This window comes from Thermosediminibacter oceani DSM 16646, assembly GCF_000144645.1.
GTDB lineage: Bacteria > Bacillota > Thermosediminibacteria > Thermosediminibacterales > Thermosediminibacteraceae > Thermosediminibacter > Thermosediminibacter oceani.
The window spans coordinates 458,085-515,755 of sequence record NC_014377.1 but is presented as its reverse complement, the minus strand read 5'-3'; the positions used below and the strand labels follow the sequence as shown (position 1 = coordinate 515,755).

49 protein-coding genes, 2 pseudogenes and 1 riboswitch (2 of these 52 cut by a window edge) are annotated in these 57,671 nt (G+C 45.6%); of the genes and pseudogenes, 13 read left to right on the top strand and 38 right to left on the bottom strand.

The genetic code is table 11. From position 1 onward, the window contains the following. From TOCE_RS02575 to TOCE_RS02460, 24 genes are all read right to left on the bottom strand, one after another. A protein-coding gene (locus tag TOCE_RS02575; RefSeq protein ID WP_013275333.1) for a glycosyltransferase family 4 protein crosses the window boundary here: on the bottom strand, positions 1 to 315 show its 5' end (the start). The gene continues 864 nt to the left of window position 1, outside the view; 315 of the gene's 1,179 nt are visible here — the first part of the coding sequence; it begins with the start codon at positions 313 to 315; the stop codon falls past the left edge of the window. A gap of 25 nt (positions 316 to 340) precedes the next feature. Beyond that, positions 341 to 1,765, bottom strand: a complete 1,425-nt coding sequence (locus TOCE_RS02570; protein WP_013275332.1) for an O-antigen polymerase — start codon at positions 1,763 to 1,765, stop codon at positions 341 to 343. Between the two features lie 335 nt (positions 1,766 to 2,100). Next, on the bottom strand, positions 2,101 to 3,723 hold the full coding sequence (locus tag TOCE_RS02565; RefSeq protein ID WP_041423834.1) for a LicD family protein: 1,623 nt from the start codon (positions 3,721 to 3,723) through the stop codon (positions 2,101 to 2,103). A gap of 31 nt (positions 3,724 to 3,754) precedes the next feature. Beyond that, on the bottom strand, positions 3,755 to 4,882 hold the full coding sequence (locus TOCE_RS02560; RefSeq protein WP_013275330.1) for a glycosyltransferase family 4 protein: 1,128 nt from the start codon (positions 4,880 to 4,882) through the stop codon (positions 3,755 to 3,757). A gap of 48 nt (positions 4,883 to 4,930) precedes the next feature. After that, a complete protein-coding gene (locus TOCE_RS02555; RefSeq protein ID WP_041423833.1) occupies positions 4,931 to 6,064 on the bottom strand; it encodes a glycosyltransferase family 4 protein in 1,134 nt (377 codons plus the stop codon). Further along, positions 6,042 to 7,151 carry a glycosyltransferase family 4 protein gene (locus tag TOCE_RS02550; RefSeq protein WP_013275328.1) on the bottom strand — a complete coding sequence of 370 codons (1,110 nt, stop codon included), beginning with the start codon at positions 7,149 to 7,151 and terminating at the stop codon, positions 6,042 to 6,044. The genes TOCE_RS02555 and TOCE_RS02550 overlap by 23 nt, the downstream gene beginning before the upstream one ends. A gap of 527 nt (positions 7,152 to 7,678) precedes the next feature. Then, positions 7,679 to 9,037, bottom strand: a complete 1,359-nt coding sequence (locus TOCE_RS02545; protein WP_013275327.1) for a UDP-glucose dehydrogenase family protein — start codon at positions 9,035 to 9,037, stop codon at positions 7,679 to 7,681. A gap of 103 nt (positions 9,038 to 9,140) precedes the next feature. After that, a complete protein-coding gene (gene wbaP, locus TOCE_RS02540; RefSeq protein ID WP_013275326.1) occupies positions 9,141 to 10,691 on the bottom strand; it encodes an undecaprenyl-phosphate galactose phosphotransferase WbaP in 1,551 nt (516 codons plus the stop codon). Between the two features lie 50 nt (positions 10,692 to 10,741). Beyond that, positions 10,742 to 11,458, bottom strand: coding sequence for a CpsD/CapB family tyrosine-protein kinase (locus tag TOCE_RS02535; RefSeq protein ID WP_013275325.1), 717 nt, complete (start codon positions 11,456 to 11,458; stop codon positions 10,742 to 10,744). Further along, complete coding sequence (locus TOCE_RS02530) at positions 11,458 to 12,171, bottom strand: YveK family protein (protein WP_013275324.1); 714 nt, start codon at positions 12,169 to 12,171, stop codon at positions 11,458 to 11,460. Before TOCE_RS02530 ends, TOCE_RS02535 begins: the two co-directional genes overlap by 1 nt. An 18-nt stretch (positions 12,172 to 12,189) precedes the next feature. Continuing rightward, positions 12,190 to 12,753 carry a hypothetical protein gene (locus tag TOCE_RS11580; protein WP_013275323.1) on the bottom strand — a complete coding sequence of 188 codons (564 nt, stop codon included), beginning with the start codon at positions 12,751 to 12,753 and terminating at the stop codon, positions 12,190 to 12,192. Between the two features lie 58 nt (positions 12,754 to 12,811). After that, complete coding sequence (locus TOCE_RS02520; RefSeq protein ID WP_013275322.1) at positions 12,812 to 14,929, bottom strand: S-layer homology domain-containing protein; 2,118 nt, start codon at positions 14,927 to 14,929, stop codon at positions 12,812 to 12,814. Positions 14,930 to 15,026: 97 nt separating this feature from the next. Further along, positions 15,027 to 16,094: an S-layer homology domain-containing protein gene (locus TOCE_RS02515; RefSeq protein WP_013275321.1), complete on the bottom strand. Its 1,068-nt coding sequence runs from the start codon at positions 16,092 to 16,094 to the stop codon at positions 15,027 to 15,029. Position 16,095: 1 nt separating this feature from the next. Continuing rightward, positions 16,096 to 16,902 carry a tyrosine-protein phosphatase gene (locus TOCE_RS02510; RefSeq protein ID WP_013275320.1) on the bottom strand — a complete coding sequence of 269 codons (807 nt, stop codon included), beginning with the start codon at positions 16,900 to 16,902 and terminating at the stop codon, positions 16,096 to 16,098. A 233-nt stretch (positions 16,903 to 17,135) separates the two neighbouring features. Continuing rightward, positions 17,136 to 18,536: a sugar transferase gene (locus TOCE_RS02505; protein WP_013275319.1), complete on the bottom strand. Its 1,401-nt coding sequence runs from the start codon at positions 18,534 to 18,536 to the stop codon at positions 17,136 to 17,138. A gap of 84 nt (positions 18,537 to 18,620) precedes the next feature. Then, on the bottom strand, positions 18,621 to 19,763 hold the full coding sequence (locus TOCE_RS02500) for a glycosyltransferase family 4 protein (RefSeq protein WP_013275318.1): 1,143 nt from the start codon (positions 19,761 to 19,763) through the stop codon (positions 18,621 to 18,623). Between the two features lie 127 nt (positions 19,764 to 19,890). After that, entirely contained in the window at positions 19,891 to 20,685 is a 795-nt protein-coding gene (locus TOCE_RS02495) for a glycosyltransferase family A protein (protein ID WP_013275317.1), read from the bottom strand. 15 nt (positions 20,686 to 20,700) lie between these two features. Beyond that, the gene (locus TOCE_RS02490; RefSeq protein WP_013275316.1) at positions 20,701 to 22,950 is read right to left on the bottom strand and encodes a glycosyltransferase; all 2,250 of its coding nucleotides are present in this window, start codon (positions 22,948 to 22,950) and stop codon (positions 20,701 to 20,703) included. Next, positions 22,947 to 24,590, bottom strand: a complete 1,644-nt coding sequence (locus TOCE_RS02485; RefSeq protein ID WP_013275315.1) for a polysaccharide pyruvyl transferase family protein — start codon at positions 24,588 to 24,590, stop codon at positions 22,947 to 22,949. The genes TOCE_RS02490 and TOCE_RS02485 overlap by 4 nt, the downstream gene beginning before the upstream one ends. Before the next feature lie 33 nt (positions 24,591 to 24,623). Then, positions 24,624 to 25,385, bottom strand: a complete 762-nt coding sequence (locus tag TOCE_RS02480) for an ABC transporter ATP-binding protein (protein ID WP_013275314.1) — start codon at positions 25,383 to 25,385, stop codon at positions 24,624 to 24,626. A 25-nt stretch (positions 25,386 to 25,410) separates the two neighbouring features. Further along, positions 25,411 to 26,187 (bottom strand): ABC transporter permease, encoded by a 777-nt coding sequence (locus tag TOCE_RS02475; RefSeq protein ID WP_013275313.1) that lies wholly within the window; start codon positions 26,185 to 26,187, stop codon positions 25,411 to 25,413. An 87-nt stretch (positions 26,188 to 26,274) separates the two neighbouring features. Further along, complete coding sequence (locus TOCE_RS02470) at positions 26,275 to 29,232, bottom strand: O-antigen ligase family protein (protein ID WP_013275312.1); 2,958 nt, start codon at positions 29,230 to 29,232, stop codon at positions 26,275 to 26,277. Between the two features lie 341 nt (positions 29,233 to 29,573). Continuing rightward, positions 29,574 to 29,909, bottom strand: coding sequence for a hypothetical protein (locus TOCE_RS02465; RefSeq protein WP_013275311.1), 336 nt, complete (start codon positions 29,907 to 29,909; stop codon positions 29,574 to 29,576). 3 nt (positions 29,910 to 29,912) lie between these two features. Then, positions 29,913 to 31,073 carry a S8 family peptidase gene (locus TOCE_RS02460; protein ID WP_013275310.1) on the bottom strand — a complete coding sequence of 387 codons (1,161 nt, stop codon included), beginning with the start codon at positions 31,071 to 31,073 and terminating at the stop codon, positions 29,913 to 29,915. A 103-nt stretch (positions 31,074 to 31,176) separates the two neighbouring features. On the opposite strand from TOCE_RS02460, the gene TOCE_RS02455 reads away from it, so the two are divergent. Further along, entirely contained in the window at positions 31,177 to 31,587 is a 411-nt protein-coding gene (locus tag TOCE_RS02455) for a hypothetical protein (protein ID WP_013275309.1), read from the top strand. A gap of 51 nt (positions 31,588 to 31,638) precedes the next feature. Here the strand turns inward: TOCE_RS02455 and TOCE_RS02450 are convergent. Further along, positions 31,639 to 32,952 (bottom strand): annotated as a pseudogene (locus tag TOCE_RS02450) (IS1182 family transposase); the annotation flags it as partial. A gap of 174 nt (positions 32,953 to 33,126) precedes the next feature. Between TOCE_RS02450 and istA the strand changes: the two are divergent. Next, positions 33,127 to 34,641, top strand: a complete 1,515-nt coding sequence (gene istA, locus TOCE_RS02445) for an IS21 family transposase (protein ID WP_083768520.1) — start codon at positions 33,127 to 33,129, stop codon at positions 34,639 to 34,641. Next, entirely contained in the window at positions 34,635 to 35,366 is a 732-nt protein-coding gene (gene istB / locus TOCE_RS02440; RefSeq protein ID WP_013275115.1) for an IS21-like element helper ATPase IstB, read from the top strand. The genes istA and istB overlap by 7 nt, the downstream gene beginning before the upstream one ends. A 70-nt stretch (positions 35,367 to 35,436) precedes the next feature. Here the strand turns inward: istB and TOCE_RS12555 are convergent. From TOCE_RS12555 to truD, 3 genes and pseudogenes are all read right to left on the bottom strand, one after another. Continuing rightward, a pseudogene (locus TOCE_RS12555) lies at positions 35,437 to 35,583 on the bottom strand (IS5/IS1182 family transposase); the annotation flags it as partial. Positions 35,584 to 35,778: 195 nt separating this feature from the next. Next, positions 35,779 to 36,690 (bottom strand): UTP--glucose-1-phosphate uridylyltransferase GalU, encoded by a 912-nt coding sequence (gene galU, locus TOCE_RS02430; RefSeq protein WP_013275307.1) that lies wholly within the window; start codon positions 36,688 to 36,690, stop codon positions 35,779 to 35,781. Positions 36,691 to 36,761: 71 nt separating this feature from the next. Next, positions 36,762 to 37,925, bottom strand: a complete 1,164-nt coding sequence (gene truD / locus TOCE_RS02425) for a tRNA pseudouridine(13) synthase TruD (protein ID WP_013275306.1) — start codon at positions 37,923 to 37,925, stop codon at positions 36,762 to 36,764. Positions 37,926 to 38,260: 335 nt separating this feature from the next. On the opposite strand from truD, the gene TOCE_RS02420 reads away from it, so the two are divergent. The 5 genes from TOCE_RS02420 to TOCE_RS02405 all read left to right on the top strand — a co-directional run bounded on the left by TOCE_RS02420 (position 38,261) and on the right by TOCE_RS02405 (position 40,165). Then, positions 38,261 to 38,485, top strand: coding sequence for a DUF1659 domain-containing protein (locus TOCE_RS02420; RefSeq protein ID WP_013275305.1), 225 nt, complete (start codon positions 38,261 to 38,263; stop codon positions 38,483 to 38,485). A gap of 39 nt (positions 38,486 to 38,524) precedes the next feature. After that, positions 38,525 to 38,746: a DUF2922 domain-containing protein gene (locus TOCE_RS02415; protein WP_013275304.1), complete on the top strand. Its 222-nt coding sequence runs from the start codon at positions 38,525 to 38,527 to the stop codon at positions 38,744 to 38,746. A 55-nt stretch (positions 38,747 to 38,801) separates the two neighbouring features. Then, positions 38,802 to 38,963 (top strand): YvrJ family protein, encoded by a 162-nt coding sequence (locus tag TOCE_RS11830; protein ID WP_013275303.1) that lies wholly within the window; start codon positions 38,802 to 38,804, stop codon positions 38,961 to 38,963. A 22-nt stretch (positions 38,964 to 38,985) separates the two neighbouring features. Further along, entirely contained in the window at positions 38,986 to 39,495 is a 510-nt protein-coding gene (locus TOCE_RS02410; protein ID WP_013275302.1) for a peptidoglycan recognition protein family protein, read from the top strand. 76 nt (positions 39,496 to 39,571) lie between these two features. Further along, a complete protein-coding gene (locus tag TOCE_RS02405; protein ID WP_013275301.1) occupies positions 39,572 to 40,165 on the top strand; it encodes a hypothetical protein in 594 nt (197 codons plus the stop codon). 16 nt (positions 40,166 to 40,181) lie between these two features. On the opposite strand, the gene TOCE_RS02400 is transcribed toward TOCE_RS02405, so the two are convergent. From TOCE_RS02400 to TOCE_RS02390, 3 genes are all read right to left on the bottom strand, one after another. Then, positions 40,182 to 41,624 carry a sensor domain-containing diguanylate cyclase/phosphohydrolase gene (locus tag TOCE_RS02400; RefSeq protein ID WP_013275300.1) on the bottom strand — a complete coding sequence of 481 codons (1,443 nt, stop codon included), beginning with the start codon at positions 41,622 to 41,624 and terminating at the stop codon, positions 40,182 to 40,184. Continuing rightward, entirely contained in the window at positions 41,611 to 42,651 is a 1,041-nt protein-coding gene (locus TOCE_RS02395; RefSeq protein ID WP_041423831.1) for a protein-glutamate methylesterase/protein-glutamine glutaminase, read from the bottom strand. Before TOCE_RS02395 ends, TOCE_RS02400 begins: the two co-directional genes overlap by 14 nt. Before the next feature lie 200 nt (positions 42,652 to 42,851). Then, entirely contained in the window at positions 42,852 to 43,256 is a 405-nt protein-coding gene (locus TOCE_RS02390; RefSeq protein ID WP_013275298.1) for a bacteriohemerythrin, read from the bottom strand. Between the two features lie 275 nt (positions 43,257 to 43,531). Continuing rightward, positions 43,532 to 43,625, top strand: a riboswitch (cyclic di-GMP riboswitch). A gap of 103 nt (positions 43,626 to 43,728) precedes the next feature. Here TOCE_RS02390 and TOCE_RS02380 point away from each other — a divergent pair. Beyond that, a complete protein-coding gene (locus TOCE_RS02380; RefSeq protein WP_013275297.1) occupies positions 43,729 to 44,205 on the top strand; it encodes a chemotaxis protein CheW in 477 nt (158 codons plus the stop codon). Further along, entirely contained in the window at positions 44,183 to 46,192 is a 2,010-nt protein-coding gene (locus TOCE_RS02375; protein WP_013275296.1) for a methyl-accepting chemotaxis protein, read from the top strand. The genes TOCE_RS02380 and TOCE_RS02375 overlap by 23 nt, the downstream gene beginning before the upstream one ends. A gap of 49 nt (positions 46,193 to 46,241) precedes the next feature. Here the strand turns inward: TOCE_RS02375 and TOCE_RS02370 are convergent, their stop codons facing one another. Together TOCE_RS02370 and TOCE_RS02365 are read right to left on the bottom strand one after the other, a co-directional pair. Continuing rightward, positions 46,242 to 47,885 carry a methyl-accepting chemotaxis protein gene (locus TOCE_RS02370; RefSeq protein WP_013275295.1) on the bottom strand — a complete coding sequence of 548 codons (1,644 nt, stop codon included), beginning with the start codon at positions 47,883 to 47,885 and terminating at the stop codon, positions 46,242 to 46,244. A 21-nt stretch (positions 47,886 to 47,906) separates the two neighbouring features. After that, positions 47,907 to 48,893 carry an ornithine cyclodeaminase family protein gene (locus tag TOCE_RS02365; RefSeq protein WP_013275294.1) on the bottom strand — a complete coding sequence of 329 codons (987 nt, stop codon included), beginning with the start codon at positions 48,891 to 48,893 and terminating at the stop codon, positions 47,907 to 47,909. Positions 48,894 to 49,148: 255 nt separating this feature from the next. Between TOCE_RS02365 and TOCE_RS02360 the strand changes: the two genes are divergently transcribed. Next, positions 49,149 to 50,123: a D-alanine--D-alanine ligase family protein gene (locus TOCE_RS02360; protein WP_013275293.1), complete on the top strand. Its 975-nt coding sequence runs from the start codon at positions 49,149 to 49,151 to the stop codon at positions 50,121 to 50,123. Positions 50,124 to 50,276: 153 nt separating this feature from the next. Then, positions 50,277 to 50,729 (top strand): GreA/GreB family elongation factor, encoded by a 453-nt coding sequence (locus TOCE_RS02355; RefSeq protein WP_013275292.1) that lies wholly within the window; start codon positions 50,277 to 50,279, stop codon positions 50,727 to 50,729. Between the two features lie 55 nt (positions 50,730 to 50,784). Here the strand turns inward: TOCE_RS02355 and TOCE_RS02350 are convergent, their stop codons facing one another. Both TOCE_RS02350 and TOCE_RS02345 read right to left on the bottom strand, forming a co-directional pair. Further along, on the bottom strand, positions 50,785 to 51,573 hold the full coding sequence (locus tag TOCE_RS02350) for a DUF72 domain-containing protein (protein ID WP_425358471.1): 789 nt from the start codon (positions 51,571 to 51,573) through the stop codon (positions 50,785 to 50,787). A 64-nt stretch (positions 51,574 to 51,637) separates the two neighbouring features. Then, entirely contained in the window at positions 51,638 to 52,849 is a 1,212-nt protein-coding gene (locus TOCE_RS02345) for a DNA polymerase IV (protein WP_013275290.1), read from the bottom strand. A gap of 152 nt (positions 52,850 to 53,001) precedes the next feature. On the opposite strand from TOCE_RS02345, the gene TOCE_RS02340 reads away from it, so the two are divergent. Next, positions 53,002 to 54,510, top strand: a complete 1,509-nt coding sequence (locus TOCE_RS02340; RefSeq protein WP_013275289.1) for a DUF92 domain-containing protein — start codon at positions 53,002 to 53,004, stop codon at positions 54,508 to 54,510. Between the two features lie 40 nt (positions 54,511 to 54,550). Here the strand turns inward: TOCE_RS02340 and gltS are convergent, their stop codons facing one another. The 3 genes from gltS to TOCE_RS02325 form a co-directional block, all read right to left on the bottom strand. Continuing rightward, positions 54,551 to 55,756 carry a sodium/glutamate symporter gene (gltS, locus tag TOCE_RS02335; RefSeq protein ID WP_013275288.1) on the bottom strand — a complete coding sequence of 402 codons (1,206 nt, stop codon included), beginning with the start codon at positions 55,754 to 55,756 and terminating at the stop codon, positions 54,551 to 54,553. Between the two features lie 143 nt (positions 55,757 to 55,899). Continuing rightward, complete coding sequence (locus TOCE_RS02330; protein WP_013275287.1) at positions 55,900 to 56,787, bottom strand: DNA-binding domain-containing protein; 888 nt, start codon at positions 56,785 to 56,787, stop codon at positions 55,900 to 55,902. Positions 56,788 to 56,791: 4 nt separating this feature from the next. Continuing rightward, positions 56,792 to 57,671, bottom strand: partial view of an ATP-binding protein gene (locus TOCE_RS02325; RefSeq protein ID WP_245523162.1) — the 3' portion only. It continues 314 nt past the right edge of the window; 880 of the gene's 1,194 nt are visible here — the last part of the coding sequence; its start codon lies beyond the right edge, outside the window; the stop codon is at positions 56,792 to 56,794.

Below are 57,671 nucleotides of genomic sequence, written 5' to 3'. Positions count from 1 at the left end.
GGTTTGTACCACTGGTATATTCTCAGATTTTGCTGCATAATAAGCAGATGGAGAAATAAGAGGAAAGGTGTTATGGAAGTGAGCCACCTGTACACTGTGTTTACTTATAAGGTATCGCAAATCCCAGTAGCTTTTTTGATTCCAGAGAGTATTTCGAATCATACCAGCAGCGCTAAATTTCTCCAATTGGGCGTTATTAGCGGTATAAAAAAACACATTGTGACCCTGATCCGAAAGGAGCATCTTTTCGGAGAAAAATACTGAATCTTCACCACCCGGCTGTCTGTAGTGGTTATGGACCAAGAGTATATTCAATTAGTTCTACCTCCAAAATCGTTGTTCACCGCTTACAATTAATCTTTGTTACTAACAGCATGAATAATATATTTGGAATTAGGTAAGCAAATGTAGACATTAAATCGCCTCTAAGGAAAAAAATCTGATATGGTGCAAAAAAGGGAACAAATATATCGAGAAAGGAAGCACCATTTTGCTGGCTTAGATATTGGTGTTCTATATTCTTAGTAAGGATGCCATACACTGTAAAAATAATTATTACAGCTATAAATCCTCCATTTAGATAAGCCTCTGCCCACAATGGGCAAGACAGATTAGTATAGTAATACCCTGAGTTAAGTGCAATAAACTCACCTGAACCCAAAGGCTTGTTTGGCCACAGATTTCGAGGTATAGCAAAAAATATCACCCCGAGCAATTGTTTTCCCCATGTTATTCCCTTCTTAGATACATATGCCACGGTATTTGAGAGTTGTTGAAATGCATCATAATCGCCATTACCCACTAGATGTTCATAAATGGGTAGAAATTCAAGAGATTTTAGAGAAACATCAGCTCTATTTCTAAACAAATCCGCATAGGGGAATATGATGAGCAGAAAAGTAATCATCATAAGTGTCCACAATGGGAACGAGGTTTTCTCATTCCATTTTAAACCAATAAACAATAAACTAATTACAACGAATCCAAATCTATAACGTGCTGTTGAAATAGGATTGTTGATATATAGATTTAACACAATTAACACAATAAGAAATATAAATTTAAGTATGTTTTTTTTAGTGAGATAATTATTCGTTCTACGGATCCAGATAACAAAAACTGATTGTAAAGATACAAAAATAATAGCTCTTAACAAATTATCTAACAGCAGCAGCTGTGACTTCGAGTATAATTCATTTAGATAAGCGTTTCTGACTGCCCGTGCAAGTAGAAAAATATCGAATCCACCGAAAAAGGCCACAATAATAACTGCTGCAGTAACAATTGATATAGGTGCAAACAATAATATTTTGCGTTCATCCAATATTAGTTTTGGCGTATAATTTGTATTGTTTGTTTTAATAAGGTGACCAGCCAGAAACATTCCAACGTCATAAAAAAGCAAACCGGTAATGGAAATGATTAGAGCATAAGTAACATGGTATTCGGAGGTTGTTATAGGCCATGGCATTCTCCCCACACTTACCTGAAATAATGGTGAAATGCCAAGCCAGATATATACGAAAACCCAAAAAGTCATGCTCAATAAACGCTTTAGCCCCTTAGCACTAAGTATAGCCAACCGCGCACTGCTATACCAAATAATGAATAAAGTTAATATTCCATTAGAATTTATTCGGAATTCAGAAATATTTATTATAAAGCTTAATGGAAGAATTATTGCCAATAAATTAAACACAAAAATTAACCAAAATATTTTTGTGTAACAAAAATATTTTTGATTATTGCTAACTCTTTTGTTCATGTTTGACGTGCTCCTGTGTAAAACTTAGATAACTTTTGACATTTACTAATTAAATAACGCAATTCTTGCATAAAATGCATGGCTCGCTGAATGTAAACTATTATGTCGGGCTTATACCAAAACCACCTAGTTCAAGAGAGTTAAGGAAGTTTTTTTACCATGACCATGTGATGCATGTTTATGTTAGTATTTGTATATGTATGCAAGTATTTATAAGATAAAAATCTTTCATTAAATTAACAATAATACCATAAATAACGATATTTTACTCTCAACATAACACAAATTTTCCGCCACTTTTATGCCAGTTTAATTTTCCAATTCTTTTTATCAGCCTAATTTAACTCTATAAACGAAAAAGCATGATGACTTTTTCTTTTTTCGATAGGAGGAAGTTTCATAAAATCACCGTAAATCTTACTTAAATATGCAACTGGATCCTCAATGCTACTAAAATTATATCCTTCGAATTCAATTTTTTTCTTTTCTCCAACATATTTTCTTGGAATAAATTCTTTCGAACCCCATGCTCCAAGATAGTTGCACACAATATCGGAATTGTAATAATCATATTTTCTAAGAAGGTTCTCTAATCTTTTGTGGATATTTTGTATAGTTATCTTCTTTGAAAACAACTTAAAAATAAGTTTAACGAGGTCCATAATTTTTTTCTTTAAAACTCCTTTTAAACCACGATCTTTAATTATTTTATCGTTACAATAGTAATATTGAATTATAACTCTGTAGAACTTGATTCGTGAATAATGTATTCTCCTTAATAGCCAGTTTTTTGGGGAACCATCAAAAGGTGCATCTAGAAGGGGTTGACTTACCAATGCTGTGATAAAAAGCGGCATAATCATTATCGCAAATTTCTTCCTTGCACGAGCAGGAGCGGATAACACACTAACAATATAAACACCAATAGCGAGAATAAACCCAATGATTCCTATTTGTTCGGTAGCTGCCACAAGGTTAATGCCGGCGTTAGACCTGTTAACTCCATAAAGGCCAATTCCAAAGGGCTTCTCCAAGCCAGCAACAAAACCCTGAATCATGTTGTCTACTCGATCCGAAATTGATGTCTCGTGTGTTAGGAGTTTATCACTAAATCCGAAACCCGGAAAATGCAAGAATGCGATCGCTCCCACAATAATTAAAAGAACACCCATAAATGCACTAGTGAATCGGCTAAAGAGGATTAGCCGAAATTTCCAGTATTTTCTTCTATTATTACTTATAAATAAATGCCATAAGCCAAGAGTTATAGGTGTTAAGAACAAGGTCGCAGTTGAAAATGTAAATACCAATTGCATCAATAGTCCGAGTATCACCCAGAATTTTTCTTTGAAATTAAGTGCCCGAACGAGCATAAAGTTAGCAAATGCTTGAAGGATCCCTGGTTCTCTAAATACACCTTGATCTCTTAGAAGAACAAAGTCTCCAAATGTATATCTCCCGTACCTTATAGTAAATGGAAAGTATATTTGACCAGCTGCACGGTATGAAGGTGTTACTATTTGTCCGAAATATAAATTATTCAGCGGGTAGAAAAAACTAACAACAAAAGTTATCAACGAAGAGTATCCAAGGATTGCCATTATCCTTCCAAACCATCGAAAGAACAAGTAATTTCTTTCACCTCTCGCTAATATTAAAGCAACAGCCCACACAGTGATAAAGTTAAGAATAAAAGCTTTGACCGCGAAAACGAAATTTGATGATATAAAAAGCAAAGCAGTAATCAGCATATAAAACCACAAAAACGAAAACCAAAACAAAAACGGCAAATACTTTTTGATCCTACCTGGTATAACAAATCTATGTTTTATAAGGTCAAGTATCAAGATTGCAGTAATGATCCCTAATCCATATTCAGAATACATTTCTCCAAATATTGACGGTCTAAGCATGAGAACACCGCCTATCGTCAAGGCTAATATTATAAACTCATACACCTAATTTTCCCCCAACACACCTAGCGTAATTTTAGCAAAATTGTTCTGACAAAAATAAACAACTCACAATACAGTGCGCGTAACGTTTGGGCGAATGCATCATCCCCCACTTTGAAATTTCTTTGCTGCGCCTAAGATGAGCATTGCTTAGTGACATATTGAGGGATCTAATAAAATCTTCCTCATCGATGGGATTAAAGGCAATGCCGACCTCTACCGGTGCCCTTTCGACAAGATCAAATGTTGCACCTGCGTACCTCGAGGCTAAAACCCATAACCCTGCCGCCAGAGCCTCATTGACTACTAACCCCCAAACCTCAATCAAAGACGGCATAACCAACACATCCGCCCAAGCATAATAGCGTGCCGTTTCTTCCAGTGTTCGCGTACTTCCAGCAAAGATAATGTTGTCCATGCCATTATCCTTCGCAAACATTTTCAGTTCATCTTCAAGAGGGCCATAGCCCACTATAATAAGTTCAGCTCTCTCCTTTGGTAAAGCACGAAAAGCACGAAGAAGCTGCCTTACTCCTTTACGCTCGATTAATTGCCCCACATACAGAAATCGGGTGCGTTTATCTATCCGCGGGCCCATTTCAACCCGATATGACTCTACAAGGCCCGCCACTCTCTCCACATCAACTGTATTCGTCCCCGTCACGATGCGTTCTATGGGAATACCCATATTGATCAAGTATTCCGTGGCTCTTGTACCATAGGTAATATAGGCATCTGCGAGCCGCAAGATGTGCTTGCGCACCCAAGCCACTGGCCCGCGGCGGGAACGGCTGCTGAGAGCATGGCTACCCCACCAGATTACTAATCGAACTCTATGCAGCTTAGCATAGGCAATGGCCATAAGGTAACTGGGTGTCTCATACCCTGATACAATAAGGTGCGTAGGACGGTATTCATTGAGTTCGCACCATAGCGTAGGATTCAAGTAAATAGCCCAATCACGGCTGGGAACATACCATTGTTTACCAGGGAGAATACGGTATTCAAAAGCATAGCTACCGAGATCCTTTATTTTCCATATCCGGTTGGGTTCGTTTTCTGCACATAGAAAAATACGAAGATCTTCCACTTCCTTACCCAACGCATCCCAAACTGGAATGCGGTATGGAGAGGCTATATTCGTAACAAGGGCAACCCGCAAGGTTCTTAACCCCCTTTGGACAATAACTACCTACATAGCAGGTAAATGCTATTCTGAGCTTACATAGCTTTTCATGACGGCTTCAATAAAAGCATCGGGGCTATGATCTCGGCAAAACTCTGATTGAAGAGTGCAAATCTGTTTCTCCTCCAAAACTCGAAGTGCTTGAGCCATCCCACAGATGTCTTCTGGCGGAAATAGAACTCCCAACCTATATTGCTCTACAGTTTCCGCTAACACTGGAACACTTGCTGCTGCCACGGGAATTCCTAGAGAAGCTGCAAGCGTAAGAGGTCCGCTTTGTCCACTAAAGATAGAACGATACGGTAGCAGAACAACATCCGCTGCCAAGAAAAAATCATTAATAATTTCTTCGGGGATATACTGAAGGTGAAGATGTAACCGTTCACGGACTCCATGTCGACGAGCTAGTTCCAGCAAAGTAACTTCATCAAAGCTTTCTGATTTTCCCGCCACGAGTAAGTGCCAATACGTATCCAAATGCATCAGCGCTTTAACCGCTAAGTCTACTCCCTTATCGTAACGAGTACCTCCAAAGACCAACACCAGTCTCGAACCTTTAGGCAGCCCAAGACTTTCTCGCAACAAACGTGCTCTTAGACGTGACTCACTTGAATCGTGAGGCTCAACCGGATAAGGCACAAAATCAAATGTACGGTGCCCCACCCTCTCAGCTAATGACTTCTGTAACCAGCGAGAATGCACTATAATACGAAAACCCCGAGCAGCCAACCGACGCAAAGCCCTCACTTCGAAAGCAGCTCGCACCCTTTGTAAAGGACGTGACAAAAACTCAGGAAGCATATAGCCCCAGTGTAATGTGGCCCTATACTGCATCCCTAAGACCCCGCTCATTGCCAGCACCAACGCAAAACGGTCTAGATAAAGGAAGTGAATAATGTCTGGTTTCATTTTTTGGGCAAAATTTACGGCAACTTGCATGTAATGAAATTTTTGCCACTCTCGGATGATTGCCTCACCTTTACCCTGTAACTCTAAGGGTACCCCTTCAATTATCAAATTCCCAAGCCCCTTGAGCAACTGAGGGTCACCAATGGCCACTACTTCGCTTCCTCTATTCCGTAACCCTTTAGCCAAAATTCGAGCATAGCTCACATGGTGCCCTGTAGAAAACGGATCAATCAACACAACCCTTCTCATTATCCAGCACCTCTTTGAACAAGGACAGATATTGCTCAGCAGTACGCTGAAAGCTGTATGAGCTCAAATCGCGTACGTGTCGCATTTTTTCAGCCAAAGCCAACTGGATCCGATCACCAAACTCTGGAGTATTCTCAGGACTAACCAACCACACACCCGGGTATTTTTCAGCAAACGCAAAAGCCGGAATATCCGACGCGATTACTGGAATCCCAGAGGCCAGTGCCTCGAGAAACGCAATACTGGAAGCCTCCCGCACCGAAGGCATTAACAGTAAATCAGACACCGCAAGAAACAATTCTAAATTAGATTGCCCACCCCAAAAACGAACTCTCTCTGCTATCTCGAACGATCTTACCTTATCTAAAAGAGCGTTGTAGTAGCTTTTATCTTCAATCGGGCCAATAAACCAAAGTTCCACATTTGGATTTTCCCGCATTATGGGTATAATTGCTGCCAGGCTGAGGTGCTGTTGTTTTACCGGAGTAATACGCCCTACTTGCAGAACGATCTGAGTATGACCAGCTAGTCCAAAATATTCACGATGTTTTGCACGGTTTTGGGCGGCAAGGATAAAGCGATTTATGTGGATTCCATTTGGTATAATTTTTATATGAGCTTTTGGAAACCTTCGAATATAGTACCGAGCACTTTCATCAGAAACAGCAACCACTCTAGCAGACTTCCACCTTAGAATGTATTCAGGTAACCTTAGCCGCCAGTCTCGGTAGTCATCAACCGCGTGTAACACGGAGATAACTTTTGGCATTTGCCGATTAAATAGCGCGATTCTTGTATAAAGTGCCGGAATTGCTGAATGTGCAACTATTATGTCTGGTCTAAACTGAGCTAACCAGTTCCATAGTGCAAGCAAACGCGAAGTCTTTTTTAAAGGGCTTACAGGTAAAAAACATTTGACGCCTGAAATTGACAGATTCTCTATTATTGGCATAAAGTCATCTTCTGGTGGATTAAAAGCTGCTATCCCGACTGCAATACCTTGAGAACTATGGGTAACGGCTAAGTCTTTAACTAGTATTTCTGCTCCTGAAAATCTTGGTTTTAATACTATATGGAGAACTTTCACTACTTACCTCCTCACAGTATATATAAAAATTTACAATACCTTACTTTTATTACTTAACGATATACATAATCCAAATTACTTTCACATGTGCCAGATACCAAGGTTACATTTCACACTCTAAGAAGAACTAGTCAATTATGCATTGTTTATTTTAAATTTAAGCCCCGAAGGTATGTTGCTTAAGATTTATAGCCGAGTATCCTGCGCGCATTACTTATATCTACAAGAGTTTGCTGTAAGTCTCCTGGCTTGACAGGAACGAACTGTAATTATACCTGCATATCTATCTATCTTAGAAAACTAAGCCGCTTGATAGCAACACTGACAGAGGAGGAAAATCTCTATCGGATATTTGCTCATAAAATAAAGTAGTTAGTTTATTGCTAATCGAGATATTCTTTTTATTGGTAGTTGACGTGTAAAAGGAGCAAAATTATCCACCACTGTAAAGTGCTTATCTTTTGCTAGAAGCTGTTTCCACCAGATGAATTCCAATTAAAACCGACCACTCGTAACCAGTGCATGTTTCATCTCCCCACTCCCATATAGATGAACCCCGCCTGGCGAGCCTGTTCTGGGTCAAAAAAGTTGCGTCCGTCTATAAGAACTGGCTGGTTCATCCGCTTTGCAAGAAGAGCTAGATTTAATTGCCGGTATGTTTCCCACTCCGTAGCCAGAATTATGGCATCACATCCTTCAGCCAGGGTGTAAGGATCTGCCGCATAATCAACCGGAAGCTCTTTCAAGACCAATCTGGCTTTGGGCATAGCAACAGGGTCGTGCACTTTTACATGTGCCCCACGCTCGATAAGAATTCGCACAAGATCCAGAGCTGGAGATTCCCGAATATCGTCTGTTCCCGGTTTGAATGCCAAGCCCAATATACCTATGATCCGGCCACGGAGGATTTTCAGCACACTCTGCAACTTTTCCACTATCAGAGTGCGCTGTCTAGTGTTGACAGCTCGAGCCGCTTCAATAATGGGCATGGTATAACCGTACTCAGCGGCAACCGCCAGTAAAGCAGCGGTGTCTTTTGGGAAACATGAACCTCCCCATCCCAGTCCGGCCTGCAAGAAACGGGGACCGATGCGGGGATCAAGGCCTATTCCCCGGGCTACTTCTTTTATATCCGCCCCAACTTTTTCGCAAAGCCCAGCAATTTCGTTAATAAAGCTAATTTTCAGAGCCAAAAAAGCATTGGCTGCATACTTTATCATTTCAGCGCTGGTTAAATCGGTTATAATCAAAGGAGGAAAAGAATATCCATCAGGGCGTGGTAATGATGACGGTGGAGCAAATGATTGCTCTAAAATTGGCCTATACAGGTTTCGTAAAGTTTCTATTGCCTCCGCCGTTTCTGCCCCTACGACAATGCGATCTGGGTACAGCATATCTTTTAATGCCATTCCCTGTCGTAAAAATTCAGGGTTGGAAGCAATGTGAACATTCGCTTTAACTCCCCGCTCTGCCAGCGTTTTAGTTATTATATGCATAACTCTTCTATTAGTCCCAATAGGCACAGTTGATTTTATAACTATTACGTAGGTCCCACCGGAGACCATTCCCATGGCCGCTTGACGTGCTGCTTCTTCAACATAGCAGAGGTCTGCTTCTCCGTTCTTTTTGGGAGGAGTGCCCACCGCAATCATTATTACATCTGAATCTGCAACCGCTCCAACAGTATCATTAGTAAAACTTAGCCTTTCCCTACTTTTATCCAGCAGTTCTTCTATTCCGGGTTCGAAAATAGGACTCTTACTCTCTTGCAGCAGCCTCAGTTTTTGGGGATCTTTTTCTATACCTACCACATGATGATCCAGGTAGGAAAAGGCTACTGCCGCAGCAAGACCTACGTAGCCGATTCCGATTATGGTAATGTGCATTTTTCTAATTAACACTCCCTACATGAAAGTTTTATAAAAATAACCAAGCTGAATGTATAAATAGCGCAACGGCTAAAGAATGGCGACAATATTCATTTATAAATCAATACGCCCCTCGCCTTGCAAGCACGACACCTACAGTGCGGATAAGTATTACGATATCAAGCCATAGTGACCAGTTGCGCACGTACCAGGATTCGAGGTTCAGACGGCCTTCAAAATCTATTTCGTTTCTCCCACTTATCTGCCAAAGACCGGTAATACCTGGACGGGCAAGTAATATGGTTTCCGCAAAATTATCCATGCGAAATCTTTCTCGCGGAAGATAGGGTCGTGGCCCAACTAGACTCATCTCGCCTTTAAGGACATTGAATATTTGCGGCAGTTCATCCAGGCTGAGCTTTCTCAGAAAACGCCCAACTCTGGTAACTCGAGGATCGTAACCTTTAAGCTTAGCGTATTTCTCCCATTCTTCTTTTGCCGCAGGGTTTGACGCTAAATATCGCTGCAGAATTTCCTCGTTGTTCAGGTACATCGTCCGAAACTTATAGCACTTAAACTCCTTACCCCAACGGCCGATCCTTTTGTGTGCAAAGATCACCGGGCCTGGCGAGTCAAGTTTTATAGCAAGAGCTATTATAGCCATAATAGGCGCACTTACCAGTAAAGCAATACTGCCCACTACCAGGTCAAAAGTGCGTTTGAGGACCATATTAACAGGATCTGATAGATTGTTACGTACACGGAAGCCCAGCATTTGCTCTTCGAAGAAGTAGTCTATTTCGGCGCTGCTTACCGGGACGCCGAGGAGGTCCGGAATTACAAGCACGGACGCGGCTTCCCGCTGCAGGCGGTTTACTAATTTCACCAGTTCCTGGGAGGGCATTCCAGGCGCAGCTACCACCAGGTGGCGCACCCCCAGGCGCTGCATTACTTCCTGAGCATCGCTAAAATTTCCCAGGACCTTTAGTATGGTGTCTTTTTTAATTGCAAAAGTTTTGTGCTTTTTGCCGGGATCGTCTTCCAAGAACCCGACTACTTCGTATCCCAGGTACGAATCGCTGCTGAAAATTTTCGCTACTAGTTCGCCCGTTTTACCCGCACCGAGAATCACCACTTTCCGGCGCCACAGGCCGAGCCGGGACAGAATAGTTTTCCCGGTATACCGGCAAAAAGGTAATATCAGAAGGCAGAATAAGTATGTAAGCGTTAATACCGTTCTCGATACTTCACTGCTCAATTTTGCCATGAAAATCACGGTAAAAACTACTAAAAAAGCTAGAGTAATCCCTTTTACCAGGCGCTGTAATTCCCGCCAGAAAGGGTACCGCGCAGTATATAAACCTTCAAATGCCAGAATACCGAGAACGATCCCCGTAAGCCACCAGAAGTTGTTTATGAGCCTGTCCGGAACCATGGAAGAATAGAGCGGGCTAAGCGCCGGTAAAGTTCGAATCCTGATAAGGAGAGCAAGCATAAAGCTGGTTGCAATCCCCAAAAAATCCATAGCCGCAAGTAAAGTTATTTCAAATGCCCCCCAGAAGGCGTGAGCCAGGTCAAGGGTCGGGGCTGGCCTCAAAGCAATTGCGGCTTCATTACTTTGAGTTACGATCTGTCGGCCGGTTTTTCTTATCTCCACCTGGCTGTTATTCATTTCTTTCACCTTCTCATAGCCCTATTCTCATATATTATGTTTTTTGTTAATTACGTAATCTTCTTCTTTTTTCGCTTATGATCACCCTCGCCATAATAATAATAGTAATAGTAGTATCCTCCACCCTTCTGTTGCTTGACCTTATTGAGCACTACCCCCAAAATCCTGGCATTTACCTTATCCAACTGCTGCTTTGCAGCAACGGCGGCTTCCCTTTCGGTTGAACCCTCTTCCACCACCAGGATTACTCCGTCAACCAAAGTCGATAGAATCGCCGCATCGGCCACACTGTTCACCGGGGGAGCGTCGATAAGGACCATATCATACAACGAAGCCACTTCGTCAAGAAAGTTCTTCATTTTAGCTGAACCCAATACTTCGGCCGGATTGGGAGGTACCGGTCCGCTTGTAATGACGTGGAGGTTTTCCACTTTTGTGGTATTTACCACCGTATCCAGCGGTAGATCTTCCGCAAGAAGGTTGGACAGGCCTTTATAATTTTCCAGCAAGAATAACTTGTAAAGTTTAGGCCTCCGAAGGTCGGCATCCACCAGGAGCACCCTGCTCCCGGCACTCGCAATCGAAACCGCCAGGTTTGCAATTACGGTGCTTTTCCCTTCCTGAGGGATGCTGCTGGTTACCACCACTTTCTTTAAAGGCCTATCTATACTTGAAAACTGCAGGTTTGTCCTGAGCACTCTGAATGCTTCCGAAACCACGGATTTCGGGTCATCCATTACGAATAATTGGGCATCCATTTCTTCCATTAAGCTACCTCTCCTTTTTCAATGTAAGGTATAGAGCCTATTACCGGCAGGCCCAGGTATTTTGCCACATCTTCCGGTGATTTGATTGAGGTATCAAAAGATTCCTGCAAAAAGGCGAAAAATACTCCCATCATGAGACCGAGAATAAGCGAAAGCGAAAGATTCAATACAGGCTTGGGTTGGACTTTTTGGTATATGGGGATGGCTTCATCGATCACCTGCACATTTTCCACGTTCATTATCCTTATGACTTGCCTTGAAAAGCTTTCAGAGACCGCGTTGGCTATGGTGGCCGCCATGACCGGATCGTGGTCCGATACCCTGATTTCTATTATTTCGGTATTTTTCACCAGGTTCACTTTAATACGGGATTTCAGCTTCTCGTAGGTGGTATTCAGATTAAGCCTCCGTAGTACTTCTTCCAGCGTTGAACGGCTTTTGGCGATTTCACCGTAAGTAGATACCAGTAGGCGGTTGGTCTGAAGCTCCTGATAAGTAATGGGTGCGCTCGAATCCTGGACCCTCTGAACGGGTTTTCCCACCATAATAGTCGTATAAGATTCGTAAACGGGTTTTTTAATCCAAAAGGTGTAGGTAGCAGCTGCCATTATGCAGATGGCAACTACAACGGTGATGAGCCTAAGTCTCTTCTTCAGGACACTGATAATTTCTCTCAGCGATATTTCTTCTTCGTAGATATTGATTTCTTCCACCGTTTCCTCCTCCGTTTCTTATTCGGTAAGGTGTTTGTACTTATGGTACAGCGACCGGATCTCCTGAATTTCTTCAGGGGTAAACCTACTGAAAGCAATTTTTTTAGCTTCCTCTTTTTCGCTTTCCGTCAATCCCCCCTTTAAAAGCCCTAGAAGGTATTTTATGTCATCACTGGTCAGCCTTCTGACTACCAGCCACAGTATCCGCCTCTTATCGGAAAAGCTTATATTCCCGGAAATTTCATCAATCGATATGTCCTCTATAGCCTTTCCTGCGGTAGTACCTAAAGGTTTTTCGGGTTTCTCGAATTTCGGCGGCGGTGTACCTCGGGATGTTTGTCCTTCTTCAGATCCGGTTTCGTGAACATCTACCTCCGGCGTCCTGGGTAAATCAGGGGATTTTATGTCAGTAGGAGGCTGAGCTTGTCCCCCGCTTTGGGACACCTCTCCGGGATGGTCCGGAAAGACTAGATCGAACGCTTCATTTACAAGAATGTGGTAGGCTGATATTATTAAGGCTAGGAATAATGCCAGAGTGATTATTATTGCTTTGTACGGTATTTTCCCTTTTTCTTTCCCCATCGTTATTCTCCTAATTTTAATAAGGCGGGGGCACTCCGGCGAGTACCCCCGGATATTATCAGTTGTTGTAAAGCCCGTATATGAGCTTTACTGCCTCGGCTCTGGTTGTGTGAGCCTGTGGCCTTACGGTACCGTCGGGATAGCCGCTGACGATGCCCATTTCAACCAGCAGCGCGACATGTTCTTTCGCGTAACCGGCTATCTCTGCCGCGTCCTTGAACGGGGCAAGCAGCGTGCCGGCATCTTTCGAGGGCTTTCGGGCAAGAGCCCTTCCTATGATCGCCATTATCTCCTGCCTGGTTATCTTAGCGTTGGGGTCAAATACCTTGCCTTCGACTCTACCGGTAATCAGGCCGTTGTCATAAGCCGTCTGTATGTAGTCGGCATACCAGGCGCCGGAGGCTACGTCCTCGAAGGAGCCTTTGTATTTGACAAGGTCCAGTTCAAGGGCGCCTACTACGAGCTTGGCAAATTCAGCTCTGGTCACATTGTCGTTGGGCACGAATTTGTCCGCTGTGCGGCCATCGACCACGTGTTTTGCCGCCATGGACTCAACGTAGTTCTTTGCCCAATGGGACTTAATGTCCCCGAAAGTCCTATCATATTCCAGGAGCACGTATGTGCTGAGGTGGGCTAGATTTGCCCTGATTTCACCGCTGGCTTTATCTACTTTGCCGCCTTTGAATTCGGCCCTGCCTTCTTTCTCGTTGAGGTAGTAGATCCCCAGTTTATCGATATTGGTGGTAAGGCCTTTTATTGAAAGGCGCAGAGTTACCTTCTTCTTGAAGGATGCCGGATTGTCTCCCAAAAGCACGTTGGCTTCAACGGCGGAACCCACCGGTCTCATATTTTCTATGCCTTTGATGTTCATCAGCGCACTTTTTGCGTCCTTTGCTTCGACGTTGATCTTCAGAGCATTATTCCCCACTTCCACGGAACCTGCGGGCAGGTCTATGCCGATTTTCTTGAGGTTGACAGTCAGGGTTGCGCCTTTTTCGAAGGCTTTTGCTGCAAGGCTTGCGGGGAGTTCGACGGTCGCTTTGTCTCCTATTTTTTCGCTGCCGGTGAGATCTATAATAAGGGCCAGCTTCTTGCCTTCGGCCTTTTTCACCGCTTCATCGAGGAGCTTGAGGAGGTCGCTGACGGCCTTTTCATCGAAAGTTACAACTGCTTTGCCGTCGGCCACGGTAACTTTAACCGCATCAGCGGGTACGATGACTGCCACCGGTTTGTTCTGGTCTTTGGGGATTTCGATTTCGGGCTCGCTGGGTGCAGCGCCTCCTCCGCCACCGCCACCACCGGTGCCGCCACTGCTACCGTCATCTCCCGGTTCAGGAGGGGTTACGGGATATCCTTTTACGTCAAAGCCAAAGCTTTCCAGTGCTTTTGCTATTAGGTCTTTTTCACTAGTGGTAAATTCGCTATCGTTAAAAGCAGTTATGATATCAGTTATTACATCTTCCAACGCTTCTATTTCTTGCTCGTTAAGCGGGACTATACTCTGGCCTTTTTTAAAATAACCGGAGACTGCCGCTGGCTGGCCGCTGAGGTAAAGGTTCAGGTCATCCTTCAGGCTGTCCTTAAAACTAACGGAAAATCTGCCTCCCTCGTAGGAGATGTCAATATTTTTCGTTATTACTTTTTCGAAGACCTGACGGTTAAACCTTATAAAGTCGAACTTATTGTTGAATTTCGTGTTGATAAGGGCTGTTAATCCGGGGAATTTCTTATCAAAAATGTCGTTGTCCAGGTGTTTTATCCAGTTTATCTGATCCTGCGTTAAGCTGTTGATCCCCGGCTCTTTTACCTTTTCGGCAATCTCTTTTGTCCATTCTTTCCAGGATTTATTTTGAAATTTGTCATCTCTTAAGCTTTTGGCGAAATCCGTCACGGAATCCCGGGTGATTCCGTACCCATTGAGCCTGGAGTCAAGGGCGGTTTCGAATAATTTATCTACGATAATATCCTTCTGGTCGATTTTCTCAATGAGGTCGATTAACTTTTTTATCTCCTCCACACTCAGGCCTTCCAGCTTGCTCCGCAAAAAAACAGAGAAAGCTAGGCTGTTAATCTGGTCATCGGTCAAATCCCCCGTTTCGGCCCATGCGGGCATTGCCGCAACGAGCATCATTAAAACCAGGGCTATTGATATCGCCTTTCTAGTTAAGCCTCTCATAAAAAATTTAAGCCCCCTTTCTTCTCAATGACGATAAAAAATACACAAATCGATCAACTACCGCCCCTATATCCCCCCTTCTCGCTAAAGTTCTTTATCATTCATATATGAGTCTATAAAGGTTATATATCACAGTCGCCGCCTGGGCGCGAGTGGCGGTATCGCCAGGTACCAGGATATCGGCACTTACTCCGCTGATCAACCCAAGTTTCACGGCAACCGCGATTTCCGTCTTGGCCCAGTCGGATATCCTGTCCCGGTCTTTGTAAGCGGACAGGATTTTTTCTACTTCCGCGCTGTCTACAAAAGCTGATTTGTTCATAATCGATGCGGCGCGGGTGACGAGTACAGCCATTTCCTGCCTGGTGATAAGGCTGTTGGGATCGAATTTATTTCCTATGCCCCTTGCAAGGCCCGAGTTGTATGCTGCTTTTACGATGCTGTAAAACCAGTCGTCCGGCTTTACATCGGTGAAGGGTAGATCTTTACCGGTTCCCTCATCCTCCAGCTTGAGAAGTCTAACAAGCATTGCCGTAAATTCAGCTCTGGTCACCCTGTCTTCCGGTGCGAATAATCCGTCGGCCTTCCCTTTTATGATGCCTTTAGATGCTATGAATTCGATGTAGGTCCTGGCCCAGTGATTTTCGATATCGTTGAATTTAATCGATATTTCTGGAAATACCGGCTGGTTTTGAATTGGCTGTTCCGGGAGGCTGCCGCCTCCTGAAGCTGAGTTGTCGCTGCCCTCGTATTTTTCAACCAGGGCCTTTACGCCCTCCTTGTCGCCCTTTTCGATGAGATCCAGGAGTTTCAGCCTGTCCTCTTTACTCCATTTTTTAAGGTCGTCTATGTCAGACTTCAGCCGCCCAAGGCTGAGACCGTGTTTTGAGAGCAGATCTTGATAATTCTCCCCCACCACCAGGGCCAGTATATCCGGCAGAGAATCCTTCAGGTCTTCAAGGCCCTGTTCGCTATTAAAAAAAATCTCCAGCAGGTCTATAGCGTCGGATTTCACGGTGGGGTCGAGAGTCTTTAACTTTTCAAAGGCAAGGTCGATCAGGCCTTCGTCCAGTTCGATAGCGGCGGGTCTTGCATAATTCAAGGAAAGGCATAATAGGAAAATTGCAAAAACTGTCACTATGCGCGATTTTTTCAAACCACCCATCCTATACCTCCCTTTCCTTAACAACCTTGAAACCGCTGAAAAAAAGCGCCAGCTTTTTCGCGATGCCTAAATGGCCAGCTTTATAGCCAGCGAAAGGTACTTCTATTTGCTTTCCTTCCATAACCAGGCGGGGATTTTCCACCGATAAAAGGCTTGCAGCCTTTTCGCTAAGTGCAGCCAGGGCTTTTTTCATCCTGGGAGCCCTAGAGCGGGCTGTGTGGCAATCGGTGGCGATAATGTGAGCCAGCCCCTCCTTTAAGATTTTTTCGGCGGTGCGCATGGATTCCCTGCCGAATACACCCATGAGGCTGAGGGAGTTCACCTGCACCAGAGTACCTATCCTGACAAATTCGCAGAGTTTTTTGATATCTGCAATTATTTCCCGGTTCCGCTCCGGGTGGGCCAGGATAACCTTTACTCCCCTGAGGTGAACCGAATGAATAATATTCAATGAATAAGGGGGTATGCTCATCATGGGCAGTTCCACCAGCAGATACTTCCCGCCGTCGAAAAGGGTGAGTAACTTGCCCTCATCCAGCAGCTCCGGTATCTCTGGGGAAAGGAACACCTCCTGCCCCGGGTATACCTCCAGGTCGATGCCTTTTTCCCTGAACAAGTCGTTGAGTTCTTTCACCTTTTCCAGGATGAGCTCTCTCTCCAACTCCCTTTCTTTAGTGATAAAATGGGGGGTTGCCACCATCTTTCTTATGCCTTCGGATGCAGCTATTTCTGCCATTTTTAAAGATGTGTCCAGGTCCGGAGAGCCGTCGTCTATTCCAGGTAATATATGGGCGTGTAAGTCTATCACTTACTCTGCCTCCTTTTTTAACCCCGTCCTATCGCGCCCCCAATATATATATGTTTTATAATGATATATGTCTATGTTTGTCTTTGTTTGTATATTCGACATAAAATTAGTTTTTCCTGCCATAAGTTATAATTTTAACCAAATAATAGATTTCATAATAAAATCTATGTAATAAAAAATCCTGTTTGAATAACAGGATTTTTTTAAGATTCTCGGTATTAAACACTTTATTTTCATTTATTTTCCTTACTGGAAGACAACTCATCGCTACAGAGGACTATCATATTCTGCCACTGTTCGTCAACGTCGATATTTTTTTTCTTTACAATCCCCTCCGCTAACAAAATGGTCTTTAAGGTAAGGAAGAATATCTTTAAATCAAGTAAAAGGGAATAATTGCTTATATAATATAGGTCATACCTAAGCTTATCCTCGAAGGAAGTATCGTAACTCCCCATTACCTGGGCCAAGCCTGTTATCCCTGGCTTCACCAAGTGGCGATAGTTATAGTAAGGGTTGATTTGGCAGTATTTTTCGACAAAAACCGGCCTTTCGGGCCTCGGCCCTATGAGGCTCATGTCACCCTTTAGGACGTTTATCAGCTGTGGTATTTCATCAAACCTCAGGGCCCGCAATATCTTGCCCAGGGGGGTCAGCCGCGGATCGTCTTTGCCAGCCATTACCGGACCGGTATGTTTTTCAGCATTGTTTATCATGGTTCTGAACTTATAAAGTTTGAATTTCTTTCCATACTGGCCTATTCGCTCTTGAATATATAAGATCGGGCCTTCGGAAGTAAGTTTAATAAGAATCGATATGATGATAATTAGCGGAAGAGACAAAATCAGTCCAACAAATGCGCTGATAAAATCCAGCACCCTTTTTATTACCCGTTGACCTCTGCTTACATTCCAGTGAGGGAATTCAAAGACCAGCAAATCATCGAAAGTGACAAGTCTAGCTTTCGGCATTAGTATTTCATATAAATCTGGAATGATAGCAATTTTCTTTCCTTTTAACGAAGCGTCCACAATCTCTTTTTTTAAATTTTTAGCCGCCTCAGCCGTTAAAAATATGGTATCGGCCAGGTTCATAGCCCATTCAAGCATTTTTGCTTCATTTTCCAGCACTGCATACCTGCAGTCTACCCACCCGTGGTCTATTCTGGAAATGCTGTTTATAATTTGCTTCGCATCTTCCTCTCGTCCTACTATGAGCAATCTCTCCGGGCCGTGTATCTTTTTGTATAAATTTATTGCTATGTACCTTAAAGTAACGATAAAAACAGTTTGTAATATAAAACCACCGATAAAAACACTCCTAGGAAATGCAAAGCTCCGAAGGAAAAAGCTTGAAGCCATACCGATAACATTGGAAAAAAAGAGCGCAATTACACTTGAAACAGCAAGTTCACTTATGTTTCTCCTCTCGATGTTATATATACCGTATATGTTGAATAATATCAAAGCTGTTATTGAAATTACAGGGATGACGGTAATGTAAGCCTCTATATTCTCGGTTGTAAATTTGCCTTTCCATAGATGAAAAATTAATAAATAACCCAAATTGATAAAAAATATATCTAGTATCGCTAATAATAATGAAATTAAATTCTTTTTTGTTTTCCCGTTCATCAGAGGAGCTCCCCTAATATTCTCTTATTAATTAAAATAATTCAAAGAGTTTTCTCACTGCGAACAATTTTATCGGGTAGCCACCTACAATGCCAGATAACGCATGTAAATAGCCTCCATCTCATTTAGAACCCTGTCCATAGAATAATCTTTAATTTTTTCACGGCCGGCTTTGCCCATAGTTTTGCGTAATTCTCCGTTTTCGATAAGACTTTTAAGGGCGAAAAATAAACCTTCATCATCACCTAAATCCACTAGAAACCCCGTTTTCCCGTGTTCCACCAGATCGCGACTGCCTCGAACATTAGTAGCCACCACCGGTTTTCCAGCAGCCATAGCTTCCATAATAGACTTAGGAAGGCCTTCACGCTTGGAGGTTAGAGTTACAATATCACTTTCCCGAAGGATCTGAGGCACATCCCGGCGGTAGCCCAGGAAATACACCCGTGGTATTTTTTCTTCCTTTACCTTCTTCTTCAAAGCCGGCATTAGCTCTCCTTTTCCCACTAGAAGGAGGTGACAGTGGGAACATTTTGCCGCCAGCTTCTTCCATGCCTTTAAGATCAATATATGATTTTTATTGGGAGTCATTTCTGCTACACAGGTGATAATTATATCAGAGTGGGAAAGTCCGAGGTCCACTCGTATATATTGTCCTTTAGAAGGCAGAGACGTATAACAGCTAAGATTAACTCCTACACCATGAACATAAAACAGGTTCCTTCCCGGCTCAAAACCGAACCGGCGCGCGATTTCGAAATCTTCCCTATTTATCACGATGAGCCCGTCGGTCCAGTGGGAAGCCAAGCGTTCCATCGGATAATAAAGGAGCCAGTTTTTTAATGGTACACCACGGTAAAAGTGAAATCCATGGGCCGTATACAGCACGGGGCCCTGGCATTTAGCTTTGGCCATAAACCTTCCCAAAAAAGCGGCAACAGGAGTATGTACATGGATAAGATCAAAGCGATGAGCCTCGAATAGATGGTCTAATTCTCTTAAAGCACGCCAGTTTTTAAGGCTATAGGGCGAGCGGGAAAAAGGTATATCCCAGCACCTTGCCCTTATAGCCTCTACCTCTTCTTTTCCCCCGTCATCCGGGGAAGCTGCTGCGTGTACCTCATAGCCTTTTTCTTGAAGAAGCCGCATAAAAGGAATATGGAAGGCAGCCAGATGTGTGTAGACTGTGGCGAGGAAAAGAACTTTACTTTTACTGTTAAGTGACATGAATTATTACCACCTGTGTGCAGTCTTCTTTTATAAGAATAAGTAATTAAAAAAACTAAGTTTAAATACTGTCCTCGGTTTATTAATGAAGCATCTAAAATCATAAACGTCGCTGCTTCTAAGCTCTTCACAACGAATTGTACAAATTTTTTAGTGGGCGTAAAATTTCTTCCTTTATTAACGCACCGAATGCTCGTGGTATTCGAAAGGGTTCATCCTTAAGAAGTTTTAGAATTGCTTTGTGGGAGTAAAGATTGTGATGTTTACGGCGCAGGTAATTTTTCAGCTCTTTCCGGTGCTGATTTGAAGAACTAAGCATACTTTTACCGTGCTTTCGGTACCAGAAAAGGCCCTCGGGTATGTGAAACCCTCGCCACCCCTTTTCTACGGCTGAAAGCCAAAAATCCCAATCCTCATACCCTAATCGCATGTTTTCATCGAATCCACCAACTTCTTCCCAAATCTTCCTCCGAAACATGGCCGAATATGGGATATAATTATCTACCAAAAGGTGCAAGGCAGAATATGACAGATTGCTCCACTGCTTATTCTGGTTTCCGAAAACACGCGTAGTAGAATAAACAAAGCCCACATCTGGTTGTTTTTCCAGAACTTCCAAACAAGTTGAGCAGTACGAGGGAGATATGATGTCATCGGCATCCAGACAGACTATATACGGAGCCGAAGTTAGCCTAATACCTGTATTTCGGGCACCCGGTAGACCTCTGTTAGATTGACGGTAGACGTAAATTCCTCTTGCGCGCAATCTATCTAAAACTCTAAGAGTTTCAGGGTCGGTAGAACCATCGTCAACAATTACAAGTTCTATTTTTGTATCCTGGCTTAGCGCCGAATGCACTGCTTCCTCTACAAACTCACCATAGTTGTAGCATGGAATGACTATAGCCACCTTTAGGGGCACTTTACCACCGCCATATTAGAAAAGTTTATCTAAACGCAAACGGAAAAACAACCTTAAAGCTCGCCTAAAAAAAGGCCGTCTCCATAGTGACAACAACTTTTCTTTTAGTTCAGGGGGTATTTCGTGAGTCGACCAATCCAAGGATCCGACTATTTCATTTTCTGTTCCTTTCGAGACAAATCCGATTGGCGGTAACTCCCAAGTGGGGTTATCGTAAAGGTAGCCTGGCCCATTGGCGTTTAGAAGATTGAACACATCTTTTGCGTACTTTCCATAAAAATCAGCGTGTTTTTGAGAAATCAAGTTATATAGGTAGAGCATGTTTCCCCGATTAAACTGTCGTGACATTGAATCTGGTCTTACCCTATACTTAAAGAACGGACGTGGAATTATTACTCCCCTGCATCCATTTTTTACCATTCTAATGACACACTCATAATCTTCCATCCCGTATTCCATCTCTGGGTCGTTCAAACCGTAAAGCAAAAAATCTCTCTTTCTGAAAACCAAACCGCTGCTGTTAAGGGTGTTATGTACTAAGAGATAAGGTGGTTCAGGATTCCAAGTGGGCCATATACCCCGTGCTGCCCCAAAATATTCGGTCCAGCAGCCAATAAAACTTACGTTGCTGTAATACTTGAGGATCTTAATGGCCCAGTCGTAATACTCTGCAGATACTAAATCGTCAGCGTCCAAAAAAGCCAAAAACTCTCCCCTTGCGTTTAGAGCCCCTTCATTTCGGGCTGTAGCCAGTCCTCCATTCCGTTTATGAATCACTCTAACCGGATAATTTTTCTCTATTTGGTAAAGGATAGCAAGACTTTTTGGCTCATCACTACCATCGTTTACAACAATAATCTCCTTTTGAGGATAGGAAATGCGAAGCAAGCTGTCCAAAGTATCTTTAATGTAGTCACCCATATTGTAGTATGGTATGACGATGCTTAGTAAATCTTTTTCTTCTTGTGCTTCTGTAAACAACTCTTTTTGTTGCACTTTATCTTGGGGCTCTACTTGGCTCTCTCTTATGAAAGGAAAAATACGCGAACAATTCTTAGTATGAGTTAGCTCTTCAAGCACCTTAATTTTCTTATTATATACTGCCTCGTAAGAACAAAGCTCGTAGAGGCGCTTTCTTGCATTTTCAGCCATTTCCTCCATTTTTTCTGGCGATAACTCCATTGCTTTTAAAAGCTTGGATTTAAAACTCTCCGGGTTCTGGTGCGAAAAAATAAAACCGCTTTTCCCGTCCTCAATAATTTCTCTGTGTCCTCCGCTATCGGAAGCTATCACCATCACGCCTTGAGAAAGTAGTTCCACTACTGTGTAAGAGAAGCTCTCGATAAGAGAAGGAACGATCCCAATGCGTACTTTTCTTAACATCTGCATGAGGGTCTCAGGATCCTTTTTCCCTTCCCACGTAACCAGACCATCTTCAAAATACCGTCTATATTTTTTTTGCAGGTAAGAACTCATCGTCTGACTTTTAGGGTAAAAAAACGTATCTCCGCCGACTAGTTTGAGGCGAATATTCACACCATTATCCCAAAGTTCTCGAAAATACCTAAAAAGGTGAAGTATACCTTTAAGATACTGGAGTCTCCCCAAAAATATTAGATCTTCACGATCTGATTCTTGCCAACTAATTAAAGATTTATCATTACTAGTTTCATATGGATTCGGTATAATGTAGGTTTTTAATTTAGTAAGGTCTATATACTTACTAAGCTCATCAATAAGGTATCGACTTGGGGATATAACAGCATCTGCGGCTCTTATGCAGAAGCGTTCCATTTCACCTATCCAATAATCAGGGAAGCGATAAACTGGTGCCTGATCATGTATATCACATAAAAACTTGGGGGTATGCAGAGTTAATACTATAGGTAAATCTGTTAGTTTATCCCATAGGACTTTCTTTTTTTGTAACAAAAAATAAGCAATACCAAGATAGTCCTGGCATTCTAATACGTCTGGAGCACCTTCCTGTTTAATAAATTCTTCGACAATCTCCGAAAACTGAAAACTGAGAGCCGCCACATAGCCCAGATACTTATATGTTTCAATTAGGCCAGGCCTAAACTTTATTACCCTTATATTTTCTATAGTTTCAATGCTAATGGATTTTTCTAAATTACTATCGGCAACGAATACGCTTACTTCGTGTCCAAATGAAGCAAACATGTGAGCGGTATGAAAACAATAAGTCGCTATACCGCCTCCAAAAAACGGTGGGTATTCTGTAGTCAAGAGCCAGATCTTCATCGTTTACCAATCCCCCATATCCAAATGCCAACTTTCCGAATTGGGGTCAACAACAATCGCCAAAAAGGTCTATCCATCAATCTCCAGTATTTCTGCACCAGCCTCCAACTTCGGGAACGCACGATAATTCCCAGTTGAGCAGCTAGTGCAGTATTATCTTGTCGTAGCTTGGCTACCTCATCCCCAAGTACAGCATTTTGTTTATATAAATTGTCTAATTCCCCCGACAAAACGGAGTTTTGCCTGTGCAGGGATTCCAACTGTTCGCGGAGAGCTACATTCTCGGATTCAAGACGCGAAATTATGTACTCTTGCTCATTTACTTTTGCTAATAACCGGTTTCTGTCTTCTTGCAGATAAGTTGTTACTCTGAGCACCGCACCCCGTTTTTCTGGCATTTCTTTGAGTTCATGTTCCAATAAACCCATCCATTCTTGTCGCGCTTTTTGATGTGCCGAAAGAATAGCTTCTTGCTCCTTTCGCAGAGTTTCTAGATCTTCTGTTAAAAATTCCTCAAAAGAATGGATTGTGCTCTGAATCCCGGATTGTTTCTGGGTATAATAATCGTTAAAAGCTAAAAGGTACGTTGGAACACCGAGAATTTTTAAGAACAAGGCTGTATGATACGAGTTAGCAACAAATAGTTTTACCGAACGTAATAATGGGACTACATCCTCAAGTCTTCCCTGAAGCAACAAACCAGTTATATCAAGTCCTATGAACTGCGGGAAATAACGTGTCAGAAGGGTTCTTTTTAAAGCTGCCCATGTGTCTTGTACTTCCTGTCGAGAATCAAGATAGCTTCCGACCAAAATAGGAAAACTTAAAGGGTCAAATTGTGTAGTAAGTAATTGAAACAAGTCCTGCAATTGCTGTAAAATAACCTGATCCAATGATTGATTTTGTTGCTCTTGTATTGGTGAAGAATACACATAATTGGAGAGGTTTAAATGTAGGCCAAAAGAAAGATTTAACAACAATGCATTATTATCTTTTGCTGGTATTTCAGCATATCGGAGTAGTTCCTCAAAAGCGTCATCTCCTGAAAAAAAGGCATCTATTCCCGATTGGGTTAGAATTTTTACACTTTCAGGATCTCGACAGCCAACCAGGTCAGGTCTGTAACGCCGGCAGTGCTCTGCAAGAACGGGCACAAACTCTGCTCCTAATTGCTGTCCGGAAATTATGTAACGACTAATGGGAAAGGTCTGCAGGACGGCTTCTATCAGATCAATCATCCAACGTCCCCAAAAGCCGTTGAAAAAACCTCCTCCATAGACATGCAAGATTATGGGTATTAATCTATCAGAAACTTTAAGGGGCTCAAGTCCAAAAGCTGCCCCCCGGCTGCTTGTATCTTCCTCACTGTGATGGGTATAAAATAACCAGTGGGGAGTTTCAAAAAAATCTATAAGTTCACGCAAAGTTTCCGCGTCAGAAGTCGTCCGGAGGTGCAAAAGTGGACATAGAACCGCATCTGGCCAATGTTGTTTGTACCAACGAAGAGTCCCTCGTAGCTGCAGGAGATCTCCGAAGTTGCGGCCATAACCGTTAAAACCGCCTGCTAAAATAACAATTTGGCTAGCATCCTCAGAATTAATTTTTCGGTTTGTCTCTGGCAGGGTGTAAAAGAAAATCATTTTATCCTTAGTACCTCCGATTTAAAAAAATAACTATAATCCTTCAACAGCTTTCATAAATTCACTATATGCTTTCGTTACTTCCCTAACCGGGCCCTGCATCTTTACCTCTCCCTTGTCCAGCCACACAGCGTTATCGCATAAATCTTCTATCTGTTTAGGTGAATGCGAAACAAGGATAATAGTAGTACCCCTTTTCTGCAGCTCTCTTATCCTAGTCAGGCACTTTTCCTGGAAAGCTAGGTCACCTACAGCCAAGACCTCATCAATAAGTAGAATCTCAGGATCAACGTGTACGGCTACTGCGAAACCTAGTCTTGTATACATACCCGATGAATAATTGCGTACAGGATTATCGATGAAATCGCCGAGCTCCGCGAAAGCGATGATGTCGTCGAGTCGCTCCTTTATCTCCTTCCTTGTCAGGCCCAGGATGGAGGCATTGAGAAAGATGTTCTCCCGTCCTGTGAATTCCGGGTGAAAGCCAGCCCCAAGTTCCAATAGAGTAGAAACTCGGCCGTTTATTTTCACCTCACCACGAGTGGGGTAAAGGATACGGCTTATTATCTTTAGCAAGGTGCTCTTACCCGAACCATTGCGTCCTAGAAGCCCTACAGTACTGCCTTTAGGGATGGTCAGGTTTATCCCTTTTAAGGCCCAAAAATCCTCGCCTTTATTTCGGCCCCAGAATATAATCCTTTCTTTCAAGCTATAAGTTTTTTCGTGGTAGATTCGAAATTTTTTCCATACATCTTTTATTTCTATAGCCACTTCTTTAGATACTTCCTTTGCCAAGTTAAACCCTTCTTCCATTTTTCTCCTATATTTCTTCTGCCACAGCCTGCTGCCAGCGCTGGAATGCTAAGAGGCTTATACAGAACAAGATTAGGCAGCTCAAGCCGACATATAAAAGAGCATTCCAGTCAGGCCATATGCCTTTATAGAATATGTCGCGGTAGGCTTCGACAATATGGGCTGCTGGGTTTAATGCGAAAAACTTTTTCGCATTAGGAGGCGCCATCTCGGTTGAGTAAACTACCGGAGTAAGGAAAAACCATACAGTCATGAAGACTCCGGTTATGTGTTCCAAATCCCGAAAATAAACATTGCCTACCGATACCAAGAGGGTAAGGGAAGCTACAAGAATAGTTTCAACTAACAGTACTAAAGGAAAGGCTAAAAGAGCCCAGGTCAACCGAATTTTAAATAGCAAAAGGGCAGGTATAAGTATCAGCAGGCTTAAAAGGTAGTTAACGAGGTTGGACAGCACCACCGAAAGGGGAAGAAGTTCACGCGGGAAGTACACTTTTTTAATTAAAGAAGCGTTCGCGACCAAGCTAGCCGCTCCTTGAATAATAGAGCCGGAAAGGTAATTCCATGGCAGAAGAGCCACGAAAAGGAACATGGTGTACTTTTCAATGGCTGACCGCATTATAAAAGAGAAAACGAAGCTATAGACTATAAGCATTAAAAGAGGATTAAAAAAGGTCCAGAAAAATCCTAAAATAGATCCCTTATACCTTGCCCTCAGCTCTTTTGATACCAAATTTTTTAGCATTTCCCTGTAAGCGTATATCTCTTTTAATCTCTCCCACATTCTTTTTTTCCTTCTCCTTTGTATGCCTTATTTCTTCTTTTTGCTTGCTTTTTTCTTCTTTTTGTTTGTTTTTTGCCGCGGAATAATTTATTTTTTATACAGCAAAAACTCTCCTAAATAAATATCACTTTTGGGATTTACAAATATCCTAATCCTTGTGTCTTTTCCTTCTATATCATCTGGTGCAACAAATTCTCCTTTATCAGCCGTCAAACTAAATACTTCTTTATTGTCAGCGACTATATCTATTTTATATCCTCCTTCGAGAACGTCCGCCTTCAGCTCTACTATATACGGTTGGTTAGGCTCAAGATTTATCCCTTCCGAAAGGTATAAGGTTACTGCTGATTCACCAGCGGGGATTACGCGAGCATTTTCCCCCGGATTGATTTTTATTTCCCCTTCACCCCAGATAGTCCACAGGTCAGGCTGCCCATCTTCATTGAGGTCGATGCTGAAGTCTGCCGCAAATACCAGGTCTTTTAGTTTTTTTACAGTATCGCTGTTCGGGATTTCAAAAAGCATTGCCGCTTTTTTCAGATATAGCATCAAATCCTTTGTAGCTACAAGTTTTACGACACCCGGGTCGCTTTGAGGCGATTTCCGGTTAAGTTCAATTATCTTTGATGGAATATCAAGGCATTTTCCCAGAAGCTCTTTTGCCCTGTCAACCTCATTCTTTACTATATATACTTCCGCTGCCTTTTCGTATCCTTCTGCCAGAGCCTCCCAGACGCTTATGTTGTACGGATTAAGCTTTGCCGCCTCCTCCAGCAGGGATAGACCTTCTTCCAGCCTGCCTTCTCTCAGGTAAGTTGCGGCAAGCAAACTCTTTAGCTTTGCGTTATAAGGCTCCATAGCGGCTGCTTCTTCCCTCAGTTTTAAGGCTTTGTCTTTAAACTCTTTGTTCTTTCCCTGCTCGCCTATTATATCGTAAATCTGTGAAAGGTCAGCTTTGAAAGAGGCAGCAAAGGGATCGTATTTCGACGCTTTCTCAAAGGCTTCCTTAGCTCCCGCTATGTCGCCGCTCTGGATGGCCCGTACGGCCTTCTGGCCATAAGAATAACCGGTGTAAAGCGTCCACGATCCAAGGATAAAGAGGAGTGTGATCCCACATACTACCCATGTCGCGTAAAACTTAGAGGCCGGTTGTCCTCTTTTTGCCACCGGGATGGTTGCACCACCGTCAATGGTTGCTGCTATGCCCAAGAGAGCCCAAAGATAAATTGCGACAGCTGGAAGAGACATGTTGAAATCCACGGCGCTATGGCCGAGGATCGCTACGGCGGAGGAAAGGGCGGCAGTATTTAGGGCACTGTGCTTCTGATCGTCCACTTTATTTATATTACTTATAATCATATTTCTGATAATGAGCACCAACACCGCGAGGAACGTCAGCAGGCCGATTATGCCGGTTTCAACCATGAGCTGCAAAAAGAAGCTATGCACTTCTGTGGTAAAATACCGGTACGACTGGTATGCAAAATACGCCGACTTCCAGCCGCCTCCGCCGATCCCGAGTACCGGATGTTCCTTTATTATTTTCAAGGCGTCCCGGTAAAAACTGAGCCTGCCCTGAAAGCTGAACTCGCCGAAGCTTATGCTTGATAATCTCTGTGCGACAGCTTCGGGGATGTACTTATACGCCAAGATTATTCTCTGACCTGCGGCTCTGTCATTCGCTTCAAAAATTTCTGCATTGCTAAATGTGACGGAAGTGCCGGGGAAGTTGTTTGCGAAGCCTATACGAAGCTTTGTGGTATCCGTTCTCGTTTTGAATGGAATTTCTACTAATTGATGGTCCAGAGCTTTGTTGAAAAATTCACTTTTGATATCGGTTTCTTTATTGTTCTTATCGACACTCTTTATCAGGACAGCTCCGCCCCATTTATCCTGCTCCTGTCCAGGCCTTGCCGTTACTATGACCTTCAGGACGTATTCGGTATCGGGTTTTACATTACTTACGGTATGCAATGAGGTCTTCCAGCTTTCAGGTTCTTTAGGACCATGAGCCAGAGTAAGGGGTTTTTCTGTTGTAAAAGCTATATATACACCGACACCAGTAATTATGGTAAGAATTACAAAAACAGAAAGTAATGTAACGGGTTTTATGCGCACGGTAAAGCGCTCACTTAATTTCTCGAATATGTAAAATACCGCTATGGCAAAGATTAGCCCCACCAGGTACCAGAACCAGACTTTGCTAGTTTCCCCTCCGGAGATACTAGAATCAAAGCCAGGGGAGGCGAATATTCCCGCGGCAAAGGTTTGCAAAGAATACCCAATCACCTTCATTTTATATAATCCGGGAATGCTTATTATGAGAATAAGATAAAATACCGGGAACATCAGCCAGGCGGCCCTGGAGAGTGCAAATATAAAAGCCAGAAAAAGGGTGTAGTTTACTGCAGCAAGGATAGTCATTTCCCAGCGCCTTTCCGACGTAACCTGGAGCCCCAAGCCCAGTATTAGGGCGGCGGTGAGGTATGCCGCCAGGGTATTCGGATATTGGAGCGTCGAGTTAATTCTGCCACCAACGAAGGCGCCGGGGTAGTTAATCGTGCCTGCTGCCGCACCGATGCCAGCTAAGGCGACACCAGCGGCAGAAATTACCATTGTCCAGAGGATTATTTTTTTATCCCCTTCGCTCCTGGCTATATCCGAAACGAGATAGTACACGATGAAGTAGTTTATGTACTTGAGAAGTTCGCCTACGGCGTAGCGCAGGTTAACCGCCGCAAAGATGGAGAGAAAGTACGCACCAACGACGGCCAAAGCTGCATAATCTATGGATGACCTGAAGAACCGGGTTTCTTTCAGGTTTGTACTCCTGTATATTACCCATGCCAGGAAGACAATCCCGCTGTATATGTGGGTGGGAAGGATCTCTCTGTCGAAAAACAGCCCCCTGAAGTAAGGGGGGTAAAAGAGAAGTATCAAAAGTCCGGCAAATATTAAATAATACAGGGTATTCCTTTCATTTGTCAGTTTTTCTCTTGAAATGTCATGTTTTGTCGCTGAAATTCCACTTTTTTTGCGTCCCAAATCCATTCACCGCCTAGACTCAGAATTTGCGCACTTATACACTTGCCGAATTTTTTCAGTAAATTGTGGACTTCGTTGTAAACCGCAGTTTGTAACCCTGCAAGCCTGCAGGGTTATATCAATAGTTTATTTGACACAAAAAACTTTTCCGCAGGAAGTATTGAGAAACTATCTCGACATTTTTCTTATTCTACATTTAGCATAAATTTCCTTCTAGTCAGGAATATTTTTCTTTTTCATAACAAAAAAAGACCGGGTTTTTACCGGCCTTATATTCCAATTACCGCGCCTAGGCCTTTGTGGAGTTTTGCTATAGTGCAATAACACGAAAGTCGATTTTCTTAAGTTTCTTTGTCTTTTTCTTCTCCCTTCCAGGACAGGAGAAAATTCTTCACATCCTCAGGCATCGGCCCTGCAGGAATATACTTAGAGACCTCCAGCATCAGTTCTGCCATCTGTTTTTTAAGCTCCGGCGGGATTTTTTCGGTCATTTTTTTCACGGTTTCGGCTGCTTTTTCCGGGGTCAGGTCTACGTCAAGGCCGGCCTCGCGCAGCAGTTCTTTTGCAAATTCCGGGTTATCCGGCGTGAGGCCGAACTTGGAAAAGATCTGCCCCAGTGATTCGGGGGTTTTCCCGGATTTTTCGATTTCTTTTCTGATCTCTTCAAATTTGCTCACGGCTTAAAGCCTCCCTAATTTTTTTATATTTGATACCGCGCTCGAGACATCCAGAAGGCCCGCTCCCTGTTTTTCTTTCGGAAGGCCCAGGTCCCTCGCGGTATCCATAAGGAACGACTTTACCTCCTGAGGGCTCATCCTGGTTAAGGAAAGCAGCAACGCTGCAGCACCGGTGACGTGGGGAGTTGCCATGGATGTGCCGCTCATCAGCTTATAACCCCCGTTTTTGTACGTTGAAGGTATGTCGACTCCCGGCGCTATTATATCCACTTCCGGCCCGCTGCTGGAGAAGCTCGCCGGGCGGTCATGCATATTTAAAGCTGCGACGCCGATAACCTCGGGGTACTTGGCAGGGTACAGTACCGAATCCTCTTTGCCCGTGTTTCCCGCTGCAGCTACCAGAACGATGTTATTTTTGTACAGTTTTTCTATGGCCCGCCTGAGGGCAAAGCTCCTGTTCTTCACCCCGAAACTCATGTTTACTACATGTACCTTCTTCTCAAGGCACCAGTTCAGAGCTTCAACGATATTTGAAATATTGCCGCGGCCGTACCTGTCGAAGGCCTTTACCGCATAGATTTCCACCTTGGGCGCAACGCCCACGACGCCTATATCGTTATCCAGCGCGGCTATGGTCCCCGCCACATGGGTGCCGTGCCCGTTGTCGTCGAGAATATTTTTGCAGTCAAGTATACCGCATGCATCCTTAATGTTGTCCTTCAAGTCCGGGTGGTAAAGGTCTATACCGGTATCTATTATGCCTACCCTCACGCTTTCTCCTCTGCAGGTACTCCATGCCGACTGGGCTGCTACTTTTTTCACGCCCCAGGGTATCTCCTGCCCCTTGCTTCTTCCGAGAACTAATCCTGTGGGTACACCCTGAATGGTCGCTACATAATCATCTTCTATGAAATCTATCATGGGGTCTTCGCTTAATTTTTGAAGGCTCACGGCAGAAGGACTTACTTCGCACAAACAGGCATCTATCAGCGGTAGCTGCTTTTTTATCTTTATTCCGTAACTTTCGAGAATATTACTGGTTTCCATAACTTGTACGCCGGGTTTAAAGCCAACGATCTTGTATCTTTTCCGGCTTTTCTTTTTTTGTACGGCTCCTGCGACTCCCAGAAGCAGGCTGTAGTACAGCAAAATATACGGAACCACTTACAACACCCCCTTTAAATTTCTAATATTACATTATTCCCGGGGGCAATCTTTGGTGATTGTGCATATTATATGGGATGAAACACCCGGAAGGAGGGTTTTTATGACCAGGGAAGAGCTAAAGAAGGTTTTGGAAGAAATAGAAACCCTTAAGGGTCTAATAAGGAAGGAACTCGGCGATGAGGCTTTTGAAGAAAGAAGTGTTTCCAGCGGCGCTTCTACGTTAAAAAATACACTGCGCCGGTCCATCAAGAGCGGAGAATTTAAAAGCACACTCCTGAAGATATCTGGTTCTCTCGATTTTACCAAGTCGGCCATAGGAAGTATATCTCAGATCGTGGAAAAAGCCCGGGAAAAAATCAACGGAGAATCAGAGAAAGCTAGCGATTTGTCCCAGATAGCCGCTATGGGGAGTGCGTGGTTTCCGATGTTCCTGAGCCTCATGCAAGCACCTGAATTCCAGAATCTGACAGCCAGCATGCTGGCGAATATGCTCAAGGACGAGGCCTCTTAGAAAATAAAAAAGCTGCTTGAACGCAGCTTCAGCTTGTAGACAAAGCCGCTTTTAGGATGCATAACCTAAAAGCGGCTTTTTGTTGAAGGCGAAGAAAATTTTTAAGAAAAACGAATGTAAAGCGGGGACTGTTGGCGGAAACGTTCCCCGTCTTTTCTTCCATAAAGCCAGCTTTTTTAAATTCATGCATGCGAAAAGAAGCGTGAGGTAATGTCCAACTTTCCTCAAGCCTCGTAGATTTGTATAGCGCATGCCATGCTTTTCCTTCGCATCGGCAAATACCCGCTCGATGGTCTGGCCGCGCATTTTGTATAGTTCTTTACCCCATTGGGTGTGTCTTATATCTTCCGCTATTTCTATGTAATGCTCCCATATATGCCGAGTTATGATTTTTGTGTAATTTTTACTTTTGGTGCACTGTAGGCGCATGGGACATTTACAGCATATTTGGGGGTTGCTCCTATATTCCCGGTATCCCGCCCGGTTGGTGGTGCTGTATTCTAATATTTGGTTGTTGGGGCATATGTAACAATCATAATATTCGTCATAGACGTATTCGCGTTTTTTAAAGTAACCATCTTTGGTCATCGGCCTCTTGTAGGGCATAACGGGAAGCGCTCCTGCCTCAATGATTTCTCTGCATATCCCGGGGGTTTTGTAGCCTGCATCAACCACTACCGCCTCTATTTTAGAAAATTTATCGTTTACTTCTTGAAATAAATCGGAGAATACCTGGCTGTCATGAACATTTCCAGGTGCTATTTTGACACCAAGGACAAAGTTGTTCCGGTCACAGGCTACAGAAGCTGTGTAGGCAAAGCAGCGCTCTTTTTCCCCTTTTTGAAACATCCCACTTTCAGGATCTGTGGTGCTTACCCTGACTTTTTTAGAGCTATTTTCTCCTTTGTTGTTATCGTCATCATCATCTTCTTCTTCAAAGGGCTTTTTACCGTTTGCTTCCCGTTCGGCGTTGATTTCTTTTAAAAGTTCTTCCTTATATTTTTGAGTCCGTTGCTTAGCGACTTTCTCGATATATTTATTCTTATTGGCACTGGCTTTTATGTGAGTAGCATCGATAAATACTGCATCTGTTTTAACAAACCCGCATTCTATTGCTTCCATCAACACCCGCTCGAATATCTTTTCAAATAGATCACTTTCCTTAAACCGCCGTTCATAGTTTTTTCCAAAAGTTGAAAAGTGAGGTATTTTTTCTTGTAATCCATAGCCTAAAAACCAACGGTAAGCTACATTGACTTCTACTTCTCTGATGGTTTGGCGCATGGAGCGGATTCCATACAATGCTTGGAGCATGAGTAGCTTAATTAACACTACCGGGTCAATACTAGGTCTTCCTGTATTTTCGCTATATAGGTGTTTATTGCATAATTAAAATGGACAGAGTTGCAAAATAAAATCCCCACTTTTGCAACTCAAAAATCCCCAAATTTGCAAAGGTCATTGCAGGCACCCCTAAAAACCTTTACCCTTGTAGTTAGGGAAATCTTAACTGCAAGGGAGGATTGGAGGATGCTCACAATGACCCATATTGATAATATCAGAAAAGCGTTCTTTATGAAAGGGCAAAATATCAGCGAGATAGCCCGGGAATTCCAAAAAGACCGAAAAACTATACGCAAGTATATTTATCAAGAAGACTGGAACACCAGGGTTAAAGTTGAAGAAGTTAAACATACCTTCCCAAAACTCGACCCTTTCAAGGCGGATATAGATCAGTGGCTTGAAGAAGATAAAAAAGCTCGCAAAAAGCAGAGGCATACCGCCAAAAGGATTTATGACAGGCTCTGTGAAAAATACCAAGATAAGTTTAACTGTTCTTACCGCACCGTAGCAGGCTACGTAGCCATGAGAAAAAAAGAATTGTACCAGGACAACTCATGTCGTCTGCCGCTGGAACATATCCCGGGTGAAGCGCAGGTGGATTTCGGTGAGGCAGACTTTTACGAAAACGGGACGCTGCATCACGGATTTTATCTGAACCTGTCGTTTCCCTACAGTAACGTAGGATATACCCAGCTTTTCAAGGGAGAAAACCAGGAATGCCTGTTTCAGGGACTTAAGGACATATTTGAACACTTGGGGGGAGTACCCCGTAAGCTATGGTTTGATAACGCCAGCACTATCGTGAAACTCTCGAAAAATGGAGAGCGCAAACTAACCGACGCCTTCCTGAGGTTCAAGCAGCACTATGGTTTTGAAGCGGTATTCTGTAACCCTGCTTCCGGCCATGAAAAGGGTAATGTGGAAAACAAGGTGGGATACCACCGGCGCAACTTCCTTGTCCCGGTCCCCAGGTTTGAAAAGCTGGAGGATTTTAACCGCGAACTTTTACGATTGTGCGACCGGGACATGCACCGCGAACACTACCGGAAGGAGGCATCCATAGCCGAACTTTTTAATGAAGACCGTAAGGCTCTGCTTGAGCTGCCTACCGTTCCTTACGAGGTAGCCGGTTACATAACAGTCAAAACCAACGCCTACGCCAAATTCAGCTTGAACGGTGGAAAGCACCTATACTCTACCGCCCCCAAATACGCCAACAGCCGGGTGCTTGTAAAGATAACAGCCCATGAGGTCATACCGCTGGATGAGAGCCACCGGGAAATCGTGCGCCACCGGCGGCTTTACGGGGACAACAAGCAAGAAAGCATGGACTGGCTGCCATATCTTACCCAGCTTTCCCGCTGTCCGGGAGCCCTTAAGTATTCGGGAATATACAGCATGCTGCCGGACCCACTCCGGGAATACCTCGACGGCTTAAGCAAAAGTGAGCGCGGCAAAGCGCTCAAGGCTTTGGCTGTGCTTTGTACCAAAAGCAGTTTTGAACAGGCTGTGAACGCTGTAGCCGAGGCTCTCCTTTACGGAGTGCAGGATTTAGACAGCCTCGTAGCCATCCATAACAGGATAACGGGTATAACCCCGCAGTTGGAGCCGGTAAAGATTCCGGAAGGGGTTCCTGAACTCACTGCATTCCGCTTCAATGCAGAAGACTATGACAAAGCCTTTCTGAAAGGCGGTGCCAATTTATGCTGAAGGACGAAATCGCCGCCTGCTGTAAAGCATTAAAACTCAGCCGCAATCTAGTGGAAAACTGCGACAAGATCGAGGCTCAAAGCCATGAAGAATACCTGCTGAAGCTGCTAAGATTAGAACTGGAGCACAGAGACGCAAGCCGAAAGGACAGGCTTTTGAAAAATGCGGGCTTTTACACGATAAAGACCTTTGCCGGCTACATATTCGATGAAATCAAACTCCCGCAGGGGCTTACACCGCAGGACCTAAAAGATTGCAAATTTCTCGAAGAAAAGAAAAACCTGATCCTTTACGGCAACGTGGGAACCGGCAAAACCCATCTTGCCACCGCCATCGGTGTGGAGGCCTGTAAAAAAGGCTACAACGTAAAGTTTTTCCGCACTGCAGCGCTGGTAAACCGGCTGGTGGAAGCCCGGAAGGGAGGTGAACTTTCCGGGTTACTGAAACAGCTTTCCAAACCAGATCTTCTGATCTGCGACGAATGGGGCTATGTTCCTTTGGACCGCGAAGGAGCGCAGCTACTTTTTCAGGTGATTTCGGACTGCTATGAACGTCGCAGTGTAGTAATTACCACTAACCTGGAATTCAGCCGCTGGGCGAGCATTTTCTACGATGAGCAGATGACAGCAGCAATGATTGACCGGCTAATACACCACAGTTACCTATTGATCTTTGATGGTCAAAGCTACCGGATGAGGCAATCACTCATGAGGCAATTAAGTTAACATAAAAATTCCCCACCGGTGCCTGGGGAAAAACCTTTGCAAAAATGGGGAATTTCCTCTTGCAAAAAACACTATATAGGTCTTTTACTTCATCATAAATGAAATTAAAGTCGATGCTTTCTTCTACTGCCCTAAGGAGATGGTCTTGAGGTACTAAGCTATCGATGCTTACTAATTCTACCTGCTCTATTATTTCTCGATTTTTCTTCGTTAACATTTCATCGCCCCACAATATTTTTGTATCTTCTTTAATTTTACTAAAAAGCTGATGATTTTTGTACTAGCTTTTGCAAAAAAAGACTGTCGACAGTTACTTTGTCGACAGTCTGAAGCTGCTTGAACGCAGCTTTTTTATGCTATATACGTATAATTTTACATTTTATAAGTCCGCATCTTTTCCATCCTCAGCGAATCAGTCCGAATTTTTCCCCGCAGCCGCTTCGCAGTACCCGGCCTGATCCTCCGCCAGCAGGCCGAGCAGGTATTTTCTAAACTCATCCCGGAGTTCTTCCCTTTTCAGGGCAAATTCCACGGTAGCCACAAGATACCCCAGCTTGTCCCCGACGTCGTATCTTTTCCCTTCAAAGGTATAGGCGTAGATTACTTCATAGTTTAAAAGTTCTTTTAATGCATCGGTAAGCTGGATCTCGCCCCCGGCCCCTGGTTTTGTATGTTCCAGGATTTCAAATATGCGAGGGGTTATGATATACCTCCCCATTATCGCCATGCGGGAGGGGGCTTCCTGTTTTTTCGGTTTTTCGATCATGTTGTTGACCTTGTAGATGCGGTCCTCGATAAAGGCCCCGTCTATAATTCCGTACTTGCTCACGTCGTCTTCCGGAACCTGCTGGACTCCCAGGATCGAGCAGTTATACCTCTCGTAAATATCCATCATCTGTTTCAGCACCGGTTCCTTTGAGCACATAACATCGTCGCCCAGCATGACGGCGAAGGGCTCGTCGCCCACGAAGGTCCTGGCGCAGTAGATGGCGTGCCCCAGCCCTCGGGGCTCCTTCTGGCGGACGTAGTGGATGTCCACCATGTTGGATATTTCCTCGACTACCCTCAATAGTTCTCCTTTTCCCTTTTTCTTCAGCTCCAGCTCCAGTTCCACCGACTTGTCGAAATGGTCTTCGATGGCCCGCTTGTTCCTGCCGGTGATTATGAGGATTTCCTCGATGCCCGAGGCCACCGCTTCTTCCACTATGTACTGGATAGTGGGCTTATCCACTATCGGCAGCATCTCTTTGGGCTGGGCCTTGGTTGCCGGAAGAAACCGGGTACCGAGGCCAGCGGCAGGTATGACGGCTTTTTTTATTTTCACTAAAAGTCCCCCCTGGATCTTTCCATAAATTGTTTAATTTAATAATATCATAATTTTCCATATATGGAAAACTATATACCCAAGGATTTTATAAGCATGGTGGCAAAAGAGCCCGGAGGCAGGGTGAACTTTATCGTAACCTTCCGGTAGCCAGCGTAGAGGCCGTCTTCCTCGAAGGGGCCTAAGTATAGATCCTGCGGGAATACTATCGCCGGCCTCATGAAGGACTTGAAAAAGGATTTCCTTATCTTTTTCAGGTTGAAATCCGAGGGTTTTACCCCCCGCTCCGTCAGCACTTCGTCCAGCGCTTTTTTCACTTCCGGGGCGGCTTCGGGTATTCGGGAAGACACCGTGGGTATTTCCAGCTTCTTCAGGGCTTTCAGTTTCCCGGGCGGAAGGGTCCTGTAAAAGGTGTAGTCCATGATCTTTCCCTTCACCGTAAAGAGCTCACCGGCAAAGAGGGGTAAGAGCTTTTCCAGGGTTCTGTTCCAGAGAAAGCTCTGGTAGGCGGAAAAGAACATGGAGAGCTCTTCCTTTGGGATGGCGTTCAGTGCTGCCGCAAGGTGCTTTTTGCTTTGCCCTTCCAGCAGGATTTTGATTATATCCTTTTCTACCGGAGTCCGGCAAAGCGGCAGTATATCCTCCCACCTGCCCCAGAGCTCGGCTATTTTTCGCTTCCTTGCTTTCTCCTCCCGTTTGTCCTCGGGGTGCACTGTGGTAAAGTAAAGTTTCAGAGCCCCATTGTAGTGCTTTTTTATTATCCTCTCGGCGATAAACTCTCCCGGGTCCTCCACGCTTCCGAACCGCTGGTCGTCGAAAAAGTTCGGGTATCCGAACTCTTCCACTTCCGATAGCCTCGACTTGATTCCATCCACACTGCCGGGGTTTATCCTGCGCAGGGTTATCTCGAAGTAATTGCCCTCCAGCACGGCCGGGGATACGAAGTCGTCGGCGAAACCCACGAACTGAAGCCTCACGTTGGGCTTTTCAAAGTGAAGCTCATATTCCCGGGGAACCGAGATATACTGGTATGTCAGAGCGTGCCGGTCCTTCCTGCCGCCGGACCCTATTTTCGAAAGGGGGACTTTATTTTCCCGGGAAATAAATTTTAGGGCGTCCATGGTGTTCCAGTGCCTTTTTTCTAAAAGGTATATGCGGTACGGCCCGTCCGGAGCGTATTTTATGTCGGCAAGTTCCTTTACTATAAAGTCTTCGGGGATGACCTTTATTTTCAAGTTGCCACCTTCTTACGTTTAAATATAGATAAAATAAGGCCCGAATCCATTCAGGATGGGCTGATTCTCTGGCAAATATTGAAAGCCTTGCGTATATTATACCATATTTTTCATTAAAGTATAATGAACCGGCTCCGGCGGTGTAAAGAATCTAACCAGTAAAAGCCTTTCGCCGGGGTAGTCGGACCAAAACATTAAAATTATGTACAGCTCGTCTCCGGCCGGTGAGCCCGCCCGCTCCCGGCCGGTTTTTTTGTTTTTCCGTAGTCGGAAGTATAATGAAGGTGAAATCGCAAGCGGCGGCCGAAAGGGGCCGCAGAAAGGAGGTGAAATCGATGGCGGTTATCGCAACTCCCGTTGAGGCCACCCTCCAGATTGTGGTCCAGACCGGGACCGGCGACAACGGAAGGCCCATCACCAGGACCAGGTCCTTCAGGAACCTGAAGACTTCGGCTCCCGACGCCGACGTAATGGAAGTGGCCAAAGCCCTGGCCGGCCTTCAGAACTACCCGGTGGACTCCTTCAGGAAGGTGGTGGAAATCGAGCTGACTGAACAGTAATGCGGCGCATGCTAATTTCAGGAAAGGAGGTGCAAAAGCATGGCCCAGATCCTCGAGATGAGCTTCCAGAACGAATCCGGCAGGACCACCCGGATCCAGATCCCCGACCCGAAGGAAAACCTCACCCCGCAGGAAATACAGCCGGTAATGGACCTGGTAGTCTCCCGGAACCTCTTCGCCACCAGCGGTGGGGACATCGTAAAAGCCCTGGGGGCCAGAATTCTCATCAGAGATGCCGTGGAAATCATACCCGGCGAGTAAATCCTTCCCCGGGCTCCGGCCCGGGGTTTTAATATTGAGACTGGAGGTGGGAGATATGGAAGATTTCATGGCTCAGGTGGCCAACGTGGGGTTTCCCATCGCCGTCTCCGTATACCTGCTGGTAAGGATCGAGGCCAAAATGGAAAGCCTCACGGCGAGCATCCACGAACTGGCCATGGTCATAGAGGGGCTCAAAAACCCCTCCAGAAGCGCGTGATATTTCGGGGAGGTGATATATTATGGAAAGATTTTACCCGCGCTTTATCGTGATCCATCATACCGCAGGCCATGACGTTTCGGCTTTACAAATCAACAGGATTCATGCGGCCAGGGGCTTCGGCGTGAAAATTACGGAGCCCCTTTCTCTCGTCGAGGAGTACAGGGAACGGGGATTTCCCTGCTGTAACGGCGGCGTTGTCATCAGCATTGGCTACCATTACCTTATAAGGGCCGACGGCAGCGTTGAAAAAGGCAGGCCCGACTTCGCGCCGGGAGCCCACTGCACCGCCTCAGGGATGAATATGCGGTCCATCGGCATCGCTCTGACGGGAAACTTTTCTTCCCGGGACAACCCCTCCGGCAAAAAGGGACACCCCGAGCCCACCGCCGCCCAGCTGAAGGCTTTAAAAAAACTCGTCAGCTTCCTTATGGATGTCTACTCGATCCCGCCTTCGGGGGTGCTTGGCCACTCGAAGGTACCGGGAGCCAGGACCGAGTGCCCCGGCGATAGGTTTGTTTTTTCTTTTTGACCTTGACACCGAACATGTGTTTGGATATAATTGTCTTAAAGTTTCGCCTTCGCCAGAATTTGGGAGGTGGTGAAAGATGAAGGATACGGAGGTTCTGATAAAGGCCGGCATTGCCGCCGTGGTGCCGGTATACGAAGCCGGAGCAGGAAACGTAACTTTGGTGATTACTTCGGACGGGAAAGAGCATTTGATAGGGAATACCACAAGGACCGTGATAAGGCGGATCGCCAGAGCTTACGGGGTGGATCTCGCCGCCGTCAGGGAAAATTACGGCAGGGCCGTCAACAGGAGAAACTACGTGCCGGTGCCGCTTTCGCCCTCCCTCATACTCATCCCCGTGAAATTCCGGGAAAGGCCCCTGGGAGAAAACGACGGCACCGTTGGCTATCTTTCCTATTACGAAATCCGGGACATCGAAGAAAACGGCTCCTTTTGCCGGGTACTTCTCGCCTGCGGGAAGTGGCTGAGGGTCCTTTTAGGCAAAGCCACCCTGCTGGAGTATATGAAGGACGCGAGACTCATTGCGGGAATCTATGAGGAAAAGCACCGGGTGGCGGCAAAGGCCGAACAGGTCCGGGAGCCGGAACCCGCTTGCCTTCAGGAAAGCGGAAAATTGAGGGAGGAACTGATAAACCTCCTGGTAAGGCTCCTCAGTAAAAGCGGCGGATGAAGAAATCATCCGCCGCTTAAATCACCGGTCCCATTTCGGTAAATAGTTTCACCAGGTCAGGATCGAACTGGGTGCCGGCGCACCTTTTTAATTCTTCTACGGCCTCCTCGTGGCTCAACGGTTTCCTGTAGGGCCTTTGGCCAACCACGGCTTCATAAGCGTCTATTATGGCAAAGACCCGGGACAGGAACGGTATTTCCTTTCCCCGCAGCTTAAAGGGGTAGCCGCTGCCGTCGTAATGTTCATGATGGCTCAGGATTAGGTCCGCAATCCCGGAAATCGACGGCACGGAAATGGCTATCCTGTAGCCGGCGACGCAATGCTTTTGCAATATTTCCCTCTCTTCCCAGGTCATCCTCCCTTTTTTAACCAGGTTCGGCGGAAGGCTTATCTCTCCTACGTCGTGATAGCGGCATAGCAGTAAAAACTTTTCCATATCCTCCGGCGGAAGATCGAGCTTTTTCCCAAAGGCCTCGGCGAGCCTTATAAGCCTTTCTATACGTTCTTCCCGTGCACGATTGCGCTCCTGGAGCTTCCTGGTTATAATGCGAGCTATGGCATTTTTGGCAGACCGCCTCTTCAGCAGCTTGTTTGTATACATATTGCAGCGTGCTTCGTTGAACACTTTGTAAATGTCCTGAAAGCCGTGGTGCTTTACCGAGTAGCCAAAAGATGCCGACAGGTGCAGATCTTCATTTTTCGAATTAAAATTTTCGATCTTCGCCATGATTCTCTTTATGAAGGAATCAACGATCTTTTCATCGCAACCCCTCATTATAATGCCGAATTCGTCGCCGCCTATCCGTGCCACCACGTCCTTTTCCCGGCAGCTGCTCTTTAGGATGTCGGCAAAGGCCTTGAGCAGTTTATCCCCGGCTTCACTGCCCAGCACATCGGTTATGAGTTTCAGTCCGTCCAGGTCGTACACTATTACGGCCGCCGGCAGCTCGTCGGTTCGGCGGAGTTTTTTCAATTCTTTTCGGAACATCCACCGGTTGTAAAGGCCGGTGAGCTCATCGTATATGTTCAGTCTCAACTGAACCTGCTTTCTTTTGGTTTCTGTGATGTTTATATGGCAAATGGCCGCCGCGACCGGATCCCAATCGATCCTGGATACCACCATCAGGTACCACCGGTCCTCGCTCTCCGAGCGGCAGGGGTATTCCAGGTAAAACCCTTCGCTTTTTCCCTCCAGGACCTCCCTTATCCCCTCCCGGGCAGCCCTTGCCACCTCCGAATCCGTATGTTCATTTCGAACGGCGTTTTCCAGTACTTCTAAATAATTGACTCCGGGACCCACCGTGCCAACGTTGTCAATACCATTCTTTAGGGCAAACTCCTCCCATCTTTTGTTCACCAGCAGAATTTCCCCGCTTTCTCCTATGACGCACAGGTTGACGTTAATCGAATCTAACAAGGTTTTTAAAAAATCGACTGTAACCCCGTCACTCTTTTGCATTTAACCTCCTCACTCCTGTCAGTTCGGTTATTTTTGCCGGTATCTCGTAACTCGGGAGGATAAACTCTGCCCCTCCTCTTTCAATTGCCGCCCGGGGCATTCCGAATATTACCGCTGTCTCTTTTGACTCGGCAATCGTCCTGCCACCGGCTTTTCTTATTCTTACCATCGCCCCGGCTCCGTCATCGCCCATGCCTGTCATCAGAACCCCTATGGTATTTTCCCGGAAAATGGTGAGGACCGAATCCATCGTGACATCCGCCGAAGGCATGAATCTGTATTTCGGGGTATCGGTCACCACCAGCCGGAAGCCATTTCTTTCGCTTGAAAGAAGCATATTGTAGCCCCCCTTGCCCACATAGCAGGTGCCGGGTTTTACTTCCATGCCGTCCTCGGCTTCCACCACCTTCAAAGCACAACGCTCATCAAGCCTCCTCGCTAAAGGGCCTGTGAACCCCGGAGGCATGTGCTGCACCAGGAAGATGGCTGCATTTATATCGGGGGGAATGAAAGGGAGAACGTGCATTATGTTCCTGGGGCCCCCGGTGGAAATCCCGATGACCACGGCTTTCATTTCTGAAGTGAAATGTATGCCGGGCGCCGGCGGATTTACCGGTCTTTCCCGGATATCCCGGGCGTTATAGCCGGCCTTCACTTTGGCTATTATTTCATCCGCGAATTCCTTTATGTCGGGCGATATGCTCCCTCCGGGCTTTGCCACGAAGTCAAAGGCGCCGAGCTCCAGAGCCTTGATGGTCACGCTGGCGCCTTCCCGGGTCAGGGACGAAAGCATCAAAACATTGCCCAGTTTTTTTTCACGGATCTTTTTTAAAGCAGAAAGCCCGTCCATCTCCGGCATATTAACGTCCAGCGTAATGACGTCGGGTTTTAGCCTTTCGGCTTTCTCGACGGCTTCCCTGCCGTTTCCGGCGGTATCCACTACCTTTATTTCGGGGTCCTTTTCCAGCAGGTCCTTTATAATGAGCCTCATCAGCGCAGAATCATCCGCTACCAAAACCCTTATCACGACGAACACCTCATGGATTTCACCCCGTCCCATAGTCGGTAGTCCCTTTAATGCCTCACTATACTGTATAATATACTACTCGATAATATAATAATACCATTTAATGCAATGTTTTCCAATTACCTCATTGATTTTTTATTATTAAAAAATTTTAAGTTGGGGGTTACCAGCCCCAAATTGGCTCAGCTAGCTATCTTACTTCAAATCTTATTCTTCAAAAACGCTCCCAGCGCTTTATCCGTCTTTTTGATGTGATTTATAAGCCAATCGATGAGGAAATGGTTTATTTTTACCACCAGGTCCACCGTAGGGCCGTTCTGCTCCATTCTTTGCTTTATTTCTTTGAATTCCGCTACAAAGCCGTCATGCTGCTTTTTATGTGCCTGGTAGCCGGGAAAATCGTTTTCCCGCATGTATTTTTCTTCGGCGCCGAAGTGCATGACGATGTATTCACCTAGAAAATCAATGGCCTTTACGGCCTCTTCCCTACCTTTCCCTTTCGAGCAGGCCAAAAGCAGGTCGTTCACCCTTTTGAAAAGCTCCTTGTGTTGTTCGTCGATCAGACTTACTCCTGTGGAAAGGTCCTCCGTCCACATTACCGCCATAAAATATCCCTCCCATCTTTGTCACGATATATATTCTCCAAATAAATCCTTAATCCTGCTCCGGCGGGACCTTTTTCAACTTTCCAGCGGTTCTCCCAATTCGAAGAGGAATTCCCGTTTTGGTGAAAAAGATTTCCGGCGCAAGCCGCAACCTTTGCCGCTATAAGTTGTATTGTAAATACGATTTTTCTGATATGGAAAAATATAGCTTGACTATGTAAAAGTAAAAAATGTAAAATATTAGTAGTTATTTTTTGCGTAATTCGACATATACCGCCGATAAAAGGCAAACCTGTCGAAAGGCAGGGGCGCAAAGCCATGGGCCTACGGCTCCATTGATGATGGAGCTACGGCTGCCAGGTTGCCGGCTCATTGAAAGGCCATCGGCCAAGGAAAGGTTCCAACCAGGGCAGCCAAATCTTTGATTACATTTTGAAGGCTGCTTTTTTTATTACAGGAAAGGAGGGAGAGCTTGAGACAAGTAGTAGTTTTCGGCCTCGGAAAGGAACTTTACGGCATAGACATTTTCGATCTGCAGGAAATCATCAGAATGATGGAAATAACGCATATCCCCAGAGCCCCTCATTTTATCGAAGGGGTAATAAACTTAAGGGGGAGAATCATTCCCGTGATAGACCTCAAAAAGAGGTTCGGCCTTGCCGACGGTGAAATAACAAGAGACTCCAGGATCATTGTGGTAAATATCGATGAAACCACGGCGGGGCTCATAGTGGATTATGTCACCGAAGTAGCGGCACTGGAAGAGGAAGACCTGGAAAAACCTCCAGAGGCCTTGACCATCGATGCCCGCTTCATCCATGGGCTGGCAAAGATGGGAGATAATATAGTAATACTTATTAAAACGAGTGAAATACTCAATGTGGCAGAAAAAGACCAGCTAAAAAATTTCTCGAAGGAGGATACATATGAAAAAGCTGAAGGGAATTAAAATAAGTGGTGGAATAAGGACAAGGTTGACCGTTCTGTTCCTTCTTATATCCCTCGTACCCCTTATAGTCTTGAGCTTCTTCAACTACAGCACCTCAAAAAACAACTTGACCCATGCAGCCGACCGGGAACTACTCGGAAAGGCCGTATCCGCGGCCAGCGTTATCGACCTCTGGGTCAGCGAAAGAATGGAGATATTGGAAACCCTCGCGGAAAATCCCGTAATTAAGAGCGGTAACTTAGAAAGTTTAATCCCCATATTAAAAACGGTACAGCCTGCAGCACCGGACGTCCAGCTCCTCTGGTACGCCACGCCTGACGGCAAAGTTTACTCGTACCTGAACGACGACATCACCAAGCCAATCACCGATATCAACGACCGGCAGTATTTCAAGGAAATAATGTCTACGGGCAAAACCACCGTATCGGAACTCGTCATCGATAAGGTAACCGGTGACAAAATTCTGGTCATAGTGGCCCCCGTGAAAGGTCAGGGCGGTATAACCGGCATAGTAGGTGCCGATGTAAACGCGAACGCCCTTATCAACATCATAAACTCGGTAAAATACGGTACCACAGGGTATGCCTTCCTGGTGGACAAAATGGGCACCACCATAGCCCATCCGGACGAAAAGATGGTTATGAACATGAACATAACAAAGACCGAGTCCGAGTCGTTGAACAGGGTCGGGGAACGCATGATAAAGGGCGAAGAAGCCACCGTAAGGTATGAATACAGCGGAGAATACAAACTTGCCGCCTTCTCCCCGGTTAAGAACACCGGATGGTCCTTATGCGTCACCGCCTCGTCGGACGAAGTATACGCGGGACTGAAAAGCTTTTTCTGGTCCACCATCACCCTGATCCTGGTCGTGACGGTTATCGTCATCGCTGCAGCCGTCGTTTTCAGCCGGCAGTTATCTTCGCCCATACTTAAGCTCACGGCGGTGGCCGATACCCTGGCAACGGGGGACCTCCGGGTAGAAGTACCCGAGGGATTTTTCGGCGAACTCGGAACCCTCGGCAGCTCTCTCAAGAAAATGCTCGAAAATACTAAAACAGTTCTCGGCTTCATGGGCACCGCCATTGCCAACCTGGAAAAGGCTATAAGGGAGATATCGCAGGGAGCTCAGGATACCGCCCAGGCTGCCGAACAGGTAGCCGAGACCGTTAGCCAGATTTCGGCCGGAGCCCAGGATATGGCCCAGAATACAGGGAATATATCTGCGGCAGTCGAGGATACCACCACAATGATGCAGGCTTTAGTGGAAAACCTGGAGTCCATTACACAGAACACTATGGATACGGTGAAGAGAACCGAGCAGGGCGAAAAGATCATGAAAGAGCTCTCCCAAAAATTAGAGCTCACCACCACCAAGGCAGAAAATATTAAGTCCGCCATGACCAGCCTCATAGAACAGGCGAAAGAGATAGCGGGCATTACCGACGTAATAACGGGCATAGCCGAGCAGACCAACCTCCTGGCTCTCAACGCCGCCATCGAGGCAGCCAGGGCCGGTGAGGCCGGCAGGGGATTCGCGGTGGTGGCCGAGGAGATCAGGAAGCTGGCCGAACAGTCCAGCCAGCAGGCGAGCCAGATAACAAAAATAGTTAAACAGGTCACGGAGAATATTAACCTTTCGAATACGGCTACCGAAGAAGCGGTGGTTCTCATTGAAGAGCAGGCGATCATAGGCGGCGAAACCATGAATCATTTCGCGGAAATATCGGCAGGTGCAAGGCGTGTTGCCGACCTTCTGAGTGATATCGAGAAAAAGGCCAGGAGCGTCAGCGAACACAGCAGGAAAATAAGCGAAGAGGTATCTAACGCCGCCGCAATATCGGAGGAGAACGCGGCTTCTTCCCAGGAGATAGCCGCATCGGCCCAGGAGATGAGTTCGGCAGCCCAGACCATAAGCGCCAGCACCACGGAACTCATCAACCTTGTGGAAAAACTCAAAGAAGCTAGCGCAAAGTTTATCCTGTAAAGTAAAACGCACCTGCTTTCCCGAGTGGAAAGCAGGTGCGTTTTTATCATCAAAGGAGATTTAAAGTCTTATTCAGGTTCACATCGGCGCCGATCACGCCGACCACGCTGCCTTCTTCGTTTCTAACCGGCACCGATATGGTAACCGTCATGCGGTTTGCCGATATATCGATGTAGGGTTTAGATATGAATTCGTTTCCCCGGACGGCTTCCTGAAACCACGGCCTGAAAGCCAAGTTTTTTACCGGGATGTCACTGGTTACGTAGATAATGTCGCCTTTTTCGTCGAGGGTGATTAACTCAAGTATTTCCGGCGTTTCCCGCTTTACCTTTTCAAATTCACGTTTCAGGACTTCCACATCCCTGTTTACGACGAAGTCCTTCCCGGCCAGAAGGGAAAGCTGCTGTTTTATGGCGGATAACTTTACTCTTGCGCTTTCAGGTATCCTGTAGTTCCGGGTATACGCTTCGGATATTTCCATGAGTTCGGAAGACATGGTTGACAGCCTGCCGGTTTCCTCCGATATAGCTCCGAGCAGATTTTTCTGTTCCTGGCTGGATGCCGCTATTTCCTGCACCCCTGCCGCAGTCTCCTCGGAAACGGCCGCCATTTTCTCCGCCGCCTCGGAAACCTTGACGACCTTTTCTACCTGTTCCCCAGCCATTCTGTTTATGCGCTCGATGGAAACTTCAAAACTTTTTATTGCCGATACTATATCGTCAAAGGCGGTCATGGACTCGTTGCCTTTTTCTATGTTCTCATTTACCACTTCGAGATTCTTTTCCACCTGTAACGCCGTTTCCCGGGCCTCCTTCTGGATCCTCTCCGACAATTCCTTTATCTCTTCTGCAGCTTTCGCCGACTGTTCCGCCAGCTTCCTCACTTCACCGGCTACCACCGCAAAACCGCGCCCCTGTTCCCCGGCTCTTGCCGCTTCTATGGCAGCGTTGAGCGCCAGCAAATTGGTCTGGTCGGCAATATCGGTGATAACTTTTACAAAACCGTTGATCATGGTTGTCAGATTTTCCAGGTCCCTCATCTTGGAAGCAGAAAGGGAGCTTGTCTGAGACGACAGGCTCAGGTTACTGATGAGGCCTTCCAGTACCCCCCTCGTCTCCCTCACCCTCTCGACCATGGCCTTTATACCCTCTTCCCCTTCCCTGGCCTCCCCGGCTATTTTTTCCGCCAGGGCTGAAAGCGTATTGATGTTATTCGACGTCTCCTGAGCGGCTTCGGCCTGCTCTCCCGCCCCCAGAGCTATTTCTTCTATGGATGCGGATATCTGGTGGGCGGCATGGCTTATCTGGTCCATGCTGTCTTCAAACTTACCGGAAAAGTATTTGATTTCCTCGGCAGTCCTCTGCATTCTGCCCATTAGTGTGAACACGTGCTCGAAAGCCTTTAAGACGGGCTCTACGAGAAAATCAAAAAGTCCCCCGTTCCGGTGCAGTTTTTCAAAGGACGGTATTTCACCGCGGGAAAATTCACTAATTACTTCGGCCAGTATACGAAGCTTAATAAAAGCCGAATTTATGACGAAGTAGTTTATGAAAAGTACGAGTCCGGTAACAGCTAGGATAGGTACAAGATGTACCCGCAAGGAGATACCGGCTGCCAGGTATGCCGCTAATAATAATATTGCAGGCAGGAGAGAGATAGGGAGAACGAGCTTTAATATAACCTTTTTCTTCATAGCTTCAATCCCTCCGTAAAGCTAGTTTGACAGATCTATTTTTATGCCCAGACCCATCTTGACGGCCTTTTCATAAATCCGCGCCGCACAGGCTACATCCTGGACCGCTATCCCCACACTCTTGAAAAGGGTTATCTCGTCATCGCTTTCGCGTCCCCGCAGCCTCCCGGAAGTGATCTCCCCCAGCTCTCCGTAGATATTTTCCGGCGAGAAATCTCCGCTGGAAATGGGTATTATAAAATCCCCCGCTTCCGAGAGCACCGCCTCCCGGGAATCGACCACGATCTTTGAGGCCATTTTCAAAAGCTCCGTCGGGATTTCCTGCATCTTCGGCGTATAAGATCCTATAGCGTTGATGTGGGCGCCCTTTTTCACGCTTGAAGCGGAAAATACGGGTGTCTCCGAAGTGGTGGCGGCAATGATTATATCGGCCCCTCTTACCGCCTCGTCAGCACTTTGGCATTCCACAAACCTGACCCCAGAAAGCTTGGTTTTCATTTCGGCTATGTACTGTCCGACCTTCTTCGGATCCCTGTTATAAATCCGGGCCTCCTCGATGTTTCTCACACAGCACACGGCCCATAGCTGGGTTTTCCCCTGGACACCGGCCCCTATTACGGCGGCCACCTTCGAGTCCTTTCGCGCCAGGTGCTTTGAGGCGGCTCCAGACGCCGCACCGGTCCTGAGGGCCGTAAGGTAAGCGCCGTCCATCAGTGCCACGGGTTCTCCGGTTTCCCGGTCTTCCAGCACTACCACGGAGCTGATGGTCGGTTTGCCAAACCTTGCGTTGCCCGGAAAAACCGACACCAGCTTGACCGCCACGCCGATGCCCTCTACATAGCCCGGCATGAACAGGGCGTCACCCTCCGCGCCGCCGATGTGGATTACGGTCCTTAGCGGAACTATAGTCCTCCCCGTCGAATAGGCGGCAAAAGCTTCCTCCATGGCATTTATGGCCTCTTCCATTGAAAGGGCTTTTTCTACATCGCTTTTTGTAAGAATCAGCATCCTGCAACATCCTCCCTCTAAATGGCAAATTTTGTTGGATATATTATAACAAATTTTGGACAAATTTTGAAATAATCAAGGTAAATTTCCGAAACTCGATATTTCTGATAATTGTATAAATTTCTTGCCTCAACAGGCCACTTTGTTATATAATTGTACACGTCTACGGACTTTCATACCCGAGCCGATATGCTGGAGGCTCCTTAATCTATTCTATATCTTTACATTTTAAAAAAATGTAAAGGGGGAATGGATATGAAGGTAGGGGTATTCTGGAGAAAGTTCCGGAACGTGGAGCTCCAGCTGAAACTTTCCGGGGAAAACATTTACGATGACGCTTATGAAGAGGCTTATCAGCACTTTTCTGCAATAAAGGAAGCGGGCTTTGATGCGGTAATGATAGAATGGAAAAAGGACAACCCGCAGGAAACCTTGAGAAAAGTGCTTGAAGAGAAGGTAGACCTGGTGTTCAACGCCTCATCGCTCGAGGAAGTAGCTTTCCTCGAAGCCTTCGGCATCCCCTTCGCCGGTTCCGGGCTGGACCTGGTAGCGACGGATAAAGCCACGCGCAAGAAGATAGTGGCGTACCATAAACTTCCCACGCCGAGATTTATAGTGGTGGAAGACCCGAACGAAATACCCGACCACGACCTAAAGTACCCGCTTTTTGTCAAACCCGTTCGTGGCCGCGGCAGCGCCGGTATAAGCGAGGAAAACATCATTGAAAGGCACGAAGACCTAGCCCGGGTCGTATCAAAGATAACCGATAAAATAGGCCAGCCCGCCCTTGTGGAGGAATTCATCAGGGGCAGGGAGATAACAGTGGGAATAATCGGGTATAAAAATCCCCGGGTTCTGCCACCGGTTGAAATCGAATATAATTCCACTAGAACCAATACCTTTGAACATAAAATGTTCGACAACGAGATAATCCACTGTCCCGCAAGGCTCTCCCCCGAAGAGGAGGAAAAAGTAAAAAGCACAGCACTGAGTATCTACAAGGTCCTGAACGCCAAGGACTTTTCCAGGATAGACATGATCCTGGGGGACGACGGTATCCCGTACTTTCTGGAGATAAATACCTTCGCCGGACTTACCATGTCAAAGGACGGGACCCATCACGGATATATGGGCTACATGGCCAAGACCGCGGGCATGACGCGGGCCGATTTCATCGGCTCCATAGTGAGAAGCGCCCTGGAAAGGTACAGGATATGTCATAAATTGTAAAATATTATATTAAATGGAAACATCATACACTGTTGACAATGTCTGTAATATATGGTATGGTTTTCATAAACGGGTATTTCGCGTAAGCGAAATGCCCGAATTGTTTTTTTTACGGATTTTCCCATAAAATGTCTTCGGGAGGAGAGGTTTAAAATGCAAAGGACCTACACCCTGTCAAAGACGGCTTTTGAGGCTCTGATTAAACATCTGGCAGATCTAGAAGCGGGAAAAAGCAGGCTTATCGATGAACATTTCAGTAATTCCCCCAGGGAAGCCCGGGAGCTTGAACACCTGCTGGACAATTACATCAAGTTCATGGATGAATTCATAAGCTCCGTCCAGCAGGAAGATACAGCCGACGAAAGCTTTCCGTATGTGGTAATCAACAGCCGAGTGCAAGTACAGGATATCGAAAACGACGAAACATACAATTTCAGGGTGGTCCTGCCCAGCGGCAACATTGCCTCAGATCCAGAAATATATAGCGTTTCGGTTCTGTCCCCGGTGGGAAAGTCGCTCCTTTTGAAAAAGCCCGGTGAAAAAGTACAGGTGAACGCCCCCGGCGGCATGTTCCTTTACGAGATTAAAGCCATATATTTCCCTTAGGGACAGGTAATAAAAAAGGCATCCCGAGTAGATGCCTTTTTTATCTGAATATTATTTATATATTGCCCGCCTCTTTTAAAAGTCCCAAGAGCTGCCTGGCGTTGATGACGGCCGACGCGTTGAAGTGGTTGTTCATCGCTATGAATACGACCTTTGTCTTGCGGGAAAGTTCTCTTATCCTGGGCACCCATTCCGAAAGTTCCATCTCGGTGTACAGGTAATCGTAGCGCTCGTAAGATTTCTCGTGGTTATACCATTTCCGGATATTCCTGCCGTGAAACCGCACATATCCTATAGAACTGGTGGCCACCACCACCGGCGGCAGAAGCCCTCTTATGGGCGGCTCGTCGACGCATACGAAAGCCATATCGTTTTCCCTGAGCAGGCGGATAACTTCAAGCCTCAACCAGTCGTCGGACCTGAACTCGACGGCGAGCGGCAGGTCCTTCATCCTCTCCCGCAACTTTTTGAGGTAATCCCTGTTTTTTTCGTTATTGTGAAAACTGTACGGGAACTGGGCCAGCACGCACCCCAGCCTTCCCGCTTCCACCAGCGGCTTTAAGGCGTCGTGGAACCTCCCCACCGTTATATCGCCGAGGTCCCTCTGGTGGGTCATGCCGCCGTAAGCTTTGACGACGAAGATGAAATTTCCCGGGGTTTTTTTCATCATATGGTAGAACATATACGGTGTCGGCATGCTGTAGTAGCTGGAATTCACCTCGGTAAAGGGAAACTCCCGGCTGTAAAAGGCCAGCATATCCCCGTCCTTCATGTTCTCGGGGTAAAACCTTCCCTTCCAGTCTTTGTACGCATAACCCGAAGTGGCAACGAGTATCAAGGTCATTCCTCCGCAACATTTATACTCTTACTTTAACAATATCGCGTTTTATCGGCAAAAGCAAGGCCTATCAATTTCGCCTGGCGAAGGGTCCTATGGCCGGACTGCCCTTTTGGCCTATAAGGTCCCGGGACTTCAGCTTCGCCCGGAAGATGGCGTTATCCCCGAACCTCTCCCTTATTTCGTCTATAACCCGGTTGAGCCTCTTTTTCTTTTCGTCGGCCTCGAATACGGAAATCTGGTCGAATTCCCTTATGAGGCCCGAAAGACTCACACCCAGGAGCCTCAACGGCGTCCTGCCGTCCCAGTTGGAGCGCAAAAGCCGCTTTGCGGCGGCGTATATGTCTTCGGTGGCGCTGGTGTGGGGGATCGTGGTAGAACGGGTTATGGTGGAAAAGGAGGAGTCCCGGAGGGTGACGGTCACCACCCTGCCGACGTAGTTTCCCCGCCGCACCCGCCTTCCCACCTGCTCCGCCAGGGACAGCAGCACCGCCTCGGCCTCATCCCAGGTTTCCACATCCCGGGGCAGCGTGATCGAGTGGCCCATGGACCTGGCATCGTCCATGGAATGGGGATCTACCGGGGAATCGTCTATGCCGTTGGCGAAGAGGTGGATGTGGCGTCCCACCAGCCCGAAAGCCGCTTCCAGCATCTCGACGGGCACCGCCGCCAGGTCGCCTATCGTGTTTATGTTCATCTTCTTCAGGCGTTCCGCCAGCCTGGGGCCCACGCCGAAAAGTTCGTCCACAGGCAGGGGCCAGATTACGTCGGGCACGTCTTCGGGCGTTATGACCGTGATCCCCATGGGTTTTTTCATGTCCGAGGCCATCTTGGCCAGCAGTTTATTGCAGGAAACCCCTACGGAACACGGGAGAGAGAGTTCTTCTATCACGGTCCTCTGGATCTTTTCCGCTATGGTCACCGCATCCCCGAAGAGCCCCTCGCAGCCGGTAACGTCCAGCCATGCTTCGTCGATGCTGAACACCTCCACGACGGGAGAAAATCTTTGCAGTATTTCCAGCACCCTGTGGCTGGTGGCGACGTAGAGCCTATAGTCGGGTTTTATGAATACGGCGTGGGGGCAAAGCTTCCTGGCCTGCCAGTTGGGCATAGCGGTCTTTACCCCGAACTTCCTGGCTTCATAGGAAGCGGTGAGCACTATGCCGTTTCGCTTCTTGGGGTCCCCGGCAACTATGACCGGTTTGCCCTTTAAAGACGGATCCAGGGCCTGGTGGCAGGAAGCGTAAAAAGCGTTCATGTCCACGTGGAGGATGGAGAGCATAGGCCTCATCTCCTGAACATTTGTTTGCTTATAATTATATCACCCGGTGGTGATAAAATCAATGACCGAAAGCCGTTTTTCCGTTGCCTCGCCGGAAAATAAAAATAATGATATAATAAGCGTGGTAAATGTCACTATAGGAGGTTTGGGCATTGAAAGATTTTATAGGAGTTGTCATTTCCATCCTGTTCGTCTTCGGCGTAATAATAATCTCGGAAGTTTTGAGAAAAGCCGGAGGATCAAGCGCCGAAGTTACCAGGAAATTTGTACATATCGGGGTTTCCCACTGGTGGCCTTTGGCCATGTTCCTCATCGACGACATAAGGTACGCCCTCATACCCCCTGCTTTATTCGTGGCGGTAAATTATTATTCACACAAGAAAAATGTATTCAAAGGCATGGAAAGGAAAGGGGCGAGCTCCGACCTGGGGACGGTGTATTTCCCCGTATCGCTGATAGTCCTTATCCTTCTGACATGGGACGGAGGGCTTTTGGGAAGGGGTTTTGAGTATCTCGGCCTTGCCGGAGTCCTGGCCATGGGATACGGCGACGGGCTCGCGGCTATTGTAGGCTGGAAATTCGGAAAATCGAAGTACAGGGCCTTCAAAAGCGAAAAGAGCCTTGAAGGTTCTGTTACGATGCTCGCTTTTTCTTTTATAGCTATTGCAGTCGCCCTGGGAAGTTTCCTGGGATTTACCCCGCACGTCCTCAGGGTAAGCTTTGTGGCAGCGCTCATTGCAACAATTTCGGAAGCCCTGTCGCCCTCCGGCACGGACAACCTTACCGTCCCGGTTGTAACCTCCCTGGCGTCCAATTATTTCCTCTATATACTCAAAAATTCGAACCTGTTCCTTTTCATTTACATGGCCGGGATAGGTTTTGTGCTCAGTTTCTTCATAGCATACGCCGCCTATCGAAAGAATTCTCTCACCCTTGACGGTTCCGTAGGCGCCACGATCCTTGGCACCATGATGTACGCTACGTCGGGGATCTTCGGTTCCTTTTTGATGGTGCTCTTTTTCATATCCTCCAGCCTGCTTTCCTATTTTAAAAAGAGCGCAAAGAGCCGCGCGACGCAAAGTTTCGACAAAACCGGATGCAGGGACGTTTTCCAGGTGCTGGCCAACGGTGGCGTGGGGCTTTTGTATTCGGTCCTCTATTACATTACGAAAAATCCATCGTATCTGGTGCTGCTGGCCGTATCCTTTGCGGCCGCCAACGCCGATACCTGGGCCACGGAACTCGGGATACTGAGCAAGGCCCGGCCCATTTCGCTCAGGACCTTCAGGAGGGTGGAAAAGGGCACTTCCGGGGCAGTGAGCCTTTCGGGGACTTTGGCCGCATTAATGGGCGCTCTGCTCATAGGCATATCCGCCGCCGCGGGGTTTAAATTGATGGATTTCGGGGACCTGGCCTTTACCCCCGTTCAGAGCCTCCTAATGGTGACCCTCGGGGGATTCCTGGGGTCGCTGATCGATTCGATCCTCGGAGCAACCCTTCAGGGCGTATACTATTCGGAAGAACTGGAAGGCGAAACCGAAAAAAGGTTCACCAACGGCAAGCCAAACCGACTCGTCCGGGGATTGGGTTTTGTAAACAACGACCTGGTCAACTTCCTCAGCATCGGCCTTTCCAGCGCCCTGTTCGCGGGGATTATATAAAAAAGTCCGGGAATAATAACCCGGACTTTTTTTATACTATTTATTTAATCATATTCATAAAGACTACGATTAATATTCCATTGAAGAAGTCAATAAACAAGCTTCCAACCAGAGGAACTATGAAGAACGCTCTTGGCGCAGGCGCATATTGTTCTACCAGTGCTCTCATATTGGCCATTGCGTTGGATGTCGCGCCCATGCCGAAGCCGCAGAATCCAGAAGTCAATACCGCAGCCTCGTAATCGCGTCCCATGAGGTTGAAAGTTATAAAATACGCCATCAACATCATCAATATGGTCTGTGCCACCAGCATTACTACAAGCGGTAATGCTAGGTCTGCCAACTGCCAGAGTTTTAATCCCATCAGGGCTATGGCAAGGTATATTGACAGCGATATATCCCCGACAACTTTAATTTCATCCTCGGGTACTTTGTACATTCCCGTAAAGTCCGCCAGGTTCCTGATTATGGCTGCTGCGAACATGGCGCCGATATACGGTGGAAAAGTGAATCCCACTTTTGTAAAAAAGCTTGAAATAATAGTGCCGATACCCATAGCCAGGAGTATTTGAGCGAATGCCGGATAAAAGTTTTCAGCTTTTACTTCCCCTACTTCATCCGATACAGCCAGCTCTGCGGATAATCCGGGTTCAAAAGCTGCTGTTTTGTGGTTCTTCATAAGGCCATGTTTTTCAATTAAATTCTTGGCTAACGGATTACCGATAATGCTGCCCATAATCATTCCAAAAGTAGCTGCAGCGACGGCGACAGTTGTGGCTCCCTCTGCACCCGCTTTTTCAAGAAGTGGTCCGAAGGCCCCGGAGGTACCGATGCCGCCGACCAAAGGTATGGAACCCGTCGCAAGGCCCAATAAACCGTTTAAATTAAATACTTTTGCAAGGGCTATTCCCAGACCATTTTGCAGGAATATAAGTACAATGGATATTGTCAAAAAGACTAGTACCGGTATACCGCTCTTCTTAAGAAGCCTTAAACTTGCTGTGAATCCTACTGTGGTGAAAAACATGTTCATAAAGAAAGTTTGCAGGGTCGTATCAAAAGTGATCGTCAAAATATTGTACTGCTTTAGAACTAGGAATAAAACTGCAAAAAATAATCCTCCGATTACTGGTGAAGGTATACAATATTTTTTTAGGATTGGCGCTTTGTTTCTTATAAGTTCGCCGAGGAATAATACTATAACCGCCAGCGCCGTAGTTTGGAGCATATCAAGTTGTACGGTCATTGTAAAACCCCCATCACTTTTAGATTTTAAGTATAATGTTATACAAGTATATTATACTGGCGGCCTACATCAGAATACGCCATCCTACACTAAATATTGAATAGAATTTGAGTATAAATAATAAAAAAAAATTATTGAATCAATTATTGCGAATATCTCAATTTAGCAATTATTCCCTCTATAAACTTTTTGATGTTTATCTTGCCGGGCTCTTCCTTCGGGTTCTCTATATGCCGCATCTGCTGCCTTACCTGTTTAAAATCAAAAAGGAGCGTGCTGTATTCCAAAAAAATGTCATTGTCAAAATCACTTAAACCCAGTTCAGCCAACGTCTGAAGGGCTTTTTGAATTGTCCTTCTGACTCTTTGCTCTAATGACTTTACATTAAGTTTTTCTATATTATCATCATCTTCCTCCAGAACTTTTTCATATATATCCTGGAGTTGATATTCGGCATTGGGATTTTCCAGCTTTAGCTCATGCACCGTGTATATGACTTTCAATAACTCGTTGCTGCCGGCAACACCTATAATTCCCAGATCGCTAAATATTTTATTTATTCTCGTCTCAATGTTTTTATCGTTTGTATCTTTAATCTTGTGGTTTTCTGCATCATAGTTCATAACGGTATTTTTAATCAATGCCAAGGAGTTCTCAAGATCGATAATGCGGCAAACGCCTTTGATGACACTTACCACTTCTATGTTGTTTATGGGTTTATTTATGAAAAATAATATACCGCTTTCATAAGCCTTTGCCACCATGTTTTCATCTTCCACCTGGGATATCATTATAAATTTGCCTTTGTAACCCTTTGACCTGGCTTCATTTATAACTTCAATACCGTCCATGGCCGGCAGCAGCAGATCTATAAGCACAATATCGGGGTTAAAAAAAAGTATTTCCTGAGCGGCATGCTTTCCGCTATCCAGCTCTGTCAGCACTTTGCCCAGTCTATTTTTTCTTATAAGTATAGCTAACATTTTTCTTACATTAACGTCATCATCAATAATCATAAATGTTTTATCCATAAGATCACCTTACCAAGCTTTTTTTGGGAATTAGTATCTTAAATTTTGTACCTACTCCCGGTTTTGAGGTTACCTCAATGCTTCCACCCAGCTCTTCTACGATATTTTTCACATGGCAAAGTCCAATGCCCGTATGAGGCCTGCCCGTATCTTCATCATATTTAGTTGTAAAACCGGGATTGAAGATATAAGGAAGTATATCTTCTTCAATTCCCTCGCCACTGTCCCTAACCTCTAAGCATACGTTCTCTTCCAAATTCGTTACCGAAACGGCAATTGTGTCACCGCTTTTACAGGCGTCAATACTGTTTGTTAACAAATTATTTAATAAATTAAACATATTATAATACGGCCCTACTGAAAAATCGCTTCCACAATTGAAAAAGATTTTTATCTCCTTATTTTTTGCTTTGAGGTACCTTTCTATATTGTCCCTAATTATAGTAAAAATATCGGAGAGCTTCATAACATCCTCATTCTCTAAGCCCTTTATGAAGGATTCGAAGCCCAGCACGACTCTATAATAATCCTTTTTAATTTCATGAACATCCTTTGCAATGTCTAAAGCCATCTCTTTCAATTTTCCATCCAATTCATTACTTTCGTAAAGGCTATAGCTTTTTCTCATCACATTTTCTATATCCTTCATAGATTTTTTCAGATAAAACATTTCGGCCTGTATATTTGAAATCAACATATTAAGCTGGGTATATCTTTTTTGGTGTTCGGAGCTCAAAATAAAAAGTTTTTGTCTTTCATAAAGCTGGTATATGAAATAGGCCAAAATGCTTCTCAAAAAACCTACCATCAAGATCAGCTGTACGCCCGATGGACTTATCTCGTTCCTGATAGCTGCTTCAAATAAATTACTGGAAAAATCCACT

Excerpts from the sequence above, each read along its gene's own strand:
- TOCE_RS02570 (WP_013275332.1), bottom strand. The coding sequence starts at position 1,765 with ATGAACAAAAGAGTTAGCAATAATCAAAAATATTTTTGTTACACAAAA.
- TOCE_RS02555 (WP_041423833.1), bottom strand. The coding sequence starts at position 6,064 with ATGAGAAGGGTTGTGTTGATTGATCCGTTTTCTACAGGGCACCATGTG.
- TOCE_RS02545 (WP_013275327.1), bottom strand. The coding sequence starts at position 9,037 with ATGCACATTACCATAATCGGAATCGGCTACGTAGGTCTTGCTGCGGCA.
- wbaP (WP_013275326.1), bottom strand. The coding sequence starts at position 10,691 with ATGAATAACAGCCAGGTGGAGATAAGAAAAACCGGCCGACAGATCGTA.
- TOCE_RS02535 (WP_013275325.1), bottom strand. The coding sequence starts at position 11,458 with ATGGAAGAAATGGATGCCCAATTATTCGTAATGGATGACCCGAAATCC.
- TOCE_RS11580 (WP_013275323.1), bottom strand. The coding sequence starts at position 12,753 with ATGGGGAAAGAAAAAGGGAAAATACCGTACAAAGCAATAATAATCACT.
- TOCE_RS02520 (WP_013275322.1), bottom strand. The coding sequence starts at position 14,929 with ATGAGAGGCTTAACTAGAAAGGCGATATCAATAGCCCTGGTTTTAATG.
- TOCE_RS02515 (WP_013275321.1), bottom strand. The coding sequence starts at position 16,094 with ATGGGTGGTTTGAAAAAATCGCGCATAGTGACAGTTTTTGCAATTTTC.
- TOCE_RS02505 (WP_013275319.1), bottom strand. The coding sequence starts at position 18,536 with ATGAACGGGAAAACAAAAAAGAATTTAATTTCATTATTATTAGCGATA.
- TOCE_RS02500 (WP_013275318.1), bottom strand. The coding sequence starts at position 19,763 with ATGTCACTTAACAGTAAAAGTAAAGTTCTTTTCCTCGCCACAGTCTAC.
- TOCE_RS02490 (WP_013275316.1), bottom strand. The coding sequence starts at position 22,950 with ATGAAGATCTGGCTCTTGACTACAGAATACCCACCGTTTTTTGGAGGC.
- TOCE_RS02485 (WP_013275315.1), bottom strand. The coding sequence starts at position 24,590 with ATGATTTTCTTTTACACCCTGCCAGAGACAAACCGAAAAATTAATTCT.
- TOCE_RS02475 (WP_013275313.1), bottom strand. The coding sequence starts at position 26,187 with ATGTGGGAGAGATTAAAAGAGATATACGCTTACAGGGAAATGCTAAAA.
- TOCE_RS02455 (WP_013275309.1), top strand. The coding sequence starts at position 31,177 with ATGACCAGGGAAGAGCTAAAGAAGGTTTTGGAAGAAATAGAAACCCTT.
- istA (WP_083768520.1), top strand. The coding sequence starts at position 33,127 with ATGACCCATATTGATAATATCAGAAAAGCGTTCTTTATGAAAGGGCAA.
- istB (WP_013275115.1), top strand. The coding sequence starts at position 34,635 with ATGCTGAAGGACGAAATCGCCGCCTGCTGTAAAGCATTAAAACTCAGC.
- TOCE_RS02420 (WP_013275305.1), top strand. The coding sequence starts at position 38,261 with ATGGCGGTTATCGCAACTCCCGTTGAGGCCACCCTCCAGATTGTGGTC.
- TOCE_RS02415 (WP_013275304.1), top strand. The coding sequence starts at position 38,525 with ATGGCCCAGATCCTCGAGATGAGCTTCCAGAACGAATCCGGCAGGACC.
- TOCE_RS11830 (WP_013275303.1), top strand. The coding sequence starts at position 38,802 with ATGGAAGATTTCATGGCTCAGGTGGCCAACGTGGGGTTTCCCATCGCC.
- TOCE_RS02410 (WP_013275302.1), top strand. The coding sequence starts at position 38,986 with ATGGAAAGATTTTACCCGCGCTTTATCGTGATCCATCATACCGCAGGC.
- TOCE_RS02405 (WP_013275301.1), top strand. The coding sequence starts at position 39,572 with ATGAAGGATACGGAGGTTCTGATAAAGGCCGGCATTGCCGCCGTGGTG.
- TOCE_RS02400 (WP_013275300.1), bottom strand. The coding sequence starts at position 41,624 with ATGCAAAAGAGTGACGGGGTTACAGTCGATTTTTTAAAAACCTTGTTA.
- TOCE_RS02390 (WP_013275298.1), bottom strand. The coding sequence starts at position 43,256 with ATGGCGGTAATGTGGACGGAGGACCTTTCCACAGGAGTAAGTCTGATC.
- TOCE_RS02375 (WP_013275296.1), top strand. The coding sequence starts at position 44,183 with ATGAAAAAGCTGAAGGGAATTAAAATAAGTGGTGGAATAAGGACAAGG.
- TOCE_RS02370 (WP_013275295.1), bottom strand. The coding sequence starts at position 47,885 with ATGAAGAAAAAGGTTATATTAAAGCTCGTTCTCCCTATCTCTCTCCTG.
- TOCE_RS02365 (WP_013275294.1), bottom strand. The coding sequence starts at position 48,893 with ATGCTGATTCTTACAAAAAGCGATGTAGAAAAAGCCCTTTCAATGGAA.
- TOCE_RS02360 (WP_013275293.1), top strand. The coding sequence starts at position 49,149 with ATGAAGGTAGGGGTATTCTGGAGAAAGTTCCGGAACGTGGAGCTCCAG.
- TOCE_RS02355 (WP_013275292.1), top strand. The coding sequence starts at position 50,277 with ATGCAAAGGACCTACACCCTGTCAAAGACGGCTTTTGAGGCTCTGATT.
- TOCE_RS02350 (WP_425358471.1), bottom strand. The coding sequence starts at position 51,573 with ATGACCTTGATACTCGTTGCCACTTCGGGTTATGCGTACAAAGACTGG.
- TOCE_RS02345 (WP_013275290.1), bottom strand. The coding sequence starts at position 52,849 with ATGCTCTCCATCCTCCACGTGGACATGAACGCTTTTTACGCTTCCTGC.
- gltS (WP_013275288.1), bottom strand. The coding sequence starts at position 55,756 with ATGACCGTACAACTTGATATGCTCCAAACTACGGCGCTGGCGGTTATA.
- TOCE_RS02330 (WP_013275287.1), bottom strand. The coding sequence starts at position 56,787 with ATGGATAAAACATTTATGATTATTGATGATGACGTTAATGTAAGAAAA.